The following is a 56,277-nucleotide window of genomic DNA, read 5'->3' as shown; positions in this document are numbered from 1 at the left end:
AGACGACACGGGGCACGCTGAAGACATGCACCGTCGGTGTGTCCGTCGCCTCGGTGGTCGCGTTGCTCGTGACCCTTGTCCTGAGCATCTTCATCTGACCCGCACGCTCCCACCGATCACGTCCGGAAAGGACCGACATGCACACCAACGCCAAGATCGCCCCGCTCGCGGGAGTCCGCGTGCTCGAGCTCGGGAACTTCATCGCAGCCCCGACGGCAGGGCGGATGCTCGCCGACTTCGGCGCCGAGGTCATCAAGGTCGAGCGGCCCGGTACGGGAGACGAGTTGCGCTCGTGGCGCCTGCATCCCGGTGCGACGACGTCGATGCTGTTCCACACCATCAACCGCAACAAGAAGTCGATCACCCTCGATCTCCGGACGGAGGAGGGGCGGGATGCGGTGCGTGCGCTTGCCGCCGACTGCGACGTGGTCCTGGAGAACTTCCGTCCGGGCACCATCGAGCGGTGGGGGATCGGGCCGGACGTGCTCAACGAGATCAACCCGGAAATCGTCATCGGCCGTATCTCCGCCTTCGGGCAGACGGGGCCGCTCTCGAGCCGGCCGGGGTTCGCCGCCGTCGCGGAGGCCATGGGCGGGTTCAGGAACCTCGTCGGCGACCCGGACCGCGCCCCCGTCCGCGTCGGCGTCTCGATCGGCGACTCCATCGCGGGCGTGTACGCCGCCTACGGCGTGATGATGGCGATGTTCCAGCGCGAGCGGCGCCGCGGCGCCGGCCTCGGTCCCGCGCCGCTCGAGGAGCGGGTCATCGACGTCGCCCTCAACGAGGCCATGTTCTCGATGATGGAGTCGCTCATCCCCGACTACCAGGCGCACGGGGTGGTCCGTGAGCGGGTCGGCGGGCGGATGGAGGGCATCGCCCCCACCAACGCGTACGTGTGCGGGGATGCGAAGAGCGTCGTGATCGCGGGCAACGCCGACGCGATCTTCGTGCGCTTCATGGGCATCATCGGGAGAGACGACCTCGCCCGCGACCCGGGCCTCGCGACCAACAATCTCCGCTGGGACCGGCGCGACGAGCTCGACGCCGCGATCGGCGCGTGGACGGCGACGCTCCCCGCCGAGGAGGTACTCGACATCCTCGACGACGCCGGCGTCCCCTCTGGCCCGATCTACACTGCCGAGGACATCAGCGCGAGCCCGCAGTACGCGGCCCGCGACATGATCCAGAAGTTCGACGTGACCGACGGAGACACCACCGTCGAGGGTGTCGGCTTCCCCGGCATCGTCCCGGTCCTCGGCGGCGCCTCCCTGCCGATTCGCACGCTCGCGCCCGGGCTCGGCCAGGACACCGAGGCGGTGCTCGCGGCCTACGCGGGCCGCAGCGGGCAGACGCAGACCGACGACAACAGCAAGGTGGACGCACGATGAGCCAGAACCCGATCACCTCCGCGCGTCTGCGCGACGTCACCCTGCGCGACGGCCTGCAGCTCACCGGCAAGCTGCTGTCGACCCAGCGCAAGGTCGAGCTCGCGCGCGAGCTCTTCTCTGCCGGGGTACCAGAGCTCGAGATCGGCTCGATGGCGCGCGGCGACCTCGTCCCGCCCATGGCCAACACGCTCGAGGTCATCGAGGCGCTCACCCCGGAGGAGCTCGAGCACAGCTGGGTGTGGGTCGCGACCCCGCGGCACATCGAGAAGGCCGCGGCCGCCGGGGCGAAGAACTTCCAGTACTGCCTCTCGGTCTCCGACGCCCACAACCAGGCGAACATCGGGCGGACCACCGACACGAGTCTCGCGGCCATGCCGGACGCCGTCGCCCTGACCCGTCAGGCCGGCGGGCGCATCCAGCTGTGCCTCGCGACCTCCTTCACGTGCCCCTTCGACGGGCAGGTCGACCCGGACCGGGTCATCCGGATCGCCAACGACCCCAGGGCCGAGGGCGCTGAGGACATCGTCATCTGCGACACCCTGGGCCAAGCGCACCCCGGACAGGTGTCCTCGCTCATCTCCAGGGTCGTCGCCGAGTCGCCGAAGCGGGAGATCGTGTTCCACGGCCACGACACCTGGGGTGCGGGCGTCACGAACTCGATCGCGGCGGTCCTCGCGGGTGCGAGCGTCGTCGACGGCGCGCTCGGAGGGCTCGGCGGATGCCCGTTCGCTCCGGGGGCCAGCGGCAACACGGCCACGGAGGACCTGCTTTTCGCGATGCGCCCCGAGTGGCTCACTCCGGCGGCGTTCGCCCAGATCGTCCGCGAATCGGAGACGCTGCTCGTCGACCTCGAAGAGCCGAACCGATCGAAGGCCCGCCAGGGCGCTCGCTCCAAGGCCCCCGCGTTCGAATGGGTCGTGCCGGCGTAGGCTGCGCCGCTACTCGGCGGGAGCGCGACCGCCGATGAGGCGCGTCGCGCGTTCGGCCGTCTCGACGAGCATCGGAGCCCAGTCCTCGAGCATCTTCGGCTGGATGCGGGCGGCCGGCCCGCTCACTCCCAGCGCCATCCGCACCCGTCCGCTCGGCTCGAACACCGGGGCTGCCACCCCCACGAGGCCGTCGATGCGCTCGTTGCGGGTGATCGCGAACCCGTCTTCCCTGGTCTGCTCGAGCACGGCTCGCAGCTCGACCGGGTCGGTGATGGTGCTTGCCGCGAGGTCGGGGATCGGCCCGGCGAGGATGCTCTCGCGGAGGTCAGCGTTCCAGGCGAGCAGGACCCGCCCCGCGGAACCGACCGTGAGCGGCGCGACCTTGCCGACGTGGACATCCTGCTTCAGCTCGTGCCGCGTCTCGTCGACGGCGATGCAGACCCGGTAATCGTCGTCGGCGCGGAAGAGGGTCGCGCTCTCGCCGGTCGCCTGACGCAGCTCGCGCAGGAGCGGCGCGAGCAGGTCGATCGCTTTGATGCCGCGGACGGCCGGCGCAGACCAGTACGCCATCCTCAGCCCGATCCGGAACCGGTCGTCGTCGCGGTCGAGGAAGCCCTGCGAGACGAGATTCGTCACGAGACGCTGCGTCGTGGAGGTGGGCAGGCCGGTCTTCGTGCGGATCTCCGCGAGCGACAGTGAGGGCGACTCGAGGGTGAAGCTGTCGAGGATGTCCGTGATCTTGCCGAGCACCAGCAGCGGGGCGACGCCCGAGTTTCCGGTGGCTGGCGGGGCTGCGCTGCCGGAATCAGTCATACATGGAATCTAGAGCATCGGCTCGCTCGATCGCCGACGACGGCGTGGTTCAGCGCTGGCCCTGAGCGTCGCCGCGCCGGAACGGGGCGAGCAGCTCGCGTCGGTCGCGCCACGCGGCGGTCGACCAGAGCGCCAGCGCGATGAGCAGCACCTGGAACGGCAGGCGGATGAGCCGGGCCGCGTCGGTATCCAGGCCGAACGCATCCGTGCCCGTGACGTACTGGGAGATGTTGCCGGGGAAGACCGCCAGGAAGAACGCGGCGACGACGAAGCCGACGGCGACCCGCCAGCGGCCCGCCGCGATGAGCGCCAGCCCCAGCAGCACCTCGACGACGCCGGAGGCGAGCACGACGAAGTCCGCGTCGAACGGCAGCCACGTCGGCACCTGCGCCTGGAACTCGGCGCGTGCGAACGACAGGTGCGCGGCCCCCGCGAACAGCAGGAATCCGCCGAGCACCACGCGGGCGATGACCCGCGGCACCGAGGTCCGGGGCGTGCGCCCCGCGTGCGTCGTGCGCGCGTCCTGTGGCGCGCTCGGCGGCACGCTGGAGCCGGCCGGTCGGTGGTCTGCTGGCGGTGAAGTCTGCATCCGCCAAGTCTGCGCCCTCCGCTACGGGTGCACCTGCGGGTTGCCTTGGTGCAGCTGCGGCGCCACCTGCGTCGGCGCGGGCTTGGACGGCGCGAACTGCTTCGTCGCGAGGAGCACGGCCACGAAGATGAGCGGCACGATCCATCCGGTCCAGCCGAGGATCGTGGCCTGCGTCGTGTCGACCCGCTCGCCGGCCGCGGCGAACAGCAGGTACGAGCCGGCTGCGGCGTTGAAGGCACCGTGCGCGAGCGCGGCCGGCCACACCGATTCCGAGCGGATGCGCAGCCACGCGAACACGGCCCCGACGAGGATGCACATCCCCGTCATCATGGTCAGCCCGAGCCAGCCTGGCGCATCCACGTAGTTGTAGCCGAGGAGGATCAGCGGTGCGTGCCAGAGGCCCCAGATGAGGCCCGAGATGAGCAGCGCGGGGACGGTGCCGAGCCTCAGGAGCTTCGGGAGCAGCCAGCCGCGCCACCCCAGCTCCTCGCCGAGGGCGGGGATGAGGTTGAGGAACGCGCCGACGGGGATGCTCACGAGCTGCAGCAGCACGAGCACGACAACCGGGAGGGGGAGCTCGAGGTTGCCGACGCCTTCGGCGGCGAGCTGCTCGTCGAGCATCGCCTGGAAGCCGGAGAAGTTCACGAGGTCCATGGAGTAGACGCCGAAGAGGGCGCCGATGGGCAGGGCGGCGAAGATGAGGGCAACCGGGACGACGACGGCGAGCGCCAGGTACGCGATGAGTCTGCCCGCCGGCTTCAGCGGCACGAGGCCGAGCGTGCGCCACGGCCGTGCAGGGCGCTCGAGCGCGAACACCGTGACGAGGGCGGCGATTGCCGGGGTCAGCATCATGGCGATCGAGATGACGGGGAACCAGGGGTTGGCGAGCCCATCGCCGAGCCAGAGGGGGAGCGCGACCAGCCAGGAGAGGCCGAACGCCAACGCCAGGAAGACGCCGACGGAGAGCTTGTCGCGGGTGGACGGTCTGGTCGGCGTTGTCGTCTGCACCGTTCCAGCCTGGCGTCACCGAACGCGTCCTGTCAAAGAAACGCGAGCAACGCGGCGAGAAGCGGCGGTGGATGCGGCAGCGGATGCGGAAAAGGGATGCTCCCGCCCGTTTCCGAGCGGGAGCATCCCTTCTGCGGGATCGAAGCGGTGGGCTACGCGGCCGCGCTGGTCGCGTTCACCTCGCCGACGAGCACCTCGAGGACGTCCTCGAGGAACAGGAGACCCGTCACCCTGCCGTCGGTGTCGAGCGCCTTGGCGACGTGCGCGCCGCGGTCGCGGAGCACCGCCATGGCGTCCTCGAGTTCCGCGTCGCGCGACACGGAGACGAGGCTCCGCAGTCGCTTCTGGGGGATGGGCGACGTGAAGGCGTCAGCACCCATGAGGTCCATGACGTCCTTCATGTGGATGTAGCTCGTCGGTTCTCCTCGCTCGTCGGTGACGACGTAGCGGGAGAAGCCGTGCTCGGCGACGGCCTTCTGCACGTCGATGGGGCGCGCGCCTGCCGGCAGGAGCACCATCTCGGCGATGGGCACATCCACGTCGCTGACCTTCTTCTCGGTGAACTCGAACGCGCCAGCGAGCGTGCCGGACGTGTCGCTCAGTGTTCCCTCTCGGGTCGACTGCTCGACGATTCCGGCCACCTCCTCGAGCGTGTACGTGCTCGTCGCCTCGTCCTTCGGCTCGACCTTGAAGAGGCGCAGCACGCCGTTCGCGATCGTGTTGAGGCTCCAGATGATCGGGTTGAAGATCTTGGAGACCACGACGAGCGGCGGGGCGAGAAGGAGCGACGCGCGGTCAGGCACCGAGAACGCGAGGTTCTTGGGGATCATCTCGCCGAACACGACGTGCAGGAACGTGACCAGCACAAGCGCGACCGCGAACGCGATGACGCTGATGGCCTCGGCCGACAGCGCGGTGAGCCCGAGCGGGATCTCGAGCAGGTGGTGGATGGCCGGCTCGGAGACGTTCAGGATGAGCAGCGAGCAGACGGTGATGCCCAGCTGGCTCGTCGCCAGCATGAGCGTCGCGTGCTCCATCGCCCACAGGGTGGTCTTCGCGGCGCGGCTGCCACGCTCGGCGAGGGGCTCGATCTGGGATCGCTTCGCCGAGATGACGGCGAACTCGGCGCCGACGAAGAAGGCGTTGCCGATGAGGAGGACGAACAGCCACAGGATTCCTGGCAGGTACTCACTCATTGGTCATCACCTCCTTGACTCGGTCGTGGGCTCTGTCGAACGCGAGCTCCTGGTTCGTCATGAGGCTCTGGTCGCCGTCCGGTTCGTTGGGCAGGTACCGCACCCTTACGATGCGGGTGCCGTCGATGCGCTCGACGCGCAGCATGCCCGCCTCGATGGCGACCTCGTCGCCCAGCTCGGGGAGACGCTCGAGGGTGTCGGTGATGAATCCGCCGACGGTGTCGTAGTCGCCGTCCTCCGGCACCTCGATGGCGAGGCGGTCGAGGACCTCGTCCGGGCGCCAGGAGGCGTCGAACGTGACGGAGCGGCCGCGCCGGATGAACCCGGTCTGGTGTCGGTCGTGTTCGTCCTCGAGTTCCCCGACGATCTCCTCGACGAGGTCTTCGAGCGTGACGATGCCTGCGGTGCCGCCGTGCTCATCCACGACGACGGCGACCTGGTGGCGTTCGGCGCGCAGGAGGGTCAGCAGGGCGGATGCGCCCATCGACTCCGGCACGCGGAGCGCCTCGGTCTGCAGCTCGCCGGCGGTGACCTCGGTCTGGCGCTCCACGGCGACCGCGAACGCCTGCTTGGCGTGCACGAACCCCGTGATGTTGTCCGGGGTGCCGTCGACGACCGGGAACCGGGAGTAGCCGGTCTCGATGGCGAGGGCGATGATCGCCTGCGCCGTGTCGTCGACCTCCACGCTCGCCATGCGCACGCGGGGCGTCATGACGTCGGACGCGTCGTGCTCGGCGAACTTGAGGGTGCGCCGCAGCAGGGCCGCGTCGTCTTCCTCGAGCAGGCCGGAGAGCGCGGAGTGGCGGATGAGATACGACAGCTCGTCGGCGCTTCTGGCGCCGGAGAGCTCCTCCTTGGGCTCGATGCCCATGGATCGGATGATGGCGTTCGCGGTGTTGTTCAGGAGCAGGATCACGGGCTTGAACACCGTCGTGAAGAGCGCCTGGAACGGGATGACGACCTTCGCGGTCGTCCGGGGGAGGGCGAGTGCGAAGTTCTTCGGGACGAGCTCGCCGATGATCATCGAGAACAGCGTCGCGAGGATGATGCCGACGATGGCTCCCGCGACGGGCACGAGGCCCGCGGGAACGCCGACGCCGGTGAGGGGCTCCTCGAGGAGGGAGCTGACGGCCGGCTCGAACGTGTATCCCGTGAGCAGGGTCGTGAGTGTGATCCCGAGCTGAGCGCTGGAGAGGTGCGTCGACGTGATCTTCAGGGCCTTGATGGTGGGCCCGAGTCGCTTCTCTCCGCGGCTTTGCCGTTTTTCGAGTTCGTTTCGGTCGAGGTTGACGAGCGCGAATTCACTCGCGACGAACAACCCGGTTCCTACTGTGAGAACGAGGCCGATGCCGAGCATCACCCATTCGTTCATGCGTGGTGCCTCCAGACTGTGGCGGCCGAGGGTTCGGCCGGAACGTCGAGAGGCTTGGGACTATGACTGGGAGGGTCTTCCATGAGGAGAGATTCTAGTTGCCCTTCGTTTGCCCGCAACTCGGGAAGCTGGGGATCCGCCGGGTCAGGAGCGAGCGAGCTTGGCCTCTTCGCGGCCCTGGGAGGTCCAGGCGGGGTCGGCGGAGCGGTGGCCGACGACCTGGTCGGCGAGCGCGTCCAGCTGCTGCAGCTGCTCGCCGTTGAGCTCGAGGCCGATGGCACGCAGGTTTTCGTCGACGCGCTGCGGGCTGCGGGTTCCGGGGATGGGGGAGACGCGCACGCCGAACTCCGCCGACTTCGCGTAGACCCAGGCGAGGGCGACCTCGGCGACGGAGACGTGGCGGTCGTGCACTTCGCTGAGCTGCTGGGCGACGGCGGCGACCTCGCCGGCAAGCGCGCGGTTCACGGGCAGGTTCTCGGGGAAGAAGCGGGGGAAGTTGGCACGCACATTGGGGGAGACGGCGTCGAGCTCCGCCCACGAGTCGGTGAGCAGGCCGCGGCTGACGGGCGAGTAGGGCACGAACCCGGCTCCGACCTCGCGGATGGCGGGGATGACGTGCGCCTCCAGGTCGCGGCTGAAGATGCTGTACTCGCTCTGCACCGCGGCGATCGGGTGGATGGCGGCCGCGCGGATGATCTCGGCGCCCGTCGGCTCGCTCAGCCCGATGTGGCGGACCTTGCCTTCGGCGACGAGCTCGGAGACGAACCCGACCGTGTCCTCGATCGGCACGTTCGGGTCGACGCGGTGCTGGTAGTAGAGGTCGATGTGGTCGGTGCCGAGGCGCGTGAGGGAGAGCTCGACCTGCTCGCGGACGTGCTCGCGGTCGCCGCGCACTCCGCGCTTGCCGACGCCGTCGCCCTTCGTGATGCCGAACTTCGTGGCGAGCTGGATGCGCTCCCGCTGCGCCGGGAAGATCTTCGCGATGGTGCGCTCGCTGCGGCCGTCGCCGTAGATGTTGGCGGTGTCGAGGAACGTGATGCCCGCATCCACCGAATGCTGCAGCGTGCGCAGCGCCTGTGCGTCGTCGATGGACCCGTAGGCATCGCTGAGGCTCATCGCGCCGTAGCCCTGCACGGTCGTCACGAGGCCGTCGCCGAGGAGTGTCGTGGGGAGCTGGCCTGCCGAGCTGTTCGTCATGGCGTCAAGTCTTGTGCTGACCACCGACATTTCGCCAGCGAGCCGCGCCCCGGGGGTAACACTCGGGGCGCGGCTCGCTACCTCGCCACGTTGAAGGCGACGAGCCGAGCCGAGCCGTCGTGCTGCACGTCGATCGCCGTGAGGCTCGGTGCGGCGACGGGCTCGATGAGGTCCGCGGTGAGTCCGATGTAGCGCGCGAGGACCGCGCGGATCGTGCCACCGTGGGTGACGACCAGCACGGGTCCTGGGCGCCTGGCGGCGTCGGCGACGGCGCCCTCGATGCGGGCTCGAAGCGCTGGCGCCGACTCTCCGCCGGGCGGCACGAGCCGCCCCGCACGCCACTCTGCGTAGTCCGGCCCGATCTCCGCCGGCACGCGCCCCTCCCATTCGCCGAGCGTCGCCTCCGCCCAGCGCTCGTCGATCGACGGCTCGAGATCGCTGAGCGCCGACGCTGTGGAGCGAGCACGGAGCAGCGGCGAGGCGACCACGCTGGAAGGGGCCCACACCGAGACGGCATCCCGCAGCGCCGCGGCATCCGACCGGCCCTTCGCGGTCAGGTCGATGTCGGTGCGCCCCTGCAGGCGGCGCTCGGCGGTCCACGAGGTCGCGCCGTGGCGAACCAGCAGCAGCGCGGTCATCGGGCCGCCCCCGCGAGCTCGGTCCCCGCCGCGTCCCCGGCGGCCGCGAGCCGCGAGCCGTCCGCCGAGAAGATCGCGTCCGGATGCTCCGGCGGCTGCAGGCGCGTCGCCTCGCCAGGCTGGTGGGCCCGGTCGGTGACGATCGAGAGGCGGTCGGAGCCTGCGAGGCCCGTCGTGATCCATCGTCCCGCGACCGGGGTCGACTCGAGCACCTCGAACTCGAGGAGCCCGCCGGCCCCGACCGAGATCGACTCCGGTGCGTACATGGCGTGGAGCGTCGTCCCGTCCGGGACGTCGGGCACCTCGGCGAGCGGTGCCACGCCTCGGAAGAGGCGCCCTCGGCCGACCTCCCCGCGGAGCATGACCTTCGCGGGGCTCCCCAGGAAGGAAGCGACGAACGCGGTCGCGGGTCGATCGAGCAGCTCCTGCGGCGTGCCGAACTGCTCGATCGCCCCGTCACGCATCACCGCGATGTGGGTCGCCATGGCAAGCGCCTCCACCTGGTCGTGCGTGACGTACACGCTCGTCGCACCGCTCAGCCGGTGCACCTTCACGAGCTCGGCCCGCGTGTCGAGCCGCAGCCGCGCGTCCAGATTCGAGAGGGGCTCGTCGAAGAGCAGCACGCCGGGCTTCGGCGCGACGGTGCGGGCGATGGCGACGCGCTGCTGCTGGCCGCCGGAGAGCTCGGCCGGGAAGCGATCGGCGAGGCCGTCGAGCTCGAGCATGCCGAGCACCTCGGCGACTCGAGCGTCACGCTCGGCGGAGCCCCAGCCGGCGACCTTGAGCGGCCAGCCGATGTTGTCGCGCACGCGCATGTGCGGCCACAGCGCGTAGCTCTGGAACACCATGCCGAGCCCGCGCTTGCTCGCCGGCACGGACGCGCCCGTGTCGCCGTCGGCGACGACCCGGTCGCCGAAGCGGATGCGCCCCGCCGTCGGCTCCTCGAGCCCCGCGAGCATGCGCAGCGTCGTGGTCTTCCCGCATCCGGAGGGCCCGAGCAGCACGACGAAGGCGCCGTCCGGGATATCGAGATCGATGTCGCGCACCGCGCTCTGGCGGCCGAACGCCTTCGCGAGGCGGTCGAGGGTGATGGCGGTCACGTGGTGCTCCCGGCGTTTCGGTCGCCCTGCAGTCTGCGGGCGAGGAGGGTGGCGGCCACCGAGATGGCGGCGATGATGAGGGTGATGGCGTTGGCGTGCTGGGTGAACCCCTCGGAGGCATACCGGAAGGTCATGGTCGAGAGCAGCGGGGTGGCTGGCGTGACGAGCAGCACGACAAGCGACAGGTCGCGCACCATGGTCACGAAGACGAGCACGCCTCCGCCCACCACGCCCCTGGCCGAGAGGGGCAGCAGGATGCGCGCCAGCCGTCGCGGTCCACGGGCCCCGGCGACGGTCGCTGCCTCCTCGAGCTCGCTCGAGACCTGGCCGAGTGCGGCCCGTGAGGTCTGGAACGCGAACGGGACGCTCGCCGCGACGCCGGCGAGGATCAAAATCCAGAAGGTGCCGTAGAGCGAGGGGAGCGGGCCGATCGGCGTTCCGAACTGCGCGATGAACGCGGCCCCGAACGCGACGCCTGGGATGAGGAAGGGCACGTACGACAGGAACGAGATCGTCCCGGACGTGACGCGCGCTCGCGGGAGGCGACGCAGCACGTAGGCGCCGAGCACGCCGAGGATGATCGCCCCGACCGCGACGGAGGCCCCGAGCGCGAGGGTGCCGCCGAGCGCGGTGATGACGGTCGGGTCGGTGAGGATGCCCCGCACGCCCTGCGCGATGCCGGGGTCGGACCCGCCGGTCCAGAAGTGCAGCGTGAAGCCGCCGTCGACGCGCCCCGTGCGCCGCAGTACGGTGCTCACGGCGAGCACGATGCCGGGGACGATCGCCGTGACCAGCACCAGCGTGGATGCGGCGACGAGCAGCGGGATGCGCCAGACGCCGGTCCGCACGGCTCGGGCCCGCGTCGCCTTGCCGGTGAGCGTCGCGAACGAGCCGCGCCCCGTGGCCTTCGTGCCGAGGAAGAGCACGGCCGCCGCGATGACGACGAGGAGGATCGAGAGCACGTAGCCACGCTCGACGTCGCCCGTCGAGATGGACCCGTAGAGGCGGGTGCTCAGGGTCTGGAAGCGGACGGGCAGGCCGAGCAGGGCGGGCACGGCGAAGTTGCTGACCCCTTCGGCGAAGGCGAGCAGGAACCCGGAGAGGAGCGCGGGGGCGACCGAGGGCAGGGTCACGCGCAGGGCGATGCGCAGCCTGGAGGCTCCGGTCAGCTCGGCAGCCGCGAGCAGGTCCCCGCCGACGTTCGCGAGGGCTGCGGCGACGACGAGGAAGGACAGCGAGAAGTAGTGCGCGACGAGCGTGAGCGTGATCGGCACGGCTCCCCAGGCCAGCGCATCCGGAACCGCGATGCCGAACGACTGGAGCAGGCCGGGGGAGCCGCCGATGCGGTCGTTGCGGAAGACCGTCTCCCAGGCGAGCGCGATGGCGAAGCTCGGCAGGGCGAAGGGCACGGCGGCGAGCGCGCCGATGATCTTCCGGCCGGGCACGTCGCTCATGACGACGACCCAGGCGAGGAACGCGCCGATCACGGTCGAGAGGAGCCCCGTTCCGAGGCCGACGAGCAGCGAGTTCCCGAGCGGCTGCCAGAAGAGGTTGCCCGCGATGCGCCCGACGAACACGTCGCCCCACGCGCCGGCACCCCGTTCGCCGACGGTCGCGGCGACGAGGCCGCCGAGGGGGAGCGCCACGAGGACGACGAGGATGGCGATGACGACCGCCGCGAGCACGCCGATGCGGCCTCGCGATGCGACCGTCCGCCAGCCGCGGCCCCGCGCGGGGGCGGGGCCGCGGCTGACGGACCTGGTGAGGAGCGTCACTGGATGCTGAGGAGGAAGTCGGCGATCTCGTCGCGACGCTCGGCGGACGACTCCGGCTCGATGCGCCACGCGCCGAGCTCGTCGAGCGAGACGGCGTCGGCTGGCGCGACCACGTCGCTGCGCGTCGGGTAGTCGCCTGCGACGTAGAACGGCTCGAAGCCCTCTCCGCCCGTCTCGGTGTCGTCACCCATCATGTAGTCGATGAGGAGTCGCGCGGCTGCCGGGTTCTGGGCGTTCGCGGTGACGCCGAGCATCGCGGGGAACGCGATGCCGGGCGACGGGGCGACGTTCGCGGCCACCTGCAGCGCCCATCCCTCGTCCTCGTTGTCGCGGCGGTCGGAGTACGAGGTGAAGCCGACGGGAGGGTTCGCCTGGCCGGTGGCGCCGATCGCGGCGTTGACCGTGTCGGTGTCGTCGACGAGCACGACGTCGTTCGCGTAGAGCTCGGAGATGAACTGCAGGCCCGCGTCGTCCACGCCCTCGTCGAGCACGACCGGCGTGCCGAAGTGCTCCTCGTAGGCGCTTGCCATCTCGTCGGCCCGCAGCGACATCTCGGTCACGAGGTCGAGGTAGTCTCCGCGCACGTTCGGGTCGACCATGACGACCTTGCCCGCCCACGCCGGCTCGGTCAGCTCCCACAGGTTGTCGACCGGGGCGCCATCCGGATGCGCCTCCTCGTTGTACATGAGCACCTTCGTCGAGAGGCGGTTCGCGACGAGGGGCGCCTGGAACTCGGCGGGCAGCGACTCGGCGACGCGCGGCGGCACGTAGGGCGTCAGCACGCCGTCGGCGAGCAGCTCGGTGACGACGACCGGGGCGTCGCTCACATAGGCGACATCCGCGGTCGTGCTGCCCGCGGTGTGCTCGCTCGCGAGTCGCTGGATGAGCTCGGTCGAGGAGAGGTCGCTCGAGACGACGTCGATGCCGGGGTAGGCGGCCTCGAAGCTCTCCTCGATGCTCGCGACGCGGCTCGTGAAGGCGTACACGGAGACCGTGCCCTCCTCTTCGGCCATCGCGACGAGCTCGTCGTGGCTGAGGGAGTCCCAGTCGACTGCGGATGCCGCGTCGTCGCCGGTGGTCGGGGTGGTGGAGCATCCGGCGAGGAGCGCGAGGGCGGTGAGCGCCGCGGCGGACGTCACGAGAGGGCGGGCGGGGAAGCGCATGGGTGTTCCTTCGTTGTCTGTGGAGCGCAGAGCGGTGAGGGGTGGATGCGTCGAGGCGCATCCGGGTGCGAGGTGAAGCTGGTCGTGGTGCAGGTCAGGAGTCGAGGCGGTCGAGGAGCGTGCCGAGGCGGTCGAGGGAGCGCAGGGAGGGCTCGGCACGGCGGGCGATGGTGAGGATGAGTGCGTTGCTGATCGCCATCGGCACGGTCAGGGAGAGGTAGTCGTCGCTGCCGCCGCGGGGCGCGGCGATGATGGTCGACGGGCGCGGGGCGGGCCACACGACGGTGTCGGTGATGAGGGCGCTGTGCGCGCCCGCCTCCGCCGCCACGTCGAGCAGCGGCCCGAGCACGGCGGGCGCCCGGCGGAAGGCGAAGGCCAGGAGGAGGTCGCCCGCCGAGAGCCGCGCGATCCGCTCGGCGATGTCGCGGCGCGACCCCGTGAGCTGCACGGTGCGCATCCCGAACCGCTGCAGGCGGCGGCTCATGAGGTCGACGAGCACGGTCGCGTTGCCCTGCGCGAAGAGGTGCACCTCGCCGGCGCGCAGCACCTGCTCGGCGAGCGCATCCAGCTCGCCCTGCTGGACGTGGCGGGGGAGGTCGGAGAGCGCAGCGAGCTCGTCGTCGACGAATCCACCGAGCACGTCGCTCGCCTGATGCCGCTCGAGGCGACCCCTGATGCGCTGCGAGGGGCCGTCGCCGCCGTGGTAGTCGGCGCGCAGCGCATCCCGAAGCTGCGGGTAGCCCTCGAATCCGAGGCGCTGCGCGAGCCGGGTGGCCGCGGACTGGTGCAGCTGCAGCGGGCCGGTCAGCTCGGCCGCGCTCCAGAAGGTGGCCTCGAGCGGCTGCGACTGCAGGGCCGAGACGAGCCGACGGTCGGTCGGCGTGAGCAGGTGACCCTGCTGCTTGGCGAGGCTGATGATGAGCACGCGAGGAACGCTAAGTGCAAAAGAACTTGCAATGGGTGCAAGTCCTGCACGTTCACGTGCCGTTCATCGAGTGTCCGATTCGGCGTTCCCTGAGGCGCCGCCGGAGCGCCGCCGGAGTTCGCTGCTACGCGCTCGCCTGCTTCACCTTGCTCGGCACGGGCAGCATCATGAGGAAGCCGACGGCGAGCACGATGCCGATGCCGATGATGCCCATCTTCGGGTTGCCGGAGAGGAACACGAAGAGGCTGAACAGGGCGGGCGTGATGAAGCTCGCGACGCGGTTCGTGGTGGCGTAGAGGCCGAACAGCTCGCCCTCGCGCCCGGGAGGCGTCGCGCGCGACAGGTAGGAGCGACTCGCCGCCTGCGCGGGACCCACGAAGAGGCACAGGGCGAGGCCGAAGATCCAGAACACGGTCTGCTCGGACGGCAGGAAGAGGAGCACCACGGAGAACGCGGTGAGCGACACGAGCGACGCCATGATGACGAGCTTCGGCCCGAAGCGGTCGTCGAACCAGCCGGCAGCGAGCGTCCCGAGGCCGGCGACGAGGTTCGCGGCGACCGCGAAGTAGATGACCTCGCTCGGCGCGAAGCCGTACACCTGCGCCGCGAGGATCGCCCCGAACGCGAAGATCGCCTGCAGGCCGTCGCGGAAGACGGCGCTCGCGGCGAGGAACAGGAGCAGCTTCGGGTCGCTCTTCGCGAGCTTCCCGATCACGCGGAAGAGGACGCCGTAGGAGGCGAGGAAGCCCACCTTCGGGCGGTTCTCGTCCTTCGCGATCTCCGGCACCTTGAACATGACGGGGAGCGCGAAGAGGACGTACCAGACGGCCGCGAGCACGATGGCGAAGCGGATGTCGAGCGCGCCCCCATCCACCCCGCTCGGCACCCCGAGCACCCCGTTCCGGCCCTCCGCGCCGAACGACTGGATGAACAGCACGAGCAGCAGCACGAGCAGCACGATGCTGCCCAGGTAGCCGAGGCCCCAGCCGATGCCAGAGATGCGGCCCACGTTCTTGGGCGTCGAGACCTGCGAGAGCATGGCGTTGTAGTTGACGCCGCTCAGCTCGGCGAAGATCGTGCCGACCGCGAGCAGCAGCGCGCCCCAGAAGAGGTACTCCTCGCCCGGCTGGATGAAGAACATGGCGAGCATGATGAGCACCGTGATGCCCGTGAAGATGCCGAGCCACAGCTTGCGCTTGCCTGAGCCGTCCGAGCGCTGGCCGAGGACCGGCGCGATGAGCGCGACGAGCAGTCCAGCGACGGTGCTCAGGTTCGCGATGACGTTCGTGGATGCGGCCTGAGCCGCCAGGTACTGCGGGTCGAGCGGGTTCGCGTCGCCCAGCGCCGCGACCTGCGGGTCGATGAAGAGGTCGCTCGCGAGGTAGGTGGCGAAGACGAACGTGACGACGACGGCCTGGAAGGCGGAGTTGCCGACGTCCCACAGCGCCCAGGCGGTTGCACGCTTCTTGAGTTCCTTCGGCGTCACCGCCGCCCCGCCGTCGACGGTCTCGACCCGCCCGCTCGGGGTCGCATCGCTGGGGGAGGTGGCGCCGTCGTCGGCGCGGCCGGGGAGTGCCATGCGCGGAGTCTATGCGCGGGAGGCGGCGCGCAGGCGAACGCGCGGACGGTGGGGTCCGCGTGGACGTCGGCCCATCCCGGCCCGGTTCGGTCCGGTCCGGTCCGGTCCGGCCAACTTCCGTGATGGTTCGGGGCTGCCCGCCCGGATGGACGTCAGCCGGGCCGAAGCATCACGAAAGTTGGCCAGTGCAGTGCCTGCGTGCAGGCGCGCCGCCGAAGGCTACTGACCGAGCCAGGTGTCGTAGAAGTACGGGCGGCCGACGGCGTTGGTCTCGATGCCGTGCACCTCGGGGCTCGTGACGAACACCTGGTAGTTGTCGACGATCGGCACCGTGTAGGCCTCCTCGAGGACGCTCTCCTGCAGCTTCGCGAGGTTCGCCGCGCGTTCGTCGGTGCCGTTCGCGGTCTGGGAGACGCCAAGCAGCTGCTCCTCGAGCTCGCCGCCCGCCAGCTGGAACTGGTTGGTGTAGTCCTGCCCCCAGTACTGGCGCAGCGTCGTCGCGTCCAGGAACGAGTTGGCGACGGGGAAGATCGGGGTGCCGCCAGCCGCGAAGACATCGCTGTACGTGCTCGCATCCGTCTGGCGGATCTCGAGCTGGATGCCGATCGCCTTGAGCTGCTGGGCGGCGAGCTCGAGGATCTGGCCGGAGCCGTTCACGAACGGCGACGTGTATGCGGGGATCGTCAGGCGCGTGCCGTCCTTCACCCGGTAGCCGTCGCCGTCCTTCTCGGTCCAGCCGGACTCGTCGAGGAGCGAGTTCGAGAGGTCCTGGTCGAAGGCGAGCTTCTCGCTCAGGTCGACCCAGCCTGGTGTCGCGGCCTGCACGGAGGAGGTCGCCGGCTTCCAGTTGGCGTTGAAGACGGTGTCGACGATCTCCTGACGGTTCACGCCGTGCTGGATGGCCTGGCGCACGTTCACGTCGTCCGTGATCTCGGCGTTGGGTCGCAGCACGAAGTTGATGGTCGTGCCGAGGTACTCGCCGTAGATGACGATGAAGCCGTCGTCGATGAGGCGCTGCTCCTCGCTCGGCTGCACGAAGTGCACGGAGTCGACCTGGCCGGACTCGAGGGCGCCCTGGCGTGCGGAGTCCTCCTCGAGCACGTTGAAGGTGATGGAGTCGAGGTAGGCGGGGCCCTCGTGGTCGAACGCCTCGCTGGCCCAGTCGTAGTCGGCGCGCTTCGTGAGCACGATTTCGCGCTCGGGCACCTGCGACTCGAAGACGAACGCTCCGGTGCCGACGACGTTCGCGAGGTCCGCCTGCTCGTCGAGCGGCAGGTCGATGGTGCTCTCGCCGAGGATGCCGGCCGCGAAGAAGCCGAGGCTGGGGATGAACCCGCGATTGGGTGCGCTGAGGGTGACGAGCACGGTCGTGTCGTCGAAGGCCTCGGCGCTCGCGAACTCCCCGGGGACGATCGGCGAGCGCGTGATGCCCTTGCTGTCGTCGCCGAGGCCGAGCACCTCGAGGTTCTTCGCGACGATGTCGGCGTCCAGCGGCGTGCCGTCCGAGAAGGTCACGCCCTCGCGCAGCTTCAGCGTGTACTGAAGTCCGTCCTCGCTCTCCTCCCACGACTCGGCCAGCCACGGGTGCACCTCGCCCGTGTTGTCGACGTAGACGAGCGTCTCGACGAGCTGCGTCCACACCTGGCTCTTGTACCAGTTGTTCGACTGCTGCTGCTGCCACCCGTCGGCGATGGCGGTGACGGCGTGCACGAGGTCGCCGCCGGCGACGGGGGTGTCGGAACCCGCGCTCGCGGTGCTCTGCCCGGTCGCGCATCCGCTGAGGAGGAGGGAGGTGAGGGCCGCGCCGATGACGGCTGCGGAGAAGGTGGAGCGGCGTCTGTTCATGACGGTCCTGTCGTGGGTGGATGCGTTGCGAGGGCCCGAGGGCGGCCAGCCTGAGTGGCGGGCTGGCGTGAGCGTGGCAGGTAGCTCAGGCGGAGTCCAGGATGCGCGTAACAGTGGGGCCGGGGCTGAACTCGCGTGACTCCACGCGTGAACTCGTTGCCTCGTGTGTCCCGTGACTCGTGTGACTCGTCAAGACTTGAGTCGTTCCCACTCAACTCTCAGCCGCCCAGCTTGACGCGTGCACCGTGCTGAGTAAACTTGAGCGCAGACGGCTCAGGTCTTCATGCCTCCGATTCGGAGCACAGAACCAGAGCCGACGAAGACTCAGAACAGACAAGCACTACAAAAGGAGAACCACACATGTCACGTGCTGTTGGAATCGACCTCGGAACCACGAACTCCTGCGTCTCGGTCCTCGAGGGTGGTGAGCCCAAGGTCATCGCAAACGCCGAGGGCTTCCGCACCACCCCGTCGATCGTCGCATTCACGAAGGACGGCGACGTCCTCGTCGGCGAGACCGCCAAGCGCCAGGCCGTCACGAACGTCGACCGCACCATCGGATCCGTCAAGCGCCACATGGGCACCACCTGGACCCAGGCCATCGACGACAAGAAGTACACCGCGCAGGAGATCTCCGCGCGCATCCTCGGCAAGCTCAAGCGCGACGCAGAGCAGTACCTCGGCGACAAGGTGACCGACGCGGTCATCACCGTCCCCGCGTACTTCAACGACGCCGAGCGCCAGGCCACGAAGGAAGCCGGCGAGATCGCCGGCCTCAACGTGCTCCGCATCATCAACGAGCCGACCGCCGCCGCACTGGCGTATGGCCTCGACAAGGGCAAGGAAGACGAGCTCATCCTCGTCTTCGACCTCGGTGGCGGAACGTTCGACGTCTCCCTCCTCGAAGTAGGCAAGGACGACGACTTCTCCACCATCCAGGTGCGCTCCACCGCAGGTGACAACCGCCTCGGCGGCGACGACTGGGACGACCGTCTCGTCAAGTACCTCATCACCGAGTTCAAGTCGCAGACCGGCGTCGACGTCGCGAACGACAAGATCGCGCTCCAGCGCCTCAAGGAAGCCGCTGAGCAGGCGAAGAAGGAGCTCTCCAGCTCCACCAGCGCCAGCATCCAGCTGCCCTACCTCTCCCTCACGGAGAACGGCCCCGCGAACCTCGACACGAGCATCACGCGTGCGAAGTTCGAGGACCTCACGAAGGACCTCCTCGAGCGCACCCGCAAGCCCTTCGAAGACGTCATCCGCGAAGCCGGCATCAAGGTCGACGAGATCGACCACGTCGTCCTCGTCGGTGGCTCCACCCGCATGCCCGCCGTCGCCGAGCTCGTCAAGAAGCTCAGCGGCAAGGAGGCCAACAAGGGCGTCAACCCGGATGAGGTCGTCGCAGTCGGCGCCGCACTCCAGGCTGGTGTGCTGAAGGGCGAGCGCAAGGACGTCCTCCTCATCGACGTCACGCCCCTCTCCCTCGGCATCGAGACCAAGGGCGGCATCATGACCAAGCTCATCGAGCGCAACACGGCCATCCCGACCAAGCGCAGCGAGACCTTCACGACAGCCGACGACAACCAGCCGTCCGTGCAGATCCAGGTCTTCCAGGGCGAGCGCGAGTTCACCCGCGACAACAAGAACCTCGGCACCTTCGAGCTCACCGGCATCGCACCGGCCCCCCGTGGCATGCCGCAGATCGAGGTCACGTTCGACATCGACGCCAACGGCATCGTGCACGTCTCCGCAAAGGACAAGGGCACGGGCAAGGAGCAGTCGATGACGATCACCGGCGGCTCCAGCCTCGGCAAGGAAGACATCGAGCGCATGGTCCGCGAGGCTGAAGAGCACGCGGAAGAAGACAAGAAGCGCCGCGAAGGCGCCGAGCAGCGCAACATCGCCGAGACCACGGTCTACCAGGTCGAGAAGGTGCTCACCGAGAACGACGACAAGCTCCCCGCCGACGTCAAGAACGAGGTCCAGGGCGATGTCGACGCGCTCAAGACGGCCCTCGCAGGCGACGACGACGCGGCCGTGAAGTCGGCGCTCGACAAGCTCAACACCAGCCAGACGAAGCTCGGCGAGGCCATCTACGCCGCAGCCCAGGCTGAGCAGGCAGCAGAGGCCCCCGCGGCCGACGCACCCGCCGGAGACCAGGCAGCCGACGATGACATCGTCGACGCCGAGGTCGTGGACGACGAGGACGACAAGGACAAGAAGTAACCATGGCTGAAGAGCGAAACGAGTCAGAAGCACGCGGCCCCGAGAACTCGGGCGAAGCAAACGAGCCGATCATCAACGACAAGCGTCGGATCGACCCGGAGACTGGCGAAGTTCGCGACCTCGGCACGGCTGCTGGGGCCGAGTCGGCGGAGTCCACACCGGACGACGCCGACCCGGCCGCCGGCCAGGCTGCTGAAGCCGCGGCTGAAGGCCTGAGCGTCGAGGATCTCGAGAAGCTCCTCAGCGGCGAAGGTGCAGAAGACGCGCCAACGGAAGGCGCCCCCGGCGAGAGCGATCTCGCAGTGGAGCGCCTCCACGACCTGCAGCGCGTCCAGGCGGAGTACGCCAACTACCGCCGCCGCACCGACCGCGAGAAGACCGAGGCCTACGACGCCACCAAGGCGGAAGTGCTCCGGTCCCTCCTCCCCGTCCTCGACGACCTCGACCGTGCCCAGAAGCACGGCGACCTCATCGAAGACACCCCGGTCGCCGTCATCGCGAACAAGCTGCGCACCGCAGTCGAGCGCCTCGGCCTCACCGCCTACGGTGAAGCCGGAGAGGCCTTCGACCCCCAGCGGTACGAGGCCATCGCACAGCTGCCGAACCCCGAGGTCACGAGCGACACGATCGCTGACGTCGTCGAACGCGGCTACACCATCGGCGAGCGCGTCGTCCGCGTCGCGAAGGCAGCTGTCTTCGTACCCGCTTCATAAGCACCGCGATCGGCGCATCCGCCCGATCGAACACGGGAGGGGGCACCGCAGCTGCGGGCCCCCTCCTGTCTTCATCCGGAAGACACGTGCTCATCCCTAGGAACAGAAGGACCATATGGCCAGTCAGGATTGGTTTGACAAGGACTTCTACGCGGTGCTCGGCGTATCGAAGGACGTAGACGAAAAAGACCTCAAGAAGCAGTACCGGAAGCTCGCGCGTCAGTATCACCCTGACTCGCACCCGGGCGACACTGCCGCAGAGGCGAAGTTCAAGGAGATCTCCGAGGCCTACTCGGTCATCTCCGACCCAGAGCACCGCGCCGAGTACGACCAGATGCGCGCCATGGGCTCGGGCGCCCGCTTCCAGCAGGGGCCAGGCGGCCCAGGGGGCGCGGGCTTCGAGGACGTCTTCGGAGGCATGTTCAACGGCGGCGGCGGACGCCGCGGCGCGTCGAACGCCGACTTCGAGGACCTCCTCGGTTCCATGTTCGGCGGTGGTGGTGGCGGCTTCGGGGCAGGCAGCTTCGGCGGAGGCGCCGGCGGGCCTGCCGGGTTCCAGACCGGACCGCAGAAGGGGCGCGACCAGAGCGCATCCACGACGCTCAGCTTCATGACCGCCATCCACGGCGACACGGTCGAGCTGCAGGGGCAGGATGGGCGGGTCGTGAAGGTCCGCGTTCCCGCCGGCGTCGAGGACGGGCAGAAGATCCGCCTCCGCGGCAAGGGCGGGCAGAGCCCGAACGGCGGCGAAGCCGGAGACCTCATCCTCACGGTCGCCGTGCGACCCGACCCCGTCTTCACGCGCTCGGGCCTCAACCTGGAGGTGACCGTGCCGGTCTCCTTCGCTGAGGCAGTCCTCGGCGCCACCATCGAGGTGCCGACCGTCGACGGCAAGACCGTGCGCGTCAAGGTCGCGCCGGGCACGCCGAACGGGAAGACGCTCCGCGTGAAGGGCAGAGGCATCGAGTCGAAGAAGGGCAAGGGCGACCTGCTCGTGCACCTCGAAGTGGCCGTGCCGAATCACCTGTCGAGCGCGCAGGAGAAGGCGCTCGCCGACTTCGTCGCCGCATCCGGAGACGAGAGCCCCCGCGAGGACCTGCTGCGTCTCGCGCGCCAAGGCAGGTAGGGGACGCCCATGGCATTCCCCTCCGACCTCGACGAGGACGCCCCGATCTTCGCGATCGCCATGGCGGCGGAGCTCGCGAACATGCACCCGCAGACGCTTCGCCAGTACGACCGGATGGGCCTCGTCACGCCTCGGCGCACGGCCGGGCGCGTGCGGCGGTATTCGCTTCGCGACGTCGCACAGCTGCGGGAGATCGCGGTGCTGTCGAACGAGGGCGTGAGCCTCGAGGGCATCGCCCGCGTGCTCGAGCTGCAGCGCGAGGTGCTGGGACTGCGCCGCCGCGTCCGGGCGCTCGAGGCGGAACTCGCCGACGAGCGCCTCACGAGGCTCGGTGGTCGCATCTTCGCGGCCGGGGAACGCGGCGATGTCGTGCCCCTCGCCCACGGTCGCCGCACGGCCCGCCGAACCGAGGTCGTCGTGTGGCGGCCGGCGCGCATCCACGATGCCGACGCCGACGATTCCGACGCCGAGGAGCGGCGCCCGAAGCGCACTCGCACGAAAGCCTCGGCACCGCGTACGCGCGCTCCCCGCGCCAAGCAGCCGCCGGACGCGTAAGCCCGCGCCGCGCCTTCCGCCGAACCACCCGCGTCTCGAGCGCCGAAGAGGTCAGTTTCGCCCCATCCTGAGGCCCAGGATGGGGCCAAACTGACCTTTTCGGCGTTCGCGCCGCTTCGTGCGCCGCGCGCGCGCCGCTCCCGAGCCGCGCTGGCTTCCGCGCCGCGCGCGCCGGCCGCCGGCCGCTTCGCGACCGCCGCCTTCCGCGCCGCCGGCCGCCGGCCCCTTCGCGACCGCCGCCTTCCGCGCCGCCTCCCGCTACCCGCGTCTCGAGCGCCGAAGAGGTCAGTTTGGCCCCATCCTGGGGCCCAGGATGGGGCGAAACTGACCTCTTCGCGTCGGGGCACGGGCACGGGCGCGGGTGCGGCGCGCGGGGTGCGGCGCGCGGGGTGCGGCGCGCGGGGCTAGCGGGCTCCGTTGCCGCCGTCGACGCGCCACTGCGCGCCGGTCACGAACGACGCCTCGTCGGAGCCCAGGAACACGACGACTCGAGCGATGTCCAGCGGCTCGGCGTAGCGGCCCATCGGGATAGCGGCCTGGAACCCGGCCTTCGCGGCCTCCGTGTCGCCGCCGCCGAAGTCCTCCTCCAGCCGCCGAACCATCTGCGTGTTCACGCCGGACGGGTGGATGCTGTTGACTCGCACCCCAGTCGGGGCGACCTCGAGCGCGGCGGACTTCGTGAAGCCGACCACGGCGTGCTTCGACGCGACGTAGGCGGAGACGCCGGGCGCCCCGTCGAGGCCCGCCTCCGAGGACGTATTGATGATGCTGCCGCTGCCGCGCTCGGTCATGACCTTGAGGACATGCTTCATGCCGAGGAAGACGCCGCGCACGTTGACGGCGAAGACCTTCTCGTAGTTGTCGACGCTCGCTTCCGTGAGCGGGCCGACGGCGCCTTCGATGCCCGCGTTGTTGAAGAACACGTCGATCGTCCCGAACGCCTCGACGGTCTGGGCGACGTAGCGCTCGACGTCGGCCTCGTCGGTGACATCCGCGGTGATCGCGATGACCTCGCCGTGCGCCGAGAGGCGTTCGCGCGCGGCCTCGAGGGGCTCCGGGAAGAGGTCGACCAGGGCCACGCGTGCGCCCAGCTTGAGGAATTCCTCAGCTGTCGCCGCGCCGATGCCGCCCGCGCCGCCGGTGATGACCACTGAGCGTCCGGTGAAATCTGTCATGTCGCAACTCCTTTGTCGTCTGGTTGTCCGCGTGACGTCGCTCGCCCGCGGCAGTCGTCGACCGCCGGAGCTGTATCTCCGACGGCGCCGCCAGGCTAGGTGCCACGCATGCGCATCCACTGTGTACCGACACAGCGAATGCAACGAAAACATGCGCCCCGCCCCGCCCCCGAGCAGAGGCACGGCCACCGCAGAGTTGTGGCGTGACGTCGTGGCGACGTCGCGCAGCAGCAACAAGCCACAACTCCACGGCCTGGGCGCGCGCGTTCGGGTGCAGGGCGCCGGGCGCGGGTGTTCGGACGCCGGACGACGGGCGCGGGTGTTCGGACGCCGGACGCCGGGCGCGGGATGTCGGACGTCGGACGCCAGTCGTCGGGTGCCGGACGCCGGGCGCCTGAGTCAGGCGTCGGCGGTGAGGCGCTGCGTTCCGATGACCGAGAGCAGCTGCAGCCGGTCGTAGCTCTCCGTGCCAGGCGTGGCCGTCAGCACGAGCAGCGTCTGGTGCTGCGCGGGGTCGATGAGGAACTGGCAGTGCACCTTCATGACCCCGAGCTCGGGATGCTGCACTCGCTTCTCGAGCTCGTGCGTCGCGTTGATCTCGTGGTCGGCCCAGATTGCGGCGAACTCCGGGCTCTCGGCGAGGAGCGCATCCACGACCCGCTGCGCTCGAGAGCCTGGACCCTGCTGGGCGACGAAGCCGCGAGCATCCGCGGCGAACGCTCGAGACAGCTTCTCGTGGTCGGCCGACGGGTAGACGTCGCGGGCGCCGGGCGCCGTGAACCAGCGGTAGACGACGCTGCGGGCGTTGCCGACGAAGCGGGTCTCGTCGCCGAAGAGGGCGCGCGCGGCCGGTGTCTGCACAAGCGTCTCGCCCATGGTCGTCATGACCTGCGCCGGGGTGTCGGCCAGGCGGTCGAGGATGCGCATGAGGCCGGGGGCCACGTGCTCGCCGCCGATGGCGCGGCGAGGTGCCTGGTGGCCGGCGAGGTGGAAGAGGTGGTCGCGTTCCGCGGCCGTCAGCCGCAGGCCACGCGCCATGGCGGCGAGCATCTGCTCCGAAGGCTGGGGGCCGCGGCTCTGCTCGAGGCGACTGTAGTAGTCGACCGACATGTCGCTGAGTGCAGCGACCTCCTCGCGCCGCAGCCCCTGCGTTCGGCGGCGGGGTCCCTTCGTCAGGCCCACGTCCTCGGGCTGGAGCGCCTCGCGGCGGCTGCGGAGGAAGTCGGCGAGCTGGGCTCTGTCCATGAGGCGAGGCTAGCGGGCGACGTGCTCGGCGACGAGCTGTTCGGAGAGCTCCCACAGGCGGCGTGCATCCGCTTCGCTCGCGACGCGCGAGTAGAGCGTCTGCTCGGCCGGGCGGCCGCCGATGTGGCCTGGGCCCTTCGGGCCGTAGAGGCGGCCACCCTTCGCGTCGGGGCTCGTGGCAGCGAGGACGGCGGGGAGGGCGGCGCTCTGCGGGGTGCCGGTGATGCCGACCCGTGAGAGGAGGCGGATGACCTTGACCTCGGTGGTGTCGCTGGCTCGCCCCATGCCCGGCTGCGCGGCGAGGAGATTCGTGGGTGAGACGCCAGGGTGCGAGAGGTTGCTCTGGATGCCCCAGTCGTTCGCCTCGCTGAGGCGGTGGAGGTGCATCCCGAGCAGGCCGGTCGCGATCTTCGACGAGCTGTACGAGCCCATCTTGCTGTAGCTGCGCTCCCAGTTCAGGTCGTCCCAGTTCACGGCGCCCTGGTTGGCGGCGATGCTGATCTGCGTCGTGACGTGCGCCCTGCCCTCCTTGAGGAGGGGGAGCAGGCCGGTCGTGAGGGCGAAGTGGCCGAGGTGGTTGGTGCCGAACTGCAGCTCGAAGCCGTCGCTCGTGGTGCGTCGCTCGGGTGGTGTCATCACCCCGGCGTTGTTGATCAGGATGTTGATGGGGCGCCCGTCTTCGACGAGCTCATCGGTGAGGGTCGAGACCGATGCCAGCGTGGAGAGGTCCAGCCGGCGCAGCTCGAGCTTCGCATCCGGGTTCGCGTTTCGGATGCGCGCGGCTGCCTTCTCGCCCTTGGCTTGGTTGCGGACCGGCATGATGACCGTCGCTCCGGCTCGGGCGAGCCTGGCGGCGATGTTGATGCCGATGCCGTCGCTCGCACCCGTGACCAGGGCGAGTTGGCCGGTGAGGGAGGGGACTGGGATGTCGCGGTTCTTGGGCACGGGATGCTCCTGAGTGGTGTCGATGTCGAGATCGCTCCGCCGGTGAAGCGAAGGTGCAGTCTGGCTGCTGGAACCACTCTGCTGGGTCGATCTTCTTCGATTCAGGGCTCGCTCATCCAGGGATCGGTGATCCCTGGATGAGGCTGGTTGACATACTTACTGAGTTAACTCAGAATTGAGTACGCTCGGCAAAATGCGGGGCGATTCACCAACGCGATCCCGAATTCGGAGTCCCACCCATGCGAGCGTTCACCTTCTCCACGTACAAGACGCCCCTGCGAGAGGCCGATATCCCGGAGCCGATCATGGGAGAGCACGACGTGCTTGTCCAGGTGCAGGCCGCCGGCGTGAACCAGCTCGACGAGAAGATCCGCATCGGCGAGTTCAAGCAGATCCTGCCGTACAAGCTGCCGCTGACCCTCGGGCACGATGTCGCCGGTACGGTGCTGCGGGTCGGCGCCGCGGTTCGCGGGTTCCGTCCGGGAGACGAGGTCTACGCGAGGCCCCGCGATCACCGCATCGGCACGTTCGCCGAGCGCATCGCGATCGACGAAGCGGATGTGGCGCCCAAACCGTCCTCCATCTCCATGGAAGAGGCGGGTTCGCTCCCGCTTGTCGCCCTCACCGCCTGGCAGGCGCTCGTCGAGATCGGCAACGTGCAGCGTGGGCAGAAGGTCCTCATCCACGCCGGCTCGGGCGGAGTCGGATCCATCGCGATCCAGCTCGCCAAGCACCTCGGAGCCGAGGTCGCCACCACCGTCAGCGCATCCAACGCGGCGTTCGCTCGCGAGCTCGGCGCCGACCACACGATCGACTACCGCAACGAGGACTTCGAGCAGCTCCTCGGCGGCTACGACTTCGTGCTCGACAGCCTCGGCGGCGAGAACCTCGACAAGTCGCTCCGCATCCTGGGACCTGGCGGAATCGCCGTCGGCATCTCCGGTCCCCCCACCCCCGACTTCGCCCGGAGCGCCGGCCTGAACCCTGTGCTGCGCCTCGCGATCACTGGGCTCAGCGGCAAGGTCCGCAAGCAGGCGAAACGGCTCGGCGTCGACTACCGCTTCCTCTTCATGCGCGCGAGCGGCGAGCAGCTGCGTGAGATCTCCGCGCTCGTCGAGCGTCGAGCGATCAAGCCGATAGTGGGGCGAGTCTTCCCCTTCGACGAGACCGTGCGCGCGCTCGAGTCGCTGAGGGACGGCGGCCTTCGCGGCAAGGCAGTTATCAGCAGCCGCTGACCATCGGCGGTCAAACCCCACCCACCCCTCAGAGTTTCAAGAGAGAACATCATGAGCACTGCATCCAATGAGCCCGTCGTCACCTCCTACGCGCTCGCCCCGGCGAAGAGCATCACCGTGGGCGGCATCAGCTACGCCTACCGTGAGCTGGGCCCGAAGGAGGACATCCCCGTCATCTTCTTCGTGCACCTCGCGGCCACGCTCGACAACTGGGACCCCCGCATCGTCGACCCCATCGCCGAGAAGCGCCACGTCATCACCTTCGACCAGCGAGGCGTCGGCGCCTCGACGGGCGTCGTCCCCGGCACCATCGAGGAAGCCGCCGACCACGCGTACGAGTTCATCACCGCGCTCGGCTACGACAAGGTCGACATCTTCTCGTTCTCCATGGGCGGGATGATCGCGCAGGACCTCGTCGTCAAGCACCCGGACCTCGTGCGCCGGCTCGTGCTCACGGGCACCGGTCCGCGCGGCGGCAAGGACATGGACAAGGTCGTCGGCGTCACCTACCTCGACCTCGTGCGCTCCATCCTCACCCGCTCCGACATCAAGGAGTTCCTTTTCTTCAATCGTGACGACCGTGGCAAGCGGGCCGCGAAGGCGTTCGTCGCCCGGTTGTCCGAGCGCACGGTCGACCGCGACACGTCGATCAGCACGAAGGCGTTCCAGACGCAGCTGGGGGCCATCCAGCGCTACGGACGCTCCGCGCCCTCCGACCTCTCGACCCTCACGCAGCCGACCCTCATCGCCAACGGCGACAACGACCGCATGGTGCCGTCGGTGCTCTCCAACGACCTGCACAGGCGCATCGCCGGCTCCGAGCTCGTCATGTACTCCGACTCGGGCCACGGAGGCATCTTCCAGTACCACCACCAGTTCGCCCCGGTCGCCGTCGAGTTCCTCACCCGCTGATTGCAGCGGGTGGACAGTCCTAGACCCGCAGAACAACAGCACGCGAACCCTCGACCGTCCCGATGCGGGGAACATTGGACGCGAGACATTTATAGGTAGGTGCCGGATCTTGCGGCCGAGGCCTGCGGCTAGTGGACCTGCTAGTCGTCGAGACGCCTTCGAGTCGTCTGCTTCGTTGCGCGCGGCTCAAGCGAGGGGCGTTCTCGCTCATCGAGAGGGGAGTAAGGATGGCGGTGGCTTCCAACGAGTGCGTTGTAGGAAGCCACCGCGGGACACCTCACCGAGCTGGACGTTGCGCGCACTTTGTCCCCTGACGCGTGTGCCGCATGCGACGGTCCGCACGAGGTTCCCCAACCGGTGCCGCTGAGTGAGGTGGGCCGTGGCCAGCATTCCGCGTTGGTGCGGCGCTGGTTGAAGGGTGGTTAGCCGTTGAAGATGTTGTAGTACCAGAGCGGGGTGCCGGAGCCCTGGGTCGCGGAGGAGCTCTGCGAGCGTCCGTTGACAACGAGGCGGGAGCTGAGTGATGTGCCGCTGCACGAGTTGGGGAGGGTGACTCGTGCGAGCGGGTAGTCCGCGTTGCCGTTGATGGAGTTCGCAGATCGAGCGAAGCTCGTGATCGTGATCGTGGTGTTGGCCGGAATCGGCTGCGTCGTCGTGTAGACCATCGAGGGAGAGGTCGCAGTCTGCGAAGCGGGTGCCGTGAGGCTTCCGGCGGGGGCTCCGCTGATGGATGTCTGGCCGAGGGTGATCTGGCGCGTGCCATCCGCGTAGCTCACGGTGATTCGTGATCCGACCGGGAGTGGCTGCGGGCCGGTGTACGAGAAGGTGGTCGTGATGGCGATGTTGGTGTTGGTGGGAACGCGGTAGTACTCACCTGAGCCGAGGCCGTTGTCGCGAGGGAAGTTGCGAGCACCGGTGCTGGAGATCGTGTAGGCGTACTGGCCAGCATTCGCGGCCGGGATGCAGTTCGACGCGGCGTACGCAGGTGCGGCGACCGCCGTCGCGATCACTGGGAGGGACCAGGCAGCGCCTTGGACGATTGATCGGCGGGTGACGGTGGATTGCTGTTCGGGGGAAGGCATGGAGGACTACTTTCTTCAGTGCGGGGGCAAGGCAGTTGACGTGCGGCGCACATGTTGAAGTGAACTCACAGCCGCGGAGTGAGCATAGGCATAGACCGCTTTCTCGGTGCAGTGTGAGGGTGGGTCCTTCTCATTGAATGGGCCGGTCAATAAATGCCTGTTGATCAGGTTTTTTGATGTGCAGCTGTGGCCAGTTGGTGCTGAATGCCATTTCCGTTCTGAGCGTTGACCGAAATCATTCTGTCGGGTGCTTCGATCTGTTGTGATCCGCTATTTCCAGGGCCGAAGCAGGATTTATCCGGGTGTTTCGTGGCATTGGCACTGGCCGATGTCCCATAACGTGACGAATGAGCCCGCACGTTCGTCTCATCTTTGAGCCGAGCAACCGCCACGAACGCTGCTGCCCGATGCGTCGCTTTCAGTTGTGAGCTCTTCCTTTGACGTCCGACGGATGGAGTGTTTGTGTCTCGACAGCCCAACAGCCCCGGATTCGACGCGCACCAGGGTGCAGGGTGCGCAGGGCTCGCGCGGACGATGTCCCTCTCCGTCGATGAGGTTGGTCAGGCTGCGGTGGAGACGGCGCGAGCCTGGGGTTGGCACATTCAATCGCCCGGTGAGGGCTTCGAACTGCATGGTGACGTGGTGAAGAGTGAGACCTTCGCGCTGAGTCGATATCGACACACGGCAGCGTCGTTCCGCTACGTGGTCCCGCGGGTGTTTGCGGGGGGAGCCGCTCGGTTGCTCCTGGCATGTCTCGAGGGTGAGGTCGAGGTCGAGGTTGCGGGGGTCAAGGAGAGACTCACGCCCGGTCGCGTGCTCTTCGCGAACCCCGAAGACCTCGTTGGCAAGAGTGCCGACGTGCCGGTCAGTAATCTGCTCGTGATCTTCCCTCGCCCCCAACCGGTCACGGACAATTATGTGAGCGCCGCCGCTGCATCGGCGACGTACCTGCAGATCTTGATCGATGCCTCCGCTTCCATTCTCAGCAGTCGAGCGAGCGTGCAGGACGCCGCCTTCAAGCGGGTTGGGCTGGCCGTTGAGGCGTTGATTTGGGCGCTCGCTACCCATACCGAACTTCGAACGATGTCGAGCGCGAGCAGTGAACTCGCTCGTGTCTACAACGAGGCCGTGAAGTATGTGGCCCTGTTCGCGGGAGATGCGGCGACCACGGTGTATTCGATGGCGACCGCGCTCGGGGTCTCGCAGCCGCACCTCTATCGCGCTTTCGCGGCAACTGGCGAGACCCCGTCGGTCTATCTTCGACGCGCAAGAGTGCGCCTCGCTGAGCGGTTGATCGCAGATGGCGTCGCCGCTGAGATGGCAGCTAGAGGGTCCGGTTTCGGAACCGTCAGGCGCATGCGAAACGCACTCGCCGGAAAATCACCCCCCGATCCCGAGATGTGACCGCCGCTCGTGGACCAGGCCTTTTCGGGCGGAGCCTGCGCGAACGACTCCTCCTTCCGGCGCCTGCTACGGCCAGTGCTCCACTGAATCTTGGAGATTGGCATGTCCGCTGGGCTCGAACGTCACACCACTCTGCGGTTCTGCCGCTAGCTGGTCGCGCGGCTGAGCTGCGGGTAGACCGCCTCGAGCGGGGCGCTGAGTCCTGCCCTCAGCTGCACCGACGTCTCGTCGGCGAGCACCTCGTACTCGCCTGCCTCGCTCGCGTCGAAGACCTTCGAGACGAGCACGGCCGGGTCGGTCTTCGGGTCATCGGTGTGCGCGGCCATGGCCGTGTCGACCCAGCCGACGTGGACGCCCACGACGTGCACGCCTGCTGGCTGGAGTTCGAGGCGCAGCGAGTTCGTCGCCGACCAGAGTGCGGCCTTCGTGGCGCTGTAGATGCCGTTGACCGCGTACCAGCTGAGTGCCGAGTGCACGTCGATGATGGCTGCGCCCTCACGGTTCGAGAGGAGCGGCGCGTAGGCGCGCGCGAGGAAGACGGGTCCGAGGAAGTTGGTCGCGACGTTCGCCCGGATCTCCTCGTCGCTGTGCGACAGGATGCCCGGGGACGAGACCGAGGCCCCGGCGTTGTTGATGAGCACGGTCACGTCGGGTGCCGCCTCGACGACGGCGGCGATGGATGCCGAGTCGGTGACGTCGAGGGCGAGGGGCACGACCCGCTCGTCGTCCCAGGTTCGTGGCGTGCGGGCCGTGGCGTAGGCCTTGGCGGCGCCGCGGGCGAGGGCCTCGCGGACGAAGTTCGTGCCGATGCCCCCGTTCGCGCCGGTGACGAGGACAACTGCTCCGTTGAGTGAAGGCATGTGTGGCTCTTTCTAGTCGGTGGGTTGTCGCGGACCTCCGGGCAGCGGATGGGTGCTGCGGCGGCGTGGAAGAATCGGCACGGGTACCGAACCCACACCTTAGCGACTAAACTCATAACTGAGCATGCTCACGAATTATTCCCGGAGGAGATCTGGATGACCACCGACGTCCGTCCGATGGGTCGCCGCGAGCGAAACAAGCTCGACAAGCTCGAGCGCATCACGGCGGCTGCTGGCGAGCTCTTCGCCGAGCGCGGGGTCGATGACGTCACCACGCAGGAGATCGCGGACCGCGCCGACATCGGCACCGGAACGCTGTTCCTCTACGCCAAGACCAAGGGCGAGCTGCTGCTGCTCGTGCAGAACTCCATGTACGAGGCTGCGCTCGAGGAGGGTCGGGCGGCTGTGGCCGAGACGACCGGCGCGCTCGACGGCGTGCTTGCCGTGCTTCGCCCCGTCGTCGCGTGCAACCGCAAGCAGATCGAGAACGGGCGAACCTACCTGCGGGAGATGGTCTTCGGCGACCCGGAAGAGCCTCGGCATGCAGAGGCGCTGGCACTGACGAGCCAGACCCAGGACCTGGTCGCCGACGTCATCGAGCGGGAGACCGCCGCCACGAACGACACCGCGCGCACGCTTGCGCGGGTCGTCTCCGCCATCATGTTCACGACCATGGCCGCGTCGATCAACGCCTCGCTGTCCGACGACGACCTCGTCGAGCAGGTGCGCGCGCAGGTCCGGGCGGTGCTGCCCGCCTGAATCGATGTGCCGGTCCGGGATCCCCGAACCGGCACGTCGCCGGCGCTCCGCTCGCCCTTTGCGCTCTCTGTTACCCCTTCGCGTTCTGCACGAGCCCGCCGAGCGCCGCCTCATCGAGTGGGCTGCCGGGGAACGCAGCTACTCGCCCGAGCGGCATGGAGCCGAGCATCTTGAGCATCTCCGGGTCGGCCAGCATTCCGGCCAGGCCGCTGTCGCCCTCGAGCAGTGCGGTGCGCAGCAGCGGGCCACCCCGCTCGTCGTCGAGCCACTCGGCGATCGTCGAGGTCTCGTCGAGGGTGAGCGCGAGCTCGTCACCCGCGACCGCTACCTGCGTCGAGGCGCGGAGGTCGCGGCTCGAGGCACCAACCTCGACGAGGTACTCGCCGCCCTCGACCGTCCACTGCCCGGCGATCGGGTGGAAGTAGGCGAGCTCGGAGCGAGGCACCTCGATGGTGACGGGGATCGTCGAGCCGGCAGCCACCTCGACGACAGCGAACGCAGCGAGCGAGCGCGTCGCGCGCGGCACGGCGGAGCCGGGGAGGCCCGTGTAGACCTGCACGACCTCGCGGCCGTCCCTGCTCCCTGTGTTGGTGATCTCCACCTGGATGCGCAGACCGCTGTCGTCGACCGCGACGGCGAGGTTGTCGTAGGCGAAGCTCGTGTACGACAGGCCGTGGCCGAACGGGAACGAGACCTCGCTCGCACGCGCGTCGTAGCCGCGGTAGCCGACGAAGATGTCCTCGCCGTACCGCACGTGGCCGAACGCGCCGGGGAACCCGACGTGCGCCGGGGAATCCTCGAGGCGCACGGGAACCGTCTCGGCGAGGCGCCCGGACGGGTTGACGACGCCGAAGAGCACGTCGGCGATCGCGCCGCCGCCTGCCTGCCCGAGGAGCCAGCCCTCGACGATCGACGGGGCGAGGTCCTGCCACGTCGAGGTGCGGACGACACCGCCGTTGGAGAGCACGACGATGACGTGCTCGTTCGCCGCGTGCACGGCCTCGAGCAGCTCGAGCTGGTCGGCGGGGAGGTCGATGTGCGCGCGGTCGAAGCCCTCGGACTCCTCGTGCGCGGGCAGGCCGAGGAAGAGGAGCGCGACGGATGCGCTCGCGGCGGCCTCGACCGCATCCGCTCGCAGCGCGTCGGCGTCGCCGGAGTCGTCGAGCGTGAAGCCGGGCGCGAATCGGACCCGGTCGCCGGCGACCCGGCTCAGCTCCGTGAGGGCGTCGTCGAGCCGGGTCGGGTTGATGAGCGAGCTGCCGGCGCCCTGGTAGCGGGGAGTGCGCGCGAACTCGCCGATCACCGCGATGCTCTCGCTCGAAGCGGGGTCGAGTGGCAGCAGCTCGCCCTCGTTCTTCAGCAGCACGATGCTGCGCCCGGCGGCCTCGCGGGCAAGTGCGTGGTGTGCCTCCGCGTCGTAGCTGGCGGATGCGTCTGCGCCCGCGACGATCTTGTCGACGAGCTCCAGCGCGCGGCGGGCGGCGGTGGTCACGTGCTGCTCGTCGAGGTCGCCGGAGCGCACCGCATCCACCAGCTGAGCGTCCGTGCGCCCGCCGCTGGCCGGCATCTCGAGGTCGAGCCCGGCCGCGATGCCGGTGACGCGGTCGTCGACGGCGCCCCAGTCGGAGACGACGAGGCCCTCGTAGCCCCATTCCTCGCGGAGGACGGTGGTGAGCAGCCAGTGGTTCTCGGAGGCGTAGACGCCGTTGATCTTGTTGTAGGAGCACATGACGGTCCACGGCTGCTGCTCGGTGACGACGCGCTGGAAGGCGCGCAGGTAGATCTCGCGGAGGGGGCGCTCGTCGACGTCGGCGCTGATCCGCAGCCGGTCGGTCTCCTGGTTGTTCGCGGCGAAGTGCTTGAGCGACGACCCGACGCCCTGGCTCTGCAGGCCGCCGACGAGGGCAGAGCCCATGACGCCGCTCACGAGCGGGTCCTCGGAGAAGTACTCGAAGTTGCGCCCGCACAGCGGGGACCGCTTGATGTTGATGCCGGGGCCGAGCAGCACGCCGACACCCTCCGCCTTGGCCTCCTCGCCGAGCGCGACACCCACGCGGCGCACGAGGTCCGCGTCCCAGCTCGAGCCGAGCGCGACGGCGGGCGGGAAGCACGTCGCAGGGACGCTGTCGGCGAGGCCGAGGTGGTCGCCGCCCTCCCGCTGCAGGCGCACCCCGTGCGGCCCATCCGTCAGCGTCACGGCCGGGATGCCGACCCGCTCGACCGCCTTCGTCGACCAGAAGCTCCCGCCGCTCGTCAGGGAGGCTTTCTCCTCGAGGGTGAGGTCGTCGAGGTGCTCAGCGTGGGTCATCGTCGTGCTCCGATCTGTCGTGCGGGGGAGTGCTCGCGGCCCGGAGATCAGGGCGCGTGGCGTTCCAGATAAGCGTAGATCTCGCTGTCGTCGACGCCTGGGAACCGGCCAGCGGGGAGGGATGCGAGGATCTGCGCGTGCAGGCGGGCGCTCGGCCAGGCGCGCCCGGACCAGCGTGCCGCGAGGGTCGGGTCGGGCCGCCGGCAGCAGGTCTCGTCGGGGCAGCGCGACATCTGGCGGTTCTCGGTGTCGCGGCCGCGGAAGTACTTCGCGTCGTCGAAGGGCACCCCGAAGGTGATCGAGAAGGCGCCCTCGGCGGACCTGCCCGTCTGGATGGTGCTCCAGAACGTGCCGGCGGGCGTGTCCGTGTACTGCCAGAACTCGGTCGTGCGGTGCTCGATCTCCGTCGCACGCCTCGCCCCCCAGCGGCGGCAGACGATCTGCCCCTCGACGGCGCCGGTCACGTCGAGCGGCAGGGGGAGATCGTCGTTCTCGTAGGCCTTGTAGACCTCCCCGACGGCGCCGACGCGCAGGAAGTGCACGCGCATCCCGAGGTGCTCGGTCATGAGGTTCGTCATGCGCAGGGCGGCCGCCTCGTGGGTGACGCCGAAGGCATCGCGGAAGTCCTCCACGGCGAGGTCGCGGTCCTTCTTGCGGGCGCTCAGGAAGTCGACGGCCTGCGTGCGCGGGATGAGGCAGGCGGCCGCGAAGTAGTTGATCTCGAGCCGCTGGCGCAGGAAGTCGGCGTACGAATCGGGGGGCGTATGGCCAAGGATGCGGTGGGCGACGGCCTGGAGAGCGATGGATCGCAGCCCGTGGCCGCCCGGGATCGACTCCGGCGGCAGGTAGATGCGCCCGTTCTCGAGGTCGGTGATGCTGCGCGTGGAACGGGGGAGGTCGTCGGCGTAGACGATCTCGAGGCCGAGCTGCTCGACCATGAGGTGCACCTCGCGGTGCGTGAGCGCCCCCGCGACGTGCCCGACCTGGCGGAGGCGCTCCTCGGCGACCGCCTCGATCTCCGGCAGGTAGTTGTTGCGCTCCCGCATCCACGCCCGCTGCTGTGTGTTGCGGATGCGCGCCTCCTCGGGCGTCGCAGAGGCGGCCTGTGCGCGTCGCTCGAGTTCCCGGTGCAGGCCGACGAGTGTCTCGAGGGTGTCGTCTGGCATGCCCTTGCCCCCGCGCAGCTTGGGGAGCCCGAGCCCCGCGAACAGAGGGGACGACTGGGCGCGCTTCAGCTCGAGCTCGAGCGCGGCGCGGCTGTTCGGCGCTTCGGCGCGCACGAGGTCCTCGACCGTCACCCCGAGGGCCCTCGCGAAGGAGGGGAGCTCCGAGGGCTTCGGCTCGCGGCGTCCGTTCTCGATGAGCGAGATGCGGCTGGGGCTCGTCTCGAGCTGCGCCGCGAGGTCGTCGAGAGTGAGCTTCGCGAGCGAGCGGTAGTGGCGGATGCGGGCTCCGAGCACGGAGGCGGTGTACACGTCGGCGGGCATGGCATGACGTTAGCGCAAGAACAGTACTTCTTTACACGTATTTCCACGAAAGAGTGCCCAATTCGCGACGAATACTGAGTTCATCCCGTCGACAACCGTCAACGACGACACCCAAGGACTCACCATGACGCTGCTCCACGAACCCCCGACCTCCGCAGACGCATCCGCGAGCAACGAGGCGTACGTCCTCCCCTTCAGCGCGGTGCGCCTCTCGGACATCCCCGAGGTTGGCGGCAAGAACGCCTCGCTCGGCGAGCTCATCGCGAACCTCACGGACGCCGGAGTGCGTGTGCCGGACGGCTTCGCCACGACGGCGAGTGCCTTCAACCGGCACCTGCGCGAGACGGGCATCGACGCGTGGATCCGCGGTGAGATCGTGGGCCTCGACGTCGACGACGTGGCGCGCCTCGCGATCGTCGGTGCCCGCATCCGTGCCCGCATCGAAGCCGCCCCGCTCGCCGCGGAGCTCGAAGCAGCCATGCGCGAAGCCTTCGCCCGTCTGGACGCCGAGACCGACGGCCAGCTGCTCGTCGCGGTGCGCTCGAGCGCCACCGCGGAGGACCTGCCGGACGCGTCGTTCGCGGGGCAGCAGGAGACGTTCCTCAACATCGCGGGCATCGAGAACGTGCTCGCCGCCACCCGCAAGGTCTTCGCGTCGCTGTTCACCGACCGCGCCATCGCCTACCGCGTGCACCAGGGCTTCGCGCACACCGGCATCGCGATCTCCGTCGGCGTGCAGCGCATGGTGCGCTCCGACGAGGGCGCAGCCGGGGTCATGTTCAGCATCGACACCGAGTCGGGTTACGACGGCGCGGTGTTCGTGACGAGCGCCTACGGGCTGGGCGAGGGGGTCGTGCAGGGCGCGGTCAACCCCGACGAGTTCACGGTGCACAAGCGCACGCTCCGCGAGGGGCGGCCCGCTGTGCTGTCGCGCCGAGTCGGCAGCAAGGCGACCCGCATGGTCTTCACGGAGGACACCCACGTCGGGCGCACCACCGAGTTCGTCGAGACGTCACTGGATGCGCAGCGCCAGTTCTCCGTCACCGACGCCGAGGTCACCGAGCTCGCCGAGGCGGCGCTCGCGATCGAGGAGCACTACGGGCGGCCCATGGACATCGAGTGGGGCAAGGACGGTATCGACGGACGCATCTACATCCTGCAGGCCCGCCCGGAGACCGTCGTCTCGCGGCGATCAGCCGGCACGCTCGAGCGGCACAGCCTGCTGGAGCGCAGCGCGACGCTCGTCGAAGGCCGGGCGATCGGGCAGCGCATCGGCGCTGGCGTCGTGCGCCTGCTCACCTCCCCCTCGCAGATGAGCGAGTTCCGCCCGGGGGACGTGCTGGTCGCCGACATGACCGACCCCGACTGGGAGCCGATCATGAAGCGCGCCTCCGCGATCGTCACGAACCGCGGCGGCCGCACCTGTCACGCCGCGATCATCGCCCGCGAGCTCGGTGTCCCTGCCGTGGTCGGGGCCGGCGACGCGACCGAGCGCCTCGCTGACGGCGACGAGGTCACCGTGACCTGCGCCGAAGGCGAGACGGGCGCCGTGCTCGCCGGCATCCTCCCCATCGAGGTCGAGCGCATCGAACTCGACTCCTTCCCGGAGCTGCCGGGCAAGATCATGCTCAACGTCGGCAACCCGGACGCCGCGTTCACGCTCGCCGCCCTGCCGAACGACGGCGTGGGGCTCGCGCGCATGGAGTTCGTCATCTCGCGCCAGATCGGCGTGCACCCTCGTGCGCTGCTCGAGCTCGACGACCAGGAGGCGAGCATCCGCGCCGCCATCGACGAGCGCATCGCCGCCTACGACTCTCCCGCCGACTTCTTCGTGCGCCGCCTCGCCGAGGGCGTCGCGACGCTCGCCGCCGCGTTCGACGGGAAGCCCGTCATCGTGCGGCTCTCCGACTTCAAGTCGAACGAGTACGCGGGGCTGCTCGGGGGTGCCCGCTACGAGCCCGTCGAGGAGAACCCGATGCTCGGCTTCCGCGGTGCCGCGAGGTACATCTCCGACGACTTCGCCGAGGCGTTCGCGCTCGAGTGCGAGGCGATCAGGGTCGTCCGGGACGACATGGGGCTCACGAACGTGAAGGTCATGATCCCATTCGTGCGCACGGTCGAGGAGGCCCGCGCGGTTGTCGAGCGCCTCGCGGAGAACGGGCTGCGCCGCGGCCAGAACGGCCTCGAGGTGATCATGATGTGCGAGGTGCCCTCCAACGCGCTCCTCGCAGAGCAATTCCTGGAGCTCGTCGACGGCTTCTCCATCGGCTCGAACGACCTCACGCAGCTGACGCTCGGCATCGACCGCGACTCCGGCCTCATCTCCGACAGCTTCGACGAGCGCAACCCCGCAGTGCTTCGCCTCATCGACCTCGCGATCGACGCCTGCACGAAGCACGGACGCTACGTCGGCATCTGCGGGCAGGCGCCGAGCGACCATCCCGAACTCGCCCAGTACCTGTTCGACCGTGGCATCTCCTCGCTGTCGCTCAACCCGGACAGCGTCGTGGAAACGTGGGCGAGGCTCGCCGCGAACCTCTGAGGCGGAGGGCTGGCGTGCCGCCTTCGAGCGGGACGCCAGCTCGCGGTCGCAAGCGGTGCCGCTCGCGCGGCTGACACAATCGGTGGATGATGAGCGACGAGAGCCTGCCCAACGTATTCTCGTGGCGCGGGAGGACCGTGCGCTGGGACAGCTTCGGGGAAGGGCCAGCCCTCGTCTTCCTGCACGGCACCCCGTGGTCGTCGGCGCTGTGGCGGCCGATCGCGGAGGCCCTCTCCGCGCAGTTCACCGTCTACCTGTGGGACATGCCCGGCTACGGCTCCTCGTCGAAGGACCCGTCGCATGCCGTCGACCTCGGCGTGCAGGGCGAGCTGTTCGCCGAGCTGCTCGAATCCTGGGGCCTCGACCGGCCGCACGTCGTCGCCCACGACTTCGGCGGCGCGGTGGCACTGCGTGCTCGACTGCTCCACGGGGCCGCGTACGCGTCGCTGGCACTCGTCGACGTCGTCGCCCTCTCGCCGTGGGGTTCGCCGTTCTTCAACCTCGTGAAAGAGCACGCCGCGGTGTTCGAGCAGCTGCCGCCCGCGGTGCATCGCGGCGCCGTGGAGGCGTACATCCGCGGAGCCAGCCACAAGGGCCTGAGCGCGGATGACCTCGCCATGCTCGTGGATCCGTGGGCGGATGCGGAGGGGCAGGCGGCGTTCTACCGGCAGATCGCGCAGGCCGACGAGCGCTTCACGGCGGAGGTCGAACCGCGCTACGGCACCCTCACGGAACCCGTGCACATCGTGTGGGGGCGCGAGGACACCTGGATCCCGAGCGACCGGGCGCAGCGGCTCGGCGCGCTCATCCCGAACGCCTCGGTCACCCTCATCGACGGCGCAGGCCACCTGATCCAGCTGGACGCTCCCGCAGCGCTCGCGGCTGAGCTCACGCGGTGGACAAGTGGCGTCCGAGATCCGGCGGGCAGGCGGGGTAGGCAGCAGGGCTGAGGTGGCGCGCCCTGCTCAGAACTCCCGCGCGGCCACATCCGCTCGAGTCGACTTCTCCAGGAGTGTCTGGAGCCGGTTGGCAGGCAGTGGCGCGCCTGGGTCGCTGAGGTAGTCCGCGTGGAACGCGTCAAGATCCGCCACGTAGACCTGCGTGTAGGCACCGGACTCCGGTTCGAAGCGCCACGACTCGGCAAGCGTGCCGGCATCGACGGTGTCGAAGCCGAGAGCGTTCACGAGTTCGGAGACTCCCGCCTTGGCGGCGTCGTCATCGCCGGCGATCGGCAGCGCGGTGCGTGGCGTCGAGTTGGCGAGATTCGGGATGTGGGTGAAGAGGATGCTGTTGAACGCCTTGACGATGCGTGCATCCGGAAGCAGAGACTGCTCGTATTCGGCGGTTGTGGTTGCGAGGGTATCGAGCTGCTCGATGCGGCCGTCGCGGTGGGGGTAGTAGTTCCCTGTTGACAGGACCGTCTTCCCCGCGAAGGTGGCCTGGGGGAGCTTGGGGTAGGCCGCCAGCGGCACGGCCAGCACAGGGATGTCACCGAACTGCACGGCCTCGTTCACAGTGCCAGCCCGCGCTCGTGGGCCGAGCTCCCTGATCAGCTCGGCGAGCGATGCGGGCCCGCGCGAGTTCGCGATCAGCACCTCCCAATCCGCGGCGACCGCCAGACGGGCGACCGCTGCTCCGATGGATCCGCTGCCGATGATTCCGATGCGCTTCATGCTGCTCTCCTTGGGGTTGAATGATCGGCTCGCAGTTCCCAGCCGCTCCTCGTGAGCGCCGCCAGCGCAGCGCCAGATGCCTCGTCTGCCATCGCGGCTCCTCGCACCCAGCTGGCTGCGAGCGCCGCGAGGAAGAGGTCGAGCGCGCGGATGTCGGTGCGCGCGCTTCCCTCGCGCTGCGCGGCGAGGAGGAATTCCTCGGTCGTCGTGATGAAGCCCTGGCAGGTCAGCGCTAGGGGGGACAGCTCGGTGGTCGTCGCGACGCGCAGCGGTTCGGGGAGCCCGTCGAAGGCGCACGCCCATTCGGTGACCGCGTTCAGCCAGCCGTCCAGGGCCTCGGCTGCGTTCTCGGCGGAAGCACCGAGCTCGTCGCGGCGGGCCACGAGCGTTTCGTCGCGTGCGGTGAGCAAGGCGGCGAGCAGGGCCTCGCGGTTGGGGAAGTGGCGGTAGAGCGTGCCGGCGCCGATGCCAGCGCGCTTCGCGATCGCGTCGAGCGAGCCAGTGACCCCGTGCTCTGAGAAGTACTGCTCTGCGGTGTCGAGGATGTGGTCGCGGTTGCGACGAGCGTCGGCTCGTGGGGCGCGGGGTCTTCCCGCCGTTGTTTCAGTCATATGGCACCTCGGTTGACAAAGAGGAGAGGTTCTCCGTATCGTCCTTCTGAAGTGGAGAGTATCTCCTTTTCGCTGTGGGTGCCAGGCCTCGCACCAGCACGAGAGGCGCGCAGACGTCCTCGCACGCACACGGATATCGACAGGAAGCGAAGCGAATGACGGCCAAGAGCCAGATGATCCTCGGGCTGCACATCGGCAGCGGATACGGCTCGCAGAGCTCAGCATGGCGTGCTCCCGGCGTGGACCCGGCCAACTACACGAGCTTCGACGCGCAGGTCCGGTATGCCCAGGCCGCGGAGCGCGGCAAGTTCGCGTTCCTGTTCTTCCCCGACTTCCCGGGCGAGCAGGTCGACCTGTCCCGTGAATCGTTCATGATCTCCATCGATCCGCTCATGACGCTCGCCGCGATCGCCCGCGAGACCAACCGGATCGGCCTGGTCGCCACCGCATCCACGACCTTCAACGAGCCGTTCACCATCGCGCGCCAGTTCAAGGCACTCGACATCATGAGCCACGGTCGCGCGGGGTGGAACGCGGTCACGACGAGCGACCCGGGGGCGGCCGCCAATTTCGGGCAGCTCGTCGCGCCGAGGCCCGAGCGGTATCAGCGAGCCCACGAGACGATCCAGATCGTCGAGGCGCTCTGGGGCAGCTGGCAGCAGGACGCCTGGGTCAAGGACACGGCGACGGGGCAGTTCGCCGACCGCGACAAGATTCGGCCGATCAACCTGCAGGGCCAGTACGTCGCGTCCCGGGGGCCGCTCAACATCCCACCCTCGGAGCAGGGGCAGCCCGTCATCTTCTCAGCCGGCGGTGGAGCCAACGGGGCCGAGATCGCCGGTCGTCACGCCAGCGGTGTCATCGGGGCCGTGTTCACGATCGATGATGCGCGGGAACAGCGAAACGCTCTCCGGGAAGCCGCTCAAGCAGCCGGTCGCGACCCCGACGACGTGAAGTTCTTCGCCGGGGTGATGCCAGCACTCGGCAAGACCAAGCGTGAGGCGCTCGATCGCCGCGTTGCCCTTGGTGAGCTCTCCGCACCTGCGCGCGTCGGCTACCTGGGCCAGATGCTGAACCTGCCATCGGCCCTGGATCCGGCACAGATCGACAAGCCGCTGACCGCGGGCCAGCTGACCGCCGCGAGTCCGAACCCGTACGACCCGCGCTCGGCGAGGGCCCTCGAGATCGCCCGGGAGGGGTGGACGATCCGCGACATCCTGGCGCACGGCGTCATCGACTATCACCCGACGCCCGTCGGCCCGGCGAGTGTGGTCGCCGACCACATGCAGGAGTGGTTCGAGGCCGGCGCCTGCGACGGCTTCTGGGTGTCGGTCGACGTCAACGAGGACGGCATCGACTCGTTCGTCGACGAGGTGGTCCCGCTTTTGCAAGAGCGGGGCATCTACCCCGACGACTACGCGGGCGCCACGCTCCGAGAGCACCTTGGGGCCCCTGCGCAGTACGGTCAGGACCCGCGGGTCGCCTAGGCAGGCGTTGCTCGAGCCGTCGGACGACGCGGAGTTTGCAGGCCTGCGAGTCGCCGGGGCACGCAGAAGCGGCAGCCGACCGAGTCGGCTGCCGCTTCTGCGTGTTGGTGAGCTCTACTTCTTGAAGGCGTCCTTGACGTCTTCGCCCGCCTGCTTCACGTTGGCCTTGGCCTGGTCGGCCTGGCCCTCTGCGACGAGCTTGTCGTTGTCGGTGGCCTTGCCGAGGGCTTCCTTGGCCTTGCCGCCGAACTCTTCTGCTGCGTTCTTGATCTTGTCTCCTGCGCTCATGGCAGTTCCTTTCTGTTGGGGGTGCGGTTCCTCGGAATCGGGGTGCCGCGGTGGGGAGTCGTGGTTACTGGAGGCGCGTCGACTGCTGCACCTTGGCGCGGAATCCGCCGCTGAGCTGCAGCAGGACCGGCACCTTCTGGCCGAGGAGCGCGTCGAGCGCCTCGAGATTCTGCTCGACGATCGCCATCGCGTCCCTGGGCGAGACGCCGCGTCGGCAGGTCGCCGAGACCTTGAGCATGGGGGCCCGCTTCACCGAGTACGCCGAGACGCTTGTCGAGAGGAACTCATCACGTTCGCCGAGTGCGTCAGCGAGGGCGTCGCGTGCGACGGACACGTCGACGACGGTGCGTCCCGTGTCGGAGCTGCGGTCGTGGATGAGGGTTCCTGTCCGCCCCTGCCCCTGTCGGAGGCTGAAGGCGAGGAGCAGGATGATGCCCACCACGAGGACGGCGACGACGGCGATCATCAGCCAGCTGAAGTCCGTGCCGGGGAAGGGCGTCTGCTGGAGCCAGATACCGACCTGCGTGTTCACGGTTTCGGAGATGGGGGTCCAGGTGTCCTTCGCTCCTGGGAGCCAGGCACCGAGCGCCGCAGCTGTTCCGACCGCGAGCAGGACCAGACCGACGGCGACGATGAGGAGGCGGTTCAGGCCTCGGTTCGTGCTGTTCACGCGCCGACCTTCCCGTTCTCTGCGACGCGGACCTTGGCGGTGACGCGCGGGGTGAGCTCGTACTGCTCGAGCTGCCGGGTGACGGCCGCTTCGATGGAGGCGGCGTCGACCGGCACACCGGAGGCGGGCACGAGGTGGACGTCGGCGCGACGGTGGGAGACCGAGACGGTGACGTTGTCCGGGCTGACGCTGCCGGCGAGGGCCGCGTGCCGGGCGAGCGCCGAGGCGATGACCGCGTTGTCCGCGACGGTTGCGGTCCGCGGCGAGCGCAGGACGTGGCGGGAACGGCGACCGGGGGCGAGGCCTGCGATGAGCAGGATCAGCCCGATGATGGCCACGATCACGCCGGCTGGGCCGACGTACTGGGCGGGCTGCTCGAGCACCCCGAGCGTGGAGGTGAACATGTCAGCCGGTGCCACGAGGAGCGCCGGGAGGGCGAGGAGCGCGAGCACCACCTCGGTGCCGACCCAGGCTGCGACGACGATCAGCAGCACGGCCAGGACGATAGCGAGCGCCGACCGAGGCGAGTGCGTCTCGCGTCTGGAGACGCGGGAGTAGAGCGACGTGTGGCTGCTCATCTGACTCGCTCCTCTGGTTTGATGTCGAGCCCGGTCACCCGCACGGTGACCTGGTCCACGTGGGAGCCGGTGAGGCTCTGCACGCGGTCTCGGATGGTTGTCTTGGCGTTCTCGACTCGCTCCAGGAGTGGACCGCCGCTGCGCGCGAGCGCGTTCGGCTGCTCACGGATTCGGGCGAGCGACGGAACCCCGATGGGGGTCCGCACACGGAGCGCGAGTTTGCCGTTGTGGTCGTCGAGGTCGACGTTGACGCTGCCGGCGTCGACCCCGAGGGCGTCACCGGCGACAGCTGACGCGACACGAGTCAGGGCCTTCGCGGTGAGTCGTGTTGTGCCTCGCTGCGCCGCGCCGTGGTGTGTGGTCGCGGCGATGCTCATGAGGAGGTGTTCCGTCCTCGGATGACGTCGACGAGGGCGCTGGCGTCGAGCTTTCCTTCGAGGATGCGTCCGATGACGCCGCCGATGATCATCGCGATCGCGACGAAGAAGAAGGCCCAGAAGCCGAGGATGATCCAGGTGAGCGCGAGGACTGCGCCGATGAGGATGCCGGTTCGGGTGAGGGATGCGGTGTTCACTGGACTCGCGCTTCTTCCGTCGTGTTGGTGTCGTTGTCTTCGGAGGGGAGGTGGACGTCGTTGACGGTGACGTTGACTTCGGTGACCTCGAGGCCGACGATCGTCTCGACGGCGCGGATCACGTCGGCGCGGACGCCGTCGGCGACGTCCTGGAGGGCGACGGGGTAGTCGGCGACGATGGTGACGTCGACGGCGACCTGCTTCTCGCCGACCTCGACGCTGATGCCCTGGCTCTGGTCGGTGGCGTTGATGGCGTTGCGGATGGCGCCGATCGCGCGGGCCGCGCCGCCACCGAGGTCGTAGACGCCGTGTGCTTCACGGGCGGCGATGCCAGCGACGCGAGCGACGACGCTGTCGACGATCGTCGTCGTGCCGCGTCCGTTCGAAGTCGTCGGGACGACGCTGCTGGACGTCTGAGCCGTGCCGTGGGCGGAAGTCGTGTTGGGTGTGGTGTTCGCCATGATGCTCTTCCTTCTGTCTTTCTGGTCTCTGCCCCCGGTGCAGATGCACCGTGTGGGCTTGTACAGGTGAGACGCAGACGACCCCTGATGTGTCACAAACTCGTTTTCGGCTCTCAGCTTGCGTACAGGTTCGGCGCACGAGGTCGCGTTTTACCCACGTTTTTCCCCGGGGATCGGGGAGATCTCGCGGATGCGAAAGCCGATGTTAAGGGCATCCGGACAGGGCTTCGTCCGTACCTACAGTGAGGTCTCACCGAGTCCAGCGGCATCGCGACTCGTGTGGCACCGCAGCCCCCGCCCGGTGCTCTTCTCGAATTTTCCGAGGCCCCCGCCTCGACAAGGAGTCCCCTATGAGCGCGCTCGAAACCGAAGCCAAGTCCGGCTTGACTCGTCGTTCGCTGGTCACCGGCGCAGTATGGTCCGTGCCGATCATCGCGGCCGCCACGGCCACCCCCCTCGCCTCCGCATCGCAGTGCACGGCCGGAACCCTCGACTGGGCAGCACTCGCGGCTGGCGCGAACGTCACGACGGTGACCGTTCCCGGCACCGCCCCCAGCACCACCGCGACCTTCTCGATCACGTACTCGTCTGGGTCCACTCCGTCGGCGGCCAGCGGTCGGGTTGCGGCGGGCCCCCAGGGCGGCGTCACCGGCAACTACTACCGCATCGAGTTCTCGAACCCGATCCCGAACAACTCGGCGACGGTCCGCATCGCCTTCAACCGCCCGGTGACCGGCCTCAGCTTCTCCCTCCTCGACATCGACGCCACGACAAACGGCTACCGCGACAACGTCGAGGTCCTGACGACAGGGTTCACCGCCGCGCGCCAGGCGCGCGTCATCGGCGCCGGCACGGCGGGGGATCCCTTCCGGATGGATACGCCGTACGGCAACATCGCACCGACGTCCAACCAGGGCAACGTGCAGCTCACCTGGGCAGCGCCCGTCTCGGCCGTCGAGTTCCGCTACTTCCAGCCAGGCGACTCGACCAACTCGCAGAACATGGTCATCGGACTCGGCAACCTCGCCGTGAACCCCTGCTAGCGCTCGGCGGGGACTAGGCCCTCCGAGGGCGCCTCGAGAGCGGCGGCTTCGCCGTCGCGCGCGATCAGTGTGCTCCACAGCTGTGCGATCATGCTCACGCAGCACTCGCGCTCGCTGCCCCCAGCACCGGCGCGACCCCAGCCGACACGAGCGTCCATCCCCGGAAGCGTCCGAACACCGTGAACCCGTCCCCCCAGCAGGAACCGCGCAGTGACCGACTCCGAGCACTGCTCGGTTCCGCCAGCACGTCGCGGGCTGTCGTGATCCGCGCCCCATGGGGCTTCGGGAAGTCGAGGGTGCTCGACGGGTGGGATGAGGGCGACGGTCGCCACGTCGTCCGCGTCGTCATCGATCCAGGGGGCGCGACCCGCGAGAGCTTCTGGCATGACGTCGCAGCGGCCCTCCCCGGGCACGGGTCCGAGCGTTCCTCGCTTGGCGACGCCCGTCCGGCCGAGGCGCTTGTCGAGGACGTCCTCGTGGCGCACCCCCTGACGCTGGTCGTCAACGGGTTCGAGTATCTCGACGAGCAGCCGAGCGTGGAGGCGGATCTCATCTCGCTGCTGACGCGCGCGCCCGGTGTCCGGGTCGTGATCGCCAGTCGACGGGAGACGAGCTTCGAGGACGCGCGCACGCGCATGTCGTTGGATGTGCAGGTCATCGCGGCCGAGGAGCTGCTGTTCACGACCGAGGAGATCGAAGCCGAGCTGCGAAGCGCCGGAATGGGCGCCCCAGCTCTGACCGCCGTCGTCGAACGCGCTTCGGGGCGCGTGCCAGCGCTCGTGAAGCTCAGCCTGCTCGAGCTCTCCGGAGGGGGCCATCCGAACACGGTCGACGTGCTCGAGCGATGGCTGACCCAGCGGCTCGGCGACTACGTCGCTGCGACCATCCTCCGCGGTGACGACGACCTCGCCGCGCTCGCCATCGGCGCGGACCTCCTCGACGAGACCCTGGCGGGTCAGCTCACCGCCCGCCCCGGAGCCCAGGTGCTGGACGAGTTCGAGCGCCGTGGACTCGGCGCACGAGAGCGACTCGTGCTGGAGGACGGCCAGAGCCAGGCGGTGTTCCGCTTCACACCGACCACCGCGCGGGCAGGTCGTGCGTCGCTGCGGGCCAAGGACGCGAAAGCCCTCTTCGGCCAGCGCCGATCCTTCGCCGCCTGGGCCAAGGAGCGAGGCCAACCGCACGCGGCGCTGACCGCCGCGGTCGATGGATCCGACTACGCGCTTGCCTCGAGCATCGTCATGGACCACTGGTTCGAGCTGGGTGACGACCGTCCCCAGGTGGTCGCAGCGCTCGAACGGCTTCCGCGCGTGACGATCGCGCGATGGCCGCTCCTCGGAGTGGAACTCGCCCTCTGCTACCTCGCGATGAAGGACCACCAGTGGCGAGCCGCGGAGGTCTTCGCGCTCAGCCTGACCGGGATCGGGCTTCGACGGGGAACCGCATCTGCCACCGAGCAGCTCATGTACGTGCTCCTCGAGATGGTCGCCGCCAGAACCGTGTTCGGGTCGTACAAGCAAGCCAGGCACCACGCAGATCGCCTCTCGAGGATGCTCTCCGAGTTCCCCGCAGCCGAGTACGAGCACGCCCACCGCGTCATCCCGCACGCGATCTCCCAGCTCGCCGCCACGCAGCTCTTCACCGGGGCGACCCAGGACGCGCTCCAGACGCTCATCTCCGGCACGGCGACCGCGCGCCGCCTGCGCGCACCGCTCCGCGCCCAGTACTTCCCGCTCTCCCTGCGCGCGGGCGCCCACGCGATCGCGGGGGAGCTCGCCGAAGCGCAGCTGGCGATCGTGGAATCGGACAGCGTCCCCGGCCAGGAGCATCGGCACGATGACTACAGCGGCTCGCCCGCTCGCCTCGCCGAGGCCTACCTGCACCTGGAGGCGGGCCGCTACGAAGCAGCCCTGGAGGTGCTCGCGCGGCTCCACCCCCACTACGGCACCATCGAGAACATCCACCTCCTCCTCGAAGCCGAGACCTGGGCGCACATCGGACTGGACCCCGCCCAAGGGCTCGACCGCATCCTGGAGATCAGGAAGCTCGCGGAGCGCCAGCGCCGACTCCCGAGCTACGTGACCGCGCACCTCGACCGTTCGACGGCGCACGTCGCGCTCGCCACCCATCGCGTCGCCCTCGCCGCGCAGTACTCTCGCGGCGTCGACGTGCTCGGGCGTGTGCCGGCAGCCACCCTTCGCGCGAAGGTCGACCTCGCTCGCCAGTCGGACACCGACGCCCTCGGCGTGCTGCTGCGCTATCCGCCCGTGCGCGACACGACCCTGCGCGACCGCATCGACCACGAGCTCACCCTCGCAACTGCCCACCATCGGACCGGACACCGCGACTCCGCGGTCACCCTGCTCCGGAGCGCCGCGGCGAGCCTCACGAACGCCGGGCTGACGCTCCCGCTCCTCGGCCATCGCTCCATCGGACACGCCGAGCTCACGTCGCTCGCGATGGAGACCGGCATCCTCCTCCCGAGCCTGCCAGACAGCCTCAACGCGCCGGAAGAGTCCCAGCACGCCGCGCCGCCGAAGCTCACGCCGAGGGAGATCGCCGTGCTGCGAGAGCTGATGGACAACGCCAGCTACGCAGAAGTCAGCGCGCGCCTCGACGTCAGCATCAACACAGTGCGCACCCAGGTGCGTTCGCTGTACAGCAAGCTCGGGGTGCGTTCACGCGAAGAGGCGATCAACGCCGCGCTCACCATCCATCTGCTCGACGACCAGCGGCGCCCCGGAGGGCGATCAGACCAGGCCGGCCGAACGCAGCTGTGAGCGCAGGCGTCGCATCAGCGCGCCGAGAGTCGTGTACGTGAGCACGCGGATGCAGAAGAGCAGCGCCACGAGCCCGGGCGTCGCTGCGCCTGGGGCGAGGACCAGGAGCGACATCGCGGCGATCGCGGTCCCGCCGGCAGCGCACGCGAGCAGCCACGTCGTCCACGGCACGTCGGTCGTCGTCGCCTCGGCACCTGGGCGGGACCTCCGAAGGACGAGGCGTCCGAGGAGCAGGACGAGCTCCATCACAAGCGCGGGCAGGGAGAGGGCGACGATGGCGATGGCCCCGAGCGGGGTGATCATGAGGAAGATGCCGGTACAGAACGCGACGATGATCGCGCTCCCGAAACGGGGTACGAGCAGCGCTGCGAGCATCGGCAGCATCATCGTCATCGACGCGACGACCGCGTAGGCGGGCGGGTTCACCGTGGCCAATACCGTCGTCACGGGTGCCAGGGCCAGAGCGACCACCGCATTCAGGGCAGCGAGGGCGCCGAGGCGAAGCAGCGCAGAGCTCGCCCAGCGAGTCGGTGCACGTGATGTCCGCGAGTTCATGCAGGTCGTCCTGTCCGTAGCCGGGTGTCTGCTGCCATTCTCCAACCCGGCGGGCCGTTCAGGTCACCCCAGAGGCTGACGCGGGTCCATCCGGCGGAGGACGCGAGCCGTCACGCCCCCGCCCGATGATGGGTCGTCGCGTCATTCCCGAGATCCGGGCCGCGCCGCGAAAGGCATGTCTTGACTTCCCCCTCCTCCTCAGAAGGCGCACCCGCTGCACCTGCACCTGCCCGTGGCCGAATCGCCGCCCTCGACGTCATCCGTGGTGCCGCACTCTGCGGCATCCTCTTCGTCAACATCGCCCCGCTCGTGCACTTCGGCTACGACACCGGCGTGCTCCAGCCCGCCGACCTCGGCGACCCGAGCGGCTGGCTGCAGCTGTTCGTGCAGCAGCGCTTCTTCCCGATCTTCTCGCTGCTCTTCGGGATCGGCTTCGCGCTCTTCTTCGATTCCGCCGCGCGACGCTCGCGCCGACCGAGGCTCGTGCTGCTCAGGCGCCTCCTGATCCTCCTCGCCATCGGCATCCCCTTCGAGTTCCTGCAGAGCGGCTCCGCGCTGTGGCCGTACGCCATCGCCGGCCTGCTCGTGCTGCTCCCGAGCACCTGGCTGCCGCGCTGGGCCGTCGCCGTCGGCGCCGCCGTGCTCATCGTCGCGAGTCTCGCGCTGACGGGTGGCGGCATCACCCTCATCCCGGGCGTCTTCCTCCTCGGCGCCGCCCTCACTCGGTACGGCATCGTGCAGTCGATCGGCCGCTCGCGTGGCGGCTCCGTCGTCGCGCTCCTCGCCTTCACCGCGGCCTCGATCCCGCTCGCGATCTGGCAGGCGGGGGACATCCGGATGTCCGGCTTCGACCTCGCCTCCGGGCTCGCCGGATTCGCGATGGCCGGCGCGTACATCGCGCTGCTCTCACTGCTCATGACGACCCGCGCCGCCCGCGGCCTGCAGACCGTCTTCACGCCGCTCGGCAAGATGGCGCTCACGAACTACGTCGCGGCAGCCCCGCTGATGCTCGCCGCAAGTGCGCTCTTCGACCTGCCCAACAGCACCTCGTGGACGCTGCTGCTCAGCATCGTCGTCGGCATCCTCGTGCTGCAGTGGATCGCGAGCACGCTCTGGCTGCGTGCCTTCACGCAGGGACCGCTCGAATGGCTCTGGCGTTGGGGGACGTGGGGCACGCGTGGGCCCCTCCGGCGAGACTCGGTCCGGAGAGGCGACATGCGCGACACGGAACGCAGTGCTGAGCGGGCGGACACAGCAGCGTGGACGAGCGCTCCTCGACCATGAGCGTGGTCACCGGGTCACCGGGTCACCGGGTCGCTGACGTGCTGCTCGTCGTCGCTTGCTGGACCGCCGTCGATCTCGCCGGGGCGTTCGCGGAGAAGGGGCTCAGGGAGGCCTCGTAGTGTGCACGCCATGGACGTGATGCACCTCGATGGCTCGTCGGATCCCGCCCGAGTCGAGGACCTGCCTGCGCTGCTTGCCGAGCTCGACGATGCGAGTGATGAGGAGCCGGACGTCGGCGCCGGCGACCCGTACGGCTGGTTCGTCACCGCCTTCGCATCCGGAACCGTGGTGCTGTCGCATGCGGCACGACCGCACGAACCGGAACTCGTGCTCTCCGGTGTACCCAGGGATGAGGCCCTCGTCATCTTCACCGAGGTCGTCCGCGGAGAGATGGACGCCGTCCTCGCGCGCCCCTGGGTCGAAGACTGAGCCCTCGGCGCTCCCCGGTCAGCACGGACGCAGGGAGCGCCGGACACGCGGCGACCGTCAGCGCTCGGCCGGCGAACGCAGCAGCGTGAACGAGCCCTCCTTGACCATGAGCGTGGTCACCGGGTCGCTGACGCGCTGCTCGTCGTCACTCGAGAGCGCCAGCTCCCAGGTGCCGTGAGGTGCCTCTGGAACCGTGAACTCGACGGCGTTCTCCGCCGCGTTCAGCAGCAGGGCGAACGAGTCGGCGCCGACGTGCGAGAACACGAACGCGATGGAACGCGCATCCGGGTTCTCCCAGTCCGCGTCGTCGAAGCCACGCGCGTCGGAGCGCAGTACGTCCACGGTGTCGTCGGCACCCGTATCCGGTGCCTGGCGGAACCAGACCGGCCGCAGTGCGGGATGCTCGGCGCGCAGCGAGAGCAGCGTCCGCGTGAACTCGAGCAGCTCGGCGTCGACCGCCTCCCAATCGAACCAGGAGATCTCGTTGTCCTGGCAGTAGGCGTTGTTGTTGCCGCCCTGCGTGCGGCCGAGCTCGTCGCCGCCGAGGATCATGGGCACACCCGCCGAGAGGAGCAGCGTCGCGAGCAGGTTCCGGCGCTTGCGCGCGCGGCGCTCGTTCACCGCCTCGTCCTCGGTGGGGCCCTCCGCACCGCCGTTCGCCGAGCGATTGTCGCTCTCGCCATCCTGGTTGTCCTCGCCGTTCGCCGCGTTGTGCTTGTCGTTGTACGCGGTGAGGTCGGCGAGCGTGAACCCGTCGTGCGCGGTGATGAAGTTCACGCTCGACAGCGGCGAGCGGCGGCTCGCCTCGTACACGTCAGGTGAGCCGAGGATGCGCTGCGCCGTCGTGCCGAGGGTCGCGTCGCTGCCGTTCCAGTAGTCGCGGGCGTCGTCGCGGAACTTGCCGTTCCACTCCGACCAGTCCGCGGGGAACCCGCCCACCTGGTACCCGGCCGTGTCCCACGGCTCGGCGATCATCTTGACCGGCGCGAGCACCGGATCCTGCTGGATGAGCGTGAGGAAGGCGCTGTGCAGCTCCGCGTCGCCGCCCTGACGTGTGAGGGTCGTGGCCAGGTCGAAGCGGAACCCATCAACGTGCATCTCGCTCACCCAGTACCGCAGCGAGTCCATGATGAGCCCGAGCGCCGCCGGGTGGCTCACGTTCACGCTGTTGCCCGTTCCGGTGGTGTCGAAGTAGTGGCTCTCATCGCCCTCCACCAGGCGGTAGTAGGCGGCGTTGTCGATGCCCTTGAACGACAGCGTCGGCCCCAGGTGGTTGCCCTCAGCCGTGTGGTTGTAGACCACGTCGAGGATCACCTCGAGGCCAGCGGCGTGGAGGGCCTTCACGAGCTCCTTGAACTCGGCGACCTGGCCGCCGCCGTCGCCAGCGGCCGCGTAGTCGCCGTGCGGGGCGAAGAAGCCGATCGAGTTGTAGCCCCAGTAGTTGCGCAGCCCCTTCTCCTCGAGGTGGCTGTCCTGCACGAACTGCTGCACGGGCAGCAGCTCGACCGAGGTCACGCCGAGGTCGACGAGGTGCTTGATGGCCGCCGGGTGCGCGAGGCCCGCGTACGTTCCGCGGATCTCCTCAGGCACCTCCGGGTGCAGCTGCGTGAAGCCCTTGACGTGCACCTCGTAGACGACCGTCTTGTCGAGGGGGACACGCGGCGAAACGTCGTCGCCCCAGTCGAAGCTGGGATCGGCGACGACGCTCAGGGGGACCGAGCCTGCCGAGTCGGTGTCGTCGCGCCGCTCCGGCTCGTTCATGTCGTGGCCGAACACCGACTGCGACCACGCGTACTGGCCCTCGATCGCCGTGGCGTGCGGGTCGAGCAGCAGCTTGTTCACGTTGTGGCGGAGGCCACGCTCCGGGTCCCATGGACCATCGACGCGCAGCCCGTAGCGGGAGCCGACCTGCAACTCGTCGACGAAGCCGTGGAAGACGTGGCCCGTGCGGTGCTCGAGGCGCGTCCGGGTCTCAGCCCCGGCCTCGTCGAAGGTGCACACATCCACAGAATCTGCGGTCTCGGAGTACACCGCGAAGTTCGATCTGCCGTCGACGGTGCTGAAGCCGAGCGGATACGGGCGGGAGGGTTCGGAGTTCGACAACGGGGGACCTTCCAATGGCGGGGGAGCTGGGGCCCGGCGCGGATCCCCGCCGCTGAGAGTAGGGCAGGCGATCGGCGTCGCTGCCGACGTTCTCCCAGGTACGAGCGACGCGCATCCACGCACATCACCCTTCTCCCAGCTGACGGGGCGACGCTTCCCGTCTACCCACTCGCTATTCGTCGAAGGAAGACCACCATGAAGGCAACTGTCAACGGAACCGTCATCGCCGAAGCGCCCGAGTCGGAGCTCGTCGGCATCGAGGGCAACCACTACTTCCCGCCGTCCTCGTTGCACTCCGAGTCGTTCACGAAGAGCGACACGCAGTACACCTGCCCGTGGAAGGGGCACGCGCAGTACTGGGACGTCGTCGTGGACGGCGCCACGCACCGTGACGCGGCCTGGAGCTACCCGGAGCCGTTCGACGGCTCGACCGAGCGCGTCGGCCACGACTTCGCCGGCTACGTCGCCTTCGATAAGTCGCAGGTCAGCCTCGGCTGACCGCGCCGCGCCCGCGCGCCCCGCGCCCGCGCGCCCCGCGCCCGCGCGCCCCGCGCCCCGCGAAAAGGTCACTTTCGACCCATCGGAGGGCTGAGGATGGGCGGAAAGTGACCTTTTCGGGGCGGTGGGACCGCGAGGTGAGCCCCGGCCCGCGTGACCGCCGGGCCGCGTTCGCCTGCGTGCCCGACTCCGCACCCGCCTGCCTGTCCGCGTCCGAGTCCGCACCCGCACGCGCGTCCGCACCCGCATGCGCGTCCGCGTCCGCACCCGGATCCCCATCCGCCTCCGGACGCGCCTCGGCCTCCGCGAAAAGGTCACTTTCGACCCTTCGGAGGGCTGCGGATGGGCGGAAAGTGACCTTTTCGGGGCGGTGGGACCGCGAGGCGAGCCCCGGCCCGCGTGACCGCCGGGCCGCCTCCGCACCCGCCTGCGGCCTTCAGCCGGCGGGCCCGCTGCTCGTACCCAGGTATGAGAAATCGAGCGTTCGCCCAATCCCTGCCCGAGGATTTCTAGCGTGAGGGGATGCTTGCGCACAGACTCACCGAAGCAGAGCGGACCCCCACGACGCCGACCGAGATGTGGCTGGCGGCCGCGATCCTCCTCGTGAGCGTCGCGACGATCTGGTTCACAAGATCGCAGGTGACGGAGCAGGTGTATGTCAGCGGATTAGGTGCCACGGGCATGCCAACGGCCGACGTCTTCAACACCGCTCTGCTCGGAATCGGCGTCGGCGCGCTCCTCGGGGCCCCGTCGTTGCACGGCATTCGATCACGGCTGCGCTGGTTGAGCTGGAGCGCATCCGGCACCCTCGTCGCCACGGCGCTGGCGTTCGTGGGGGCATCCCAGGTGACCTGCACGTACGGCTGCCCCATCCCGTTCACGCCGGGCTCGACGCTGCAGGACCTCGTTCACATCGTCTTCGCCGCGACGGGCTTCACCGGGGCTGCCGTCGTCATGGTGCAGCTCGCGACGAGCTCGCTCCCGCGCCTGACGCGGCTCGTCGCCTGGGGAGCTGCCGGCGCGACCGGCCTCGTCGCGGCCGCGGGCGCATCCCTCTCGCTCCTGCGGTTCCGGACGGATCTCGGCGCGACCCTCGAGTTCGTCGCCATGACCGTCGGGGTCGTCTGGCTGGCTGGCGTCCTCGTGCGACAGGCTCTCATTCCCGCCGAACGAGCCCGCGCTACGGTGTTGCCCGTGAGCGTGCTTTCGTGACCGAGCCCAGCGAGGGGCAGCCGACCAGGGCGTCGCGATTCACGCTCGGAGACGCCGCGCTCCTGGCCGTGTACGTGCTCTTCAACGGGTCGATCCTCGGGTGGCAGGCCCTGTACGTCGGCATCCCCGTGGGTGCTCTCGCTCCCGAGCTCGTCATGCTCGCGGTGGGGTGCATCGCCATCTCCCTGCGCCGCGCCGCGCCCGCCGTCGCGATCTCCGCCGCGGCCCTCACCTTCGCGCTGGCGGTGCCGCTGCAGCTCCCCGCCGACCTCTTCGTGCTCGCCGTCGTGACCTACTCGATCGCGGCGGGCGGCACGCCCCGCGTGGGGATCCTCTCGTGGGTCGGCCTCAGCCTCGTCGCCGCGATCAGCGCGTCCACCCTCCGGCTCGTCGTCGACGATCCGCCGCTCGTCGGACGCTGGCAGGTCGACCTCCTCCTCATCCTCGGCGTCGGGGTCGCGGCCCTCCTCATCGGTCTCGCGGTCGGGATGCGCCGCAGGTTCATCGCCTCCCTCATCCAGCTCGCCGAGGAGCTGACTATCGAACGGGACCGCTCCGCTCAGCTCGCGACGCACGCCGAGCGAGCCCGCATCGCCCGCGAGGTGCACGACATCTTCTCGCACGGCCTCCAGGTGATCGTGAGCAGCGCCGACGGCGCCTCGGCGGTCCTGGACCGCGACCCTGACCAGGCTCGAGGGCTGCTGGCCGCCATCTCCGACACGGGGCGACGCTCGATGCGCGAGGCGCGCACCGTGTTCTCGCTGCTCAACGATGCCGAGACTCCGGCCGCCCCTGCACCGCAGCCGTCGCTGGACGCGCTGCCGGAGTTCATCGATCGCTCCCGCGACGCCGGGCTCGACGTGCGGTTCACGGAAGAGGGCACTCCTGATCTCGACGCCACGCGCCAGCTCGTCGCCTTCCGGGTCACGCAGGAAGCGCTCACGAACACGCTCCGCCATGCCGGTCGCGACGCTCGTGTCGATGTGACGCTGACCCACTCGCCGTCCGGTTCGTTTCTCGAGGTCGTCGACGACGGGCCGCCGAGCGGAGCGCCGCTCGGCGCAGCGAGCCGCGGCTCGGGCTCGGGCCTCATCGGGATGCGGCAGCGGCTGGACATCGTGGCAGGCATGCTCGAGGCGGGCCCCCGAGCGCATCATTCCGGCTGGCGCGTTCGGGCCGTGATCCCGTCCGTCGGCGCCTCTGCGGGGAAGGGGCTCCCGTCGTGAAGATCCGCGTCGCTCTCGTCGATGACCAGGACCTGGTCCGAACCGGCTTCCGCCTCGTCCTCGAAGCGGACGGCGACTTCACCGTCGTCGGCGAGGCGTCCGGTGGCCGCGCGGGTGTGGCGCTCGCCGCCCGAACGCGGCCGGATGTCGTGCTGATGGATGTGCGGATGCCCGACCTCGACGGCATCGCCGCGACCCGAATGATCGTCCGTGACAGCCCGGTCCGAGTGATCGTCCTGACCACGTTCGACAGCGACTCCTCGGTCACGCAGGCGCTGCACGCCGGCGCGAGCGCCTTCCTGCTGAAGGATGTGCGCCCGGCCGAGCTCATGCAGGCCATCCGTGACGTCCACGCGGGCGACTTCGTGCTGCCCCCGGCGCTGGCGCGGGACGTCGGGGAGCTCACAGACCCCGACGCCGCTCGCACGCTTCCTCCCGGCGGGGCACCCGAGCTGAGTGTGCTCTCGCCGCGAGAGCTCGAGGTGCTCATCGCGATCGGCCAGGGCCTGAGCAACCCCGAGATCGCGGTCGAGCTGTTCCTCAGCGAGTCGACCGTGAAGTCGCACGTCGGACGCATCCTCGCGAAGCTCGAGCTCCGCGATCGCATCCAGGCCGTGATCCTCGCGCACCGCGCCGGCCTCGTCGGCGGTGGTGCCTAGGGTCGGTCGATCCGGCGCTGGTTCCCATCCGCCGCCCCGCCGCCCGCCCTAGCGC

The 56,277-nt window shown here is 69.3% G+C and carries 52 protein-coding genes and 1 pseudogene (1 of these 53 only partly in view); 23 read left to right on the top strand and 30 right to left on the bottom strand.

Annotated elements, in window-relative coordinates; all coding sequences use genetic code 11:
- The 3 genes in view from C5B99_RS15455 to C5B99_RS15445 are tightly spaced (at most 39 nt apart) and all read left to right on the top strand, a layout consistent with a single transcriptional unit that may run on beyond the window.
- Nucleotides 1-98, top strand: partial view of a GntP family permease gene (locus C5B99_RS15455; protein ID WP_104243694.1) — the 3' end only. It extends 1,351 nt beyond the left edge of the window; the window shows 98 of its 1,449 coding nt (coding positions 1,352-1,449); its start codon lies beyond the left edge, outside the window; its stop codon occupies nt 96-98.
- Nucleotides 99-137: 39 nt separating this feature from the next.
- Complete coding sequence (locus tag C5B99_RS15450; RefSeq protein WP_104243692.1) at nt 138-1,388, top strand: CaiB/BaiF CoA-transferase family protein; 1,251 nt, start codon at nt 138-140, stop codon at nt 1,386-1,388.
- On the top strand, nt 1,385-2,317 hold the full coding sequence (locus C5B99_RS15445) for a hydroxymethylglutaryl-CoA lyase (protein ID WP_104243690.1): 933 nt from the start codon (nt 1,385-1,387) through the stop codon (nt 2,315-2,317). Before C5B99_RS15450 ends, C5B99_RS15445 begins: the two co-directional genes overlap by 4 nt.
- 9 nt (nt 2,318-2,326) lie before the next feature.
- On the opposite strand, the gene C5B99_RS15440 is transcribed toward C5B99_RS15445, so the two are convergent.
- The 13 genes from C5B99_RS15440 to C5B99_RS15380 all read right to left on the bottom strand — a co-directional run bounded on the left by C5B99_RS15440 (nt 2,327) and on the right by C5B99_RS15380 (nt 17,517).
- Nucleotides 2,327-3,130 carry an IclR family transcriptional regulator gene (locus tag C5B99_RS15440; protein WP_104243688.1) on the bottom strand — a complete coding sequence of 268 codons (804 nt, stop codon included), beginning with the start codon at nt 3,128-3,130 and terminating at the stop codon, nt 2,327-2,329.
- A gap of 49 nt (nt 3,131-3,179) precedes the next feature.
- Entirely contained in the window at nt 3,180-3,719 is a 540-nt protein-coding gene (locus tag C5B99_RS15435; RefSeq protein ID WP_258063398.1) for a hypothetical protein, read from the bottom strand.
- Nucleotides 3,720-3,740: 21 nt separating this feature from the next.
- Nucleotides 3,741-4,727 (bottom strand): CPBP family intramembrane glutamic endopeptidase, encoded by a 987-nt coding sequence (locus tag C5B99_RS15430; protein WP_104243686.1) that lies wholly within the window; start codon nt 4,725-4,727, stop codon nt 3,741-3,743.
- Between the two features lie 152 nt (nt 4,728-4,879).
- Entirely contained in the window at nt 4,880-5,923 is a 1,044-nt protein-coding gene (locus C5B99_RS15425; RefSeq protein ID WP_104243684.1) for a hemolysin family protein, read from the bottom strand.
- Nucleotides 5,916-7,295: a hemolysin family protein gene (locus C5B99_RS15420; RefSeq protein ID WP_104243682.1), complete on the bottom strand. Its 1,380-nt coding sequence runs from the start codon at nt 7,293-7,295 to the stop codon at nt 5,916-5,918. Before C5B99_RS15420 ends, C5B99_RS15425 begins: the two co-directional genes overlap by 8 nt.
- 144 nt (nt 7,296-7,439) lie before the next feature.
- Nucleotides 7,440-8,492, bottom strand: coding sequence for an aldo/keto reductase (locus C5B99_RS15415; RefSeq protein ID WP_104243680.1), 1,053 nt, complete (start codon nt 8,490-8,492; stop codon nt 7,440-7,442).
- A 77-nt stretch (nt 8,493-8,569) separates the two neighbouring features.
- The gene (locus C5B99_RS15410) at nt 8,570-9,130 is read right to left on the bottom strand and encodes a histidine phosphatase family protein (protein WP_104243678.1); all 561 of its coding nucleotides are present in this window, start codon (nt 9,128-9,130) and stop codon (nt 8,570-8,572) included.
- On the bottom strand, nt 9,127-10,230 hold the full coding sequence (locus C5B99_RS15405; RefSeq protein WP_104243676.1) for an ABC transporter ATP-binding protein: 1,104 nt from the start codon (nt 10,228-10,230) through the stop codon (nt 9,127-9,129). Before C5B99_RS15405 ends, C5B99_RS15410 begins: the two co-directional genes overlap by 4 nt.
- Entirely contained in the window at nt 10,227-12,005 is a 1,779-nt protein-coding gene (locus C5B99_RS15400) for an iron ABC transporter permease (protein WP_104243674.1), read from the bottom strand. The genes C5B99_RS15405 and C5B99_RS15400 overlap by 4 nt, the downstream gene beginning before the upstream one ends.
- Nucleotides 12,002-13,168, bottom strand: a complete 1,167-nt coding sequence (locus tag C5B99_RS15395; RefSeq protein WP_104243672.1) for an ABC transporter substrate-binding protein — start codon at nt 13,166-13,168, stop codon at nt 12,002-12,004. The genes C5B99_RS15400 and C5B99_RS15395 overlap by 4 nt, the downstream gene beginning before the upstream one ends.
- Before the next feature lie 94 nt (nt 13,169-13,262).
- Nucleotides 13,263-14,093 carry a MurR/RpiR family transcriptional regulator gene (locus C5B99_RS15390; protein ID WP_104243669.1) on the bottom strand — a complete coding sequence of 277 codons (831 nt, stop codon included), beginning with the start codon at nt 14,091-14,093 and terminating at the stop codon, nt 13,263-13,265.
- 124 nt (nt 14,094-14,217) lie between these two features.
- Nucleotides 14,218-15,672, bottom strand: a complete 1,455-nt coding sequence (locus C5B99_RS15385; RefSeq protein ID WP_104243667.1) for an MFS transporter — start codon at nt 15,670-15,672, stop codon at nt 14,218-14,220.
- Nucleotides 15,673-15,891: 219 nt separating this feature from the next.
- Nucleotides 15,892-17,517: an ABC transporter substrate-binding protein gene (locus C5B99_RS15380; RefSeq protein WP_104243665.1), complete on the bottom strand. Its 1,626-nt coding sequence runs from the start codon at nt 17,515-17,517 to the stop codon at nt 15,892-15,894.
- Between the two features lie 360 nt (nt 17,518-17,877).
- On the opposite strand from C5B99_RS15380, the gene dnaK reads away from it, so the two are divergent.
- The 4 genes and pseudogenes from dnaK to C5B99_RS15360 form a co-directional block, all read left to right on the top strand.
- The gene (gene dnaK / locus C5B99_RS15375; RefSeq protein WP_104243663.1) at nt 17,878-19,743 is read left to right on the top strand and encodes a molecular chaperone DnaK; all 1,866 of its coding nucleotides are present in this window, start codon (nt 17,878-17,880) and stop codon (nt 19,741-19,743) included.
- 2 nt (nt 19,744-19,745) lie between these two features.
- Nucleotides 19,746-20,456: a nucleotide exchange factor GrpE gene (locus C5B99_RS15370; protein WP_104243661.1), complete on the top strand. Its 711-nt coding sequence runs from the start codon at nt 19,746-19,748 to the stop codon at nt 20,454-20,456.
- A 115-nt stretch (nt 20,457-20,571) separates the two neighbouring features.
- Nucleotides 20,572-21,582 (top strand): DnaJ C-terminal domain-containing protein, encoded by a 1,011-nt coding sequence (locus C5B99_RS15365; protein ID WP_104243659.1) that lies wholly within the window; start codon nt 20,572-20,574, stop codon nt 21,580-21,582.
- A gap of 9 nt (nt 21,583-21,591) precedes the next feature.
- Nucleotides 21,592-22,038: pseudogene (locus C5B99_RS15360) on the top strand (heat shock protein transcriptional repressor HspR); the annotation flags it as partial.
- A 503-nt stretch (nt 22,039-22,541) separates the two neighbouring features.
- Here the strand turns inward: C5B99_RS15360 and C5B99_RS15355 are convergent.
- The 3 genes from C5B99_RS15355 to C5B99_RS15345 form a co-directional block, all read right to left on the bottom strand.
- Nucleotides 22,542-23,312: an SDR family NAD(P)-dependent oxidoreductase gene (locus C5B99_RS15355; protein WP_104243655.1), complete on the bottom strand. Its 771-nt coding sequence runs from the start codon at nt 23,310-23,312 to the stop codon at nt 22,542-22,544.
- Between the two features lie 399 nt (nt 23,313-23,711).
- Entirely contained in the window at nt 23,712-24,557 is an 846-nt protein-coding gene (locus tag C5B99_RS15350) for a helix-turn-helix transcriptional regulator (RefSeq protein ID WP_104243653.1), read from the bottom strand.
- 9 nt (nt 24,558-24,566) lie between these two features.
- Complete coding sequence (locus tag C5B99_RS15345; RefSeq protein WP_104243651.1) at nt 24,567-25,502, bottom strand: SDR family oxidoreductase; 936 nt, start codon at nt 25,500-25,502, stop codon at nt 24,567-24,569.
- A 239-nt stretch (nt 25,503-25,741) separates the two neighbouring features.
- Here C5B99_RS15345 and C5B99_RS15340 point away from each other — a divergent pair, with 239 nt between their 5' ends.
- A complete protein-coding gene (locus tag C5B99_RS15340) occupies nt 25,742-26,737 on the top strand; it encodes an NADP-dependent oxidoreductase (protein WP_104243649.1) in 996 nt (331 codons plus the stop codon).
- Nucleotides 26,738-26,788: 51 nt separating this feature from the next.
- The gene (locus tag C5B99_RS15335) at nt 26,789-27,649 is read left to right on the top strand and encodes an alpha/beta fold hydrolase (RefSeq protein WP_104243647.1); all 861 of its coding nucleotides are present in this window, start codon (nt 26,789-26,791) and stop codon (nt 27,647-27,649) included.
- 422 nt (nt 27,650-28,071) lie between these two features.
- Here C5B99_RS15335 and C5B99_RS15330 read toward each other — a convergent pair whose 3' ends face one another.
- On the bottom strand, nt 28,072-28,731 hold the full coding sequence (locus C5B99_RS15330) for a hypothetical protein (RefSeq protein WP_146082024.1): 660 nt from the start codon (nt 28,729-28,731) through the stop codon (nt 28,072-28,074).
- Nucleotides 28,732-29,265: 534 nt separating this feature from the next.
- On the opposite strand from C5B99_RS15330, the gene C5B99_RS15325 reads away from it, so the two are divergent.
- Nucleotides 29,266-30,135, top strand: a complete 870-nt coding sequence (locus C5B99_RS15325) for a helix-turn-helix domain-containing protein (RefSeq protein WP_146082023.1) — start codon at nt 29,266-29,268, stop codon at nt 30,133-30,135.
- Between the two features lie 146 nt (nt 30,136-30,281).
- On the opposite strand, the gene C5B99_RS15320 is transcribed toward C5B99_RS15325, so the two are convergent.
- Nucleotides 30,282-30,995 (bottom strand): SDR family oxidoreductase, encoded by a 714-nt coding sequence (locus tag C5B99_RS15320; RefSeq protein WP_104243641.1) that lies wholly within the window; start codon nt 30,993-30,995, stop codon nt 30,282-30,284.
- A gap of 156 nt (nt 30,996-31,151) precedes the next feature.
- Here C5B99_RS15320 and C5B99_RS15315 point away from each other — a divergent pair, with 156 nt between their 5' ends.
- A complete protein-coding gene (locus C5B99_RS15315) occupies nt 31,152-31,754 on the top strand; it encodes a TetR/AcrR family transcriptional regulator (RefSeq protein ID WP_104243639.1) in 603 nt (200 codons plus the stop codon).
- A 70-nt stretch (nt 31,755-31,824) separates the two neighbouring features.
- Here C5B99_RS15315 and C5B99_RS15310 read toward each other — a convergent pair whose 3' ends face one another.
- Both C5B99_RS15310 and C5B99_RS15305 read right to left on the bottom strand, forming a co-directional pair.
- Nucleotides 31,825-34,062, bottom strand: coding sequence for a beta-glucosidase (locus C5B99_RS15310; protein ID WP_104243637.1), 2,238 nt, complete (start codon nt 34,060-34,062; stop codon nt 31,825-31,827).
- A gap of 47 nt (nt 34,063-34,109) precedes the next feature.
- A complete protein-coding gene (locus tag C5B99_RS15305) occupies nt 34,110-35,549 on the bottom strand; it encodes a helix-turn-helix domain-containing protein (protein ID WP_104243635.1) in 1,440 nt (479 codons plus the stop codon).
- A gap of 124 nt (nt 35,550-35,673) precedes the next feature.
- On the opposite strand from C5B99_RS15305, the gene ppsA reads away from it, so the two are divergent.
- Together ppsA and C5B99_RS15295 are read left to right on the top strand one after the other, a co-directional pair.
- Entirely contained in the window at nt 35,674-38,091 is a 2,418-nt protein-coding gene (gene ppsA, locus C5B99_RS15300; RefSeq protein WP_104243633.1) for a phosphoenolpyruvate synthase, read from the top strand.
- Between the two features lie 86 nt (nt 38,092-38,177).
- Nucleotides 38,178-39,041, top strand: a complete 864-nt coding sequence (locus tag C5B99_RS15295; RefSeq protein ID WP_104243632.1) for an alpha/beta fold hydrolase — start codon at nt 38,178-38,180, stop codon at nt 39,039-39,041.
- A gap of 15 nt (nt 39,042-39,056) precedes the next feature.
- Here the strand turns inward: C5B99_RS15295 and C5B99_RS15290 are convergent, their stop codons facing one another.
- Together C5B99_RS15290 and C5B99_RS19725 are read right to left on the bottom strand one after the other, a co-directional pair.
- The gene (locus C5B99_RS15290) at nt 39,057-39,764 is read right to left on the bottom strand and encodes an NADPH-dependent F420 reductase (protein ID WP_104243630.1); all 708 of its coding nucleotides are present in this window, start codon (nt 39,762-39,764) and stop codon (nt 39,057-39,059) included.
- The gene (locus tag C5B99_RS19725; protein WP_104243628.1) at nt 39,761-40,375 is read right to left on the bottom strand and encodes a TetR/AcrR family transcriptional regulator; all 615 of its coding nucleotides are present in this window, start codon (nt 40,373-40,375) and stop codon (nt 39,761-39,763) included. Before C5B99_RS19725 ends, C5B99_RS15290 begins: the two co-directional genes overlap by 4 nt.
- 155 nt (nt 40,376-40,530) lie before the next feature.
- On the opposite strand from C5B99_RS19725, the gene C5B99_RS15280 reads away from it, so the two are divergent.
- A complete protein-coding gene (locus C5B99_RS15280; RefSeq protein WP_104243626.1) occupies nt 40,531-41,862 on the top strand; it encodes an NtaA/DmoA family FMN-dependent monooxygenase in 1,332 nt (443 codons plus the stop codon).
- A 114-nt stretch (nt 41,863-41,976) separates the two neighbouring features.
- Here the strand turns inward: C5B99_RS15280 and C5B99_RS15275 are convergent, their stop codons facing one another.
- The 6 genes from C5B99_RS15275 to C5B99_RS15250 form a co-directional block, all read right to left on the bottom strand.
- The gene (locus C5B99_RS15275) at nt 41,977-42,150 is read right to left on the bottom strand and encodes a CsbD family protein (protein WP_104243312.1); all 174 of its coding nucleotides are present in this window, start codon (nt 42,148-42,150) and stop codon (nt 41,977-41,979) included.
- Between the two features lie 64 nt (nt 42,151-42,214).
- The gene (locus tag C5B99_RS15270; protein WP_104243624.1) at nt 42,215-42,820 is read right to left on the bottom strand and encodes a hypothetical protein; all 606 of its coding nucleotides are present in this window, start codon (nt 42,818-42,820) and stop codon (nt 42,215-42,217) included.
- A complete protein-coding gene (locus C5B99_RS15265; protein WP_104243622.1) occupies nt 42,817-43,398 on the bottom strand; it encodes a DUF6286 domain-containing protein in 582 nt (193 codons plus the stop codon). The genes C5B99_RS15270 and C5B99_RS15265 overlap by 4 nt, the downstream gene beginning before the upstream one ends.
- Nucleotides 43,395-43,775 carry a hypothetical protein gene (locus C5B99_RS15260; RefSeq protein ID WP_104243620.1) on the bottom strand — a complete coding sequence of 127 codons (381 nt, stop codon included), beginning with the start codon at nt 43,773-43,775 and terminating at the stop codon, nt 43,395-43,397. The genes C5B99_RS15265 and C5B99_RS15260 overlap by 4 nt, the downstream gene beginning before the upstream one ends.
- A complete protein-coding gene (locus C5B99_RS15255; RefSeq protein WP_104243617.1) occupies nt 43,772-43,972 on the bottom strand; it encodes a DUF2273 domain-containing protein in 201 nt (66 codons plus the stop codon). Before C5B99_RS15255 ends, C5B99_RS15260 begins: the two co-directional genes overlap by 4 nt.
- On the bottom strand, nt 43,969-44,433 hold the full coding sequence (locus tag C5B99_RS15250; protein WP_104243615.1) for an Asp23/Gls24 family envelope stress response protein: 465 nt from the start codon (nt 44,431-44,433) through the stop codon (nt 43,969-43,971). The genes C5B99_RS15255 and C5B99_RS15250 overlap by 4 nt, the downstream gene beginning before the upstream one ends.
- Nucleotides 44,434-44,783: 350 nt before the next feature.
- On the opposite strand from C5B99_RS15250, the gene C5B99_RS15245 reads away from it, so the two are divergent.
- Both C5B99_RS15245 and C5B99_RS15240 read left to right on the top strand, forming a co-directional pair.
- Entirely contained in the window at nt 44,784-45,476 is a 693-nt protein-coding gene (locus C5B99_RS15245) for a hypothetical protein (protein WP_104243613.1), read from the top strand.
- Between the two features lie 179 nt (nt 45,477-45,655).
- Nucleotides 45,656-48,256, top strand: coding sequence for a LuxR C-terminal-related transcriptional regulator (locus C5B99_RS15240; protein WP_104243611.1), 2,601 nt, complete (start codon nt 45,656-45,658; stop codon nt 48,254-48,256).
- Here the strand turns inward: C5B99_RS15240 and C5B99_RS15235 are convergent.
- A complete protein-coding gene (locus C5B99_RS15235) occupies nt 48,227-48,703 on the bottom strand; it encodes a hypothetical protein (protein WP_146082020.1) in 477 nt (158 codons plus the stop codon). The two genes, C5B99_RS15240 and C5B99_RS15235, sit on opposite strands and share 30 nt — an antisense overlap.
- Nucleotides 48,704-48,991: 288 nt before the next feature.
- Here C5B99_RS15235 and C5B99_RS15230 point away from each other — a divergent pair, with 288 nt between their 5' ends.
- Genes C5B99_RS15230 through C5B99_RS15225 form a run of 3 tightly spaced genes read left to right on the top strand, consistent with a single transcriptional unit; the run spans nt 48,992 to nt 50,524 of the window.
- Entirely contained in the window at nt 48,992-50,095 is a 1,104-nt protein-coding gene (locus C5B99_RS15230) for a DUF418 domain-containing protein (RefSeq protein WP_104243607.1), read from the top strand.
- Complete coding sequence (locus tag C5B99_RS19720; protein ID WP_258063389.1) at nt 50,092-50,214, top strand: hypothetical protein; 123 nt, start codon at nt 50,092-50,094, stop codon at nt 50,212-50,214. The genes C5B99_RS15230 and C5B99_RS19720 overlap by 4 nt, the downstream gene beginning before the upstream one ends.
- A gap of 10 nt (nt 50,215-50,224) precedes the next feature.
- A complete protein-coding gene (locus tag C5B99_RS15225) occupies nt 50,225-50,524 on the top strand; it encodes a hypothetical protein (protein ID WP_146082019.1) in 300 nt (99 codons plus the stop codon).
- A gap of 57 nt (nt 50,525-50,581) precedes the next feature.
- On the opposite strand, the gene glgX is transcribed toward C5B99_RS15225, so the two are convergent.
- The gene (gene glgX, locus C5B99_RS15220; protein WP_258063388.1) at nt 50,582-52,627 is read right to left on the bottom strand and encodes a glycogen debranching protein GlgX; all 2,046 of its coding nucleotides are present in this window, start codon (nt 52,625-52,627) and stop codon (nt 50,582-50,584) included.
- Between the two features lie 195 nt (nt 52,628-52,822).
- On the opposite strand from glgX, the gene C5B99_RS15215 reads away from it, so the two are divergent.
- The 4 genes from C5B99_RS15215 (at nt 52,823) to C5B99_RS15200 (ending at nt 56,222) form a co-directional block, all read left to right on the top strand.
- Nucleotides 52,823-53,125 (top strand): DUF427 domain-containing protein, encoded by a 303-nt coding sequence (locus tag C5B99_RS15215; protein WP_104243600.1) that lies wholly within the window; start codon nt 52,823-52,825, stop codon nt 53,123-53,125.
- Between the two features lie 522 nt (nt 53,126-53,647).
- Entirely contained in the window at nt 53,648-54,337 is a 690-nt protein-coding gene (locus tag C5B99_RS15210) for a DUF998 domain-containing protein (protein ID WP_104243597.1), read from the top strand.
- Nucleotides 54,334-55,563, top strand: a complete 1,230-nt coding sequence (locus tag C5B99_RS15205; RefSeq protein WP_104243595.1) for a sensor histidine kinase — start codon at nt 54,334-54,336, stop codon at nt 55,561-55,563. The genes C5B99_RS15210 and C5B99_RS15205 overlap by 4 nt, the downstream gene beginning before the upstream one ends.
- A complete protein-coding gene (locus C5B99_RS15200) occupies nt 55,560-56,222 on the top strand; it encodes a response regulator transcription factor (protein ID WP_104243593.1) in 663 nt (220 codons plus the stop codon). Before C5B99_RS15205 ends, C5B99_RS15200 begins: the two co-directional genes overlap by 4 nt.
- The last annotated feature ends 55 nt before the right edge of the window (nt 56,223-56,277 follow it).

The sequence above is a fragment of the Pseudoclavibacter sp. Z016 genome (genome assembly GCF_002931215.1).
Taxonomy (GTDB): Bacteria; Actinomycetota; Actinomycetes; order Actinomycetales; family Microbacteriaceae; genus Pseudoclavibacter.
Note: the sequence above shows the minus strand (reverse complement) of the source record. Positions and strands in the feature narration are given on the sequence as shown.

Coding starts and splice junctions, on each gene's coding strand:
- C5B99_RS15450 (WP_104243692.1), top strand. CDS start 138: ATGCACACCAACGCCAAGATCGCCCCGCTCGCGGGAGTCCGCGTGCTC.
- C5B99_RS15445 (WP_104243690.1), top strand. CDS start 1,385: ATGAGCCAGAACCCGATCACCTCCGCGCGTCTGCGCGACGTCACCCTG.
- C5B99_RS15440 (WP_104243688.1), bottom strand. CDS start 3,130: ATGACTGATTCCGGCAGCGCAGCCCCGCCAGCCACCGGAAACTCGGGC.
- C5B99_RS15435 (WP_258063398.1), bottom strand. CDS start 3,719: ATGCAGACTTCACCGCCAGCAGACCACCGACCGGCCGGCTCCAGCGTG.
- C5B99_RS15425 (WP_104243684.1), bottom strand. CDS start 5,923: ATGAGTGAGTACCTGCCAGGAATCCTGTGGCTGTTCGTCCTCCTCATC.
- C5B99_RS15420 (WP_104243682.1), bottom strand. CDS start 7,295: ATGAACGAATGGGTGATGCTCGGCATCGGCCTCGTTCTCACAGTAGGA.
- C5B99_RS15415 (WP_104243680.1), bottom strand. CDS start 8,492: ATGACGAACAGCTCGGCAGGCCAGCTCCCCACGACACTCCTCGGCGAC.
- C5B99_RS15410 (WP_104243678.1), bottom strand. CDS start 9,130: ATGACCGCGCTGCTGCTGGTTCGCCACGGCGCGACCTCGTGGACCGCC.
- C5B99_RS15395 (WP_104243672.1), bottom strand. CDS start 13,168: ATGCGCTTCCCCGCCCGCCCTCTCGTGACGTCCGCCGCGGCGCTCACC.
- C5B99_RS15385 (WP_104243667.1), bottom strand. CDS start 15,672: ATGGCACTCCCCGGCCGCGCCGACGACGGCGCCACCTCCCCCAGCGAT.
- C5B99_RS15380 (WP_104243665.1), bottom strand. CDS start 17,517: ATGAACAGACGCCGCTCCACCTTCTCCGCAGCCGTCATCGGCGCGGCC.
- dnaK (WP_104243663.1), top strand. CDS start 17,878: ATGTCACGTGCTGTTGGAATCGACCTCGGAACCACGAACTCCTGCGTC.
- C5B99_RS15370 (WP_104243661.1), top strand. CDS start 19,746: ATGGCTGAAGAGCGAAACGAGTCAGAAGCACGCGGCCCCGAGAACTCG.
- C5B99_RS15365 (WP_104243659.1), top strand. CDS start 20,572: ATGGCCAGTCAGGATTGGTTTGACAAGGACTTCTACGCGGTGCTCGGC.
- C5B99_RS15355 (WP_104243655.1), bottom strand. CDS start 23,312: ATGACAGATTTCACCGGACGCTCAGTGGTCATCACCGGCGGCGCGGGC.
- C5B99_RS15350 (WP_104243653.1), bottom strand. CDS start 24,557: ATGGACAGAGCCCAGCTCGCCGACTTCCTCCGCAGCCGCCGCGAGGCG.
- C5B99_RS15340 (WP_104243649.1), top strand. CDS start 25,742: ATGCGAGCGTTCACCTTCTCCACGTACAAGACGCCCCTGCGAGAGGCC.
- C5B99_RS15335 (WP_104243647.1), top strand. CDS start 26,789: ATGAGCACTGCATCCAATGAGCCCGTCGTCACCTCCTACGCGCTCGCC.
- C5B99_RS15330 (WP_146082024.1), bottom strand. CDS start 28,731: ATGCCTTCCCCCGAACAGCAATCCACCGTCACCCGCCGATCAATCGTC.
- C5B99_RS15325 (WP_146082023.1), top strand. CDS start 29,266: ATGTCCCTCTCCGTCGATGAGGTTGGTCAGGCTGCGGTGGAGACGGCG.
- C5B99_RS15320 (WP_104243641.1), bottom strand. CDS start 30,995: ATGCCTTCACTCAACGGAGCAGTTGTCCTCGTCACCGGCGCGAACGGG.
- C5B99_RS15315 (WP_104243639.1), top strand. CDS start 31,152: ATGACCACCGACGTCCGTCCGATGGGTCGCCGCGAGCGAAACAAGCTC.
- C5B99_RS15310 (WP_104243637.1), bottom strand. CDS start 34,062: ATGACCCACGCTGAGCACCTCGACGACCTCACCCTCGAGGAGAAAGCC.
- C5B99_RS15305 (WP_104243635.1), bottom strand. CDS start 35,549: ATGCCCGCCGACGTGTACACCGCCTCCGTGCTCGGAGCCCGCATCCGC.
- ppsA (WP_104243633.1), top strand. CDS start 35,674: ATGACGCTGCTCCACGAACCCCCGACCTCCGCAGACGCATCCGCGAGC.
- C5B99_RS15295 (WP_104243632.1), top strand. CDS start 38,178: ATGATGAGCGACGAGAGCCTGCCCAACGTATTCTCGTGGCGCGGGAGG.
- C5B99_RS15290 (WP_104243630.1), bottom strand. CDS start 39,764: ATGAAGCGCATCGGAATCATCGGCAGCGGATCCATCGGAGCAGCGGTC.
- C5B99_RS19725 (WP_104243628.1), bottom strand. CDS start 40,375: ATGACTGAAACAACGGCGGGAAGACCCCGCGCCCCACGAGCCGACGCT.
- C5B99_RS15280 (WP_104243626.1), top strand. CDS start 40,531: ATGACGGCCAAGAGCCAGATGATCCTCGGGCTGCACATCGGCAGCGGA.
- C5B99_RS15275 (WP_104243312.1), bottom strand. CDS start 42,150: ATGAGCGCAGGAGACAAGATCAAGAACGCAGCAGAAGAGTTCGGCGGC.
- C5B99_RS15265 (WP_104243622.1), bottom strand. CDS start 43,398: ATGAGCAGCCACACGTCGCTCTACTCCCGCGTCTCCAGACGCGAGACG.
- C5B99_RS15260 (WP_104243620.1), bottom strand. CDS start 43,775: ATGAGCATCGCCGCGACCACACACCACGGCGCGGCGCAGCGAGGCACA.
- C5B99_RS15250 (WP_104243615.1), bottom strand. CDS start 44,433: ATGGCGAACACCACACCCAACACGACTTCCGCCCACGGCACGGCTCAG.
- C5B99_RS15245 (WP_104243613.1), top strand. CDS start 44,784: ATGAGCGCGCTCGAAACCGAAGCCAAGTCCGGCTTGACTCGTCGTTCG.
- C5B99_RS19720 (WP_258063389.1), top strand. CDS start 50,092: ATGAGCGTGGTCACCGGGTCACCGGGTCACCGGGTCGCTGACGTGCTG.
- C5B99_RS15225 (WP_146082019.1), top strand. CDS start 50,225: ATGGACGTGATGCACCTCGATGGCTCGTCGGATCCCGCCCGAGTCGAG.
- C5B99_RS15215 (WP_104243600.1), top strand. CDS start 52,823: ATGAAGGCAACTGTCAACGGAACCGTCATCGCCGAAGCGCCCGAGTCG.
- C5B99_RS15210 (WP_104243597.1), top strand. CDS start 53,648: ATGCTTGCGCACAGACTCACCGAAGCAGAGCGGACCCCCACGACGCCG.